The organism is Chelativorans xinjiangensis (genome assembly GCF_009812055.1).
Taxonomy (GTDB): Bacteria; Pseudomonadota; Alphaproteobacteria; order Rhizobiales; family Rhizobiaceae; genus Chelativorans; species Chelativorans xinjiangense.
Genome location: NZ_WQNH01000036.1, coordinates 1 through 49,135 on the forward strand (window position 1 = coordinate 1; position 49,135 = coordinate 49,135).

At 65.1% G+C, this 49,135-nt stretch carries 46 protein-coding genes, 1 tRNA gene and 1 riboswitch; of the genes, 25 read left to right on the top strand and 22 right to left on the bottom strand.

Annotated features, from left to right (window positions below):
- Positions 1 to 147: 147 nt before the first annotated feature.
- Entirely contained in the window at positions 148 to 597 is a 450-nt protein-coding gene (locus GM910_RS18990) for a hypothetical protein (protein WP_159590096.1), read from the bottom strand.
- Between the two features lie 133 nt (positions 598 to 730).
- Between GM910_RS18990 and GM910_RS18995 the strand changes: the two genes are divergently transcribed.
- Positions 731 to 1,078 carry a DUF952 domain-containing protein gene (locus GM910_RS18995; protein WP_159590098.1) on the top strand — a complete coding sequence of 116 codons (348 nt, stop codon included), beginning with the start codon at positions 731 to 733 and terminating at the stop codon, positions 1,076 to 1,078.
- On the top strand, positions 1,075 to 2,166 hold the full coding sequence (locus GM910_RS19000; protein WP_159590100.1) for a quinone-dependent dihydroorotate dehydrogenase: 1,092 nt from the start codon (positions 1,075 to 1,077) through the stop codon (positions 2,164 to 2,166). Before GM910_RS18995 ends, GM910_RS19000 begins: the two co-directional genes overlap by 4 nt.
- A 21-nt stretch (positions 2,167 to 2,187) precedes the next feature.
- On the opposite strand, the gene GM910_RS19005 is transcribed toward GM910_RS19000, so the two are convergent.
- The 4 genes from GM910_RS19005 to GM910_RS19020 form a co-directional block, all read right to left on the bottom strand.
- Complete coding sequence (locus GM910_RS19005; protein ID WP_159590102.1) at positions 2,188 to 2,451, bottom strand: DUF6460 domain-containing protein; 264 nt, start codon at positions 2,449 to 2,451, stop codon at positions 2,188 to 2,190.
- Between the two features lie 76 nt (positions 2,452 to 2,527).
- A complete protein-coding gene (locus GM910_RS19010) occupies positions 2,528 to 5,614 on the bottom strand; it encodes an efflux RND transporter permease subunit (RefSeq protein ID WP_159590104.1) in 3,087 nt (1,028 codons plus the stop codon).
- Complete coding sequence (locus tag GM910_RS19015) at positions 5,611 to 6,783, bottom strand: efflux RND transporter periplasmic adaptor subunit (RefSeq protein WP_159590106.1); 1,173 nt, start codon at positions 6,781 to 6,783, stop codon at positions 5,611 to 5,613. Before GM910_RS19015 ends, GM910_RS19010 begins: the two co-directional genes overlap by 4 nt.
- 429 nt (positions 6,784 to 7,212) lie before the next feature.
- Positions 7,213 to 7,287, bottom strand: a tRNA-Gly gene (locus GM910_RS19020).
- 126 nt (positions 7,288 to 7,413) lie between these two features.
- Between GM910_RS19020 and GM910_RS19025 the strand changes: the two genes are divergently transcribed.
- Positions 7,414 to 8,211, top strand: coding sequence for an ion transporter (locus tag GM910_RS19025; RefSeq protein ID WP_425482707.1), 798 nt, complete (start codon positions 7,414 to 7,416; stop codon positions 8,209 to 8,211).
- Between the two features lie 173 nt (positions 8,212 to 8,384).
- On the opposite strand, the gene GM910_RS19030 is transcribed toward GM910_RS19025, so the two are convergent.
- A complete protein-coding gene (locus tag GM910_RS19030; RefSeq protein WP_159590110.1) occupies positions 8,385 to 9,476 on the bottom strand; it encodes a 2'-deoxycytidine 5'-triphosphate deaminase in 1,092 nt (363 codons plus the stop codon).
- Positions 9,477 to 9,554: 78 nt separating this feature from the next.
- Positions 9,555 to 9,632, top strand: a riboswitch (SAM riboswitch).
- 39 nt (positions 9,633 to 9,671) lie between these two features.
- On the opposite strand from GM910_RS19030, the gene GM910_RS19035 reads away from it, so the two are divergent.
- The 5 genes from GM910_RS19035 (at position 9,672) to trmB (ending at position 15,442) form a co-directional block, all read left to right on the top strand.
- A complete protein-coding gene (locus GM910_RS19035; protein WP_159590112.1) occupies positions 9,672 to 10,859 on the top strand; it encodes an O-succinylhomoserine sulfhydrylase in 1,188 nt (395 codons plus the stop codon).
- 263 nt (positions 10,860 to 11,122) lie between these two features.
- A complete protein-coding gene (gene lnt, locus GM910_RS19040; RefSeq protein WP_159590114.1) occupies positions 11,123 to 12,673 on the top strand; it encodes an apolipoprotein N-acyltransferase in 1,551 nt (516 codons plus the stop codon).
- A gap of 121 nt (positions 12,674 to 12,794) precedes the next feature.
- Positions 12,795 to 13,214, top strand: coding sequence for a helix-turn-helix domain-containing protein (locus GM910_RS19045; RefSeq protein WP_159590116.1), 420 nt, complete (start codon positions 12,795 to 12,797; stop codon positions 13,212 to 13,214).
- A gap of 172 nt (positions 13,215 to 13,386) precedes the next feature.
- On the top strand, positions 13,387 to 14,664 hold the full coding sequence (gene metK, locus GM910_RS19050) for a methionine adenosyltransferase (protein ID WP_159590118.1): 1,278 nt from the start codon (positions 13,387 to 13,389) through the stop codon (positions 14,662 to 14,664).
- A 79-nt stretch (positions 14,665 to 14,743) separates the two neighbouring features.
- Entirely contained in the window at positions 14,744 to 15,442 is a 699-nt protein-coding gene (gene trmB / locus GM910_RS19055; protein WP_159590120.1) for a tRNA (guanine(46)-N(7))-methyltransferase TrmB, read from the top strand.
- A 174-nt stretch (positions 15,443 to 15,616) separates the two neighbouring features.
- On the opposite strand, the gene GM910_RS26995 is transcribed toward trmB, so the two are convergent.
- The gene (locus GM910_RS26995; RefSeq protein ID WP_201285550.1) at positions 15,617 to 15,781 is read right to left on the bottom strand and encodes a hypothetical protein; all 165 of its coding nucleotides are present in this window, start codon (positions 15,779 to 15,781) and stop codon (positions 15,617 to 15,619) included.
- A gap of 241 nt (positions 15,782 to 16,022) precedes the next feature.
- Here GM910_RS26995 and GM910_RS19060 point away from each other — a divergent pair, with 241 nt between their 5' ends.
- The 11 genes from GM910_RS19060 to GM910_RS19110 all read left to right on the top strand — a co-directional run bounded on the left by GM910_RS19060 (position 16,023) and on the right by GM910_RS19110 (position 30,763).
- Positions 16,023 to 16,427, top strand: coding sequence for a lysozyme inhibitor LprI family protein (locus GM910_RS19060; RefSeq protein WP_159590122.1), 405 nt, complete (start codon positions 16,023 to 16,025; stop codon positions 16,425 to 16,427).
- Positions 16,428 to 16,571: 144 nt separating this feature from the next.
- Complete coding sequence (gene rimP / locus GM910_RS19065; RefSeq protein WP_159590124.1) at positions 16,572 to 17,162, top strand: ribosome maturation factor RimP; 591 nt, start codon at positions 16,572 to 16,574, stop codon at positions 17,160 to 17,162.
- 157 nt (positions 17,163 to 17,319) lie between these two features.
- Positions 17,320 to 18,939 (top strand): transcription termination factor NusA, encoded by a 1,620-nt coding sequence (nusA, locus tag GM910_RS19070; protein ID WP_159590126.1) that lies wholly within the window; start codon positions 17,320 to 17,322, stop codon positions 18,937 to 18,939.
- 38 nt (positions 18,940 to 18,977) lie between these two features.
- The gene (locus tag GM910_RS19075; RefSeq protein WP_159590128.1) at positions 18,978 to 19,613 is read left to right on the top strand and encodes an RNA-binding protein; all 636 of its coding nucleotides are present in this window, start codon (positions 18,978 to 18,980) and stop codon (positions 19,611 to 19,613) included.
- Positions 19,610 to 22,162, top strand: coding sequence for a translation initiation factor IF-2 (gene infB / locus GM910_RS19080; RefSeq protein ID WP_159590130.1), 2,553 nt, complete (start codon positions 19,610 to 19,612; stop codon positions 22,160 to 22,162). Before GM910_RS19075 ends, infB begins: the two co-directional genes overlap by 4 nt.
- Before the next feature lie 395 nt (positions 22,163 to 22,557).
- Positions 22,558 to 22,965, top strand: a complete 408-nt coding sequence (gene rbfA, locus GM910_RS19085; protein WP_159590132.1) for a 30S ribosome-binding factor RbfA — start codon at positions 22,558 to 22,560, stop codon at positions 22,963 to 22,965.
- A 27-nt stretch (positions 22,966 to 22,992) separates the two neighbouring features.
- On the top strand, positions 22,993 to 23,931 hold the full coding sequence (truB, locus tag GM910_RS19090; protein ID WP_159590134.1) for a tRNA pseudouridine(55) synthase TruB: 939 nt from the start codon (positions 22,993 to 22,995) through the stop codon (positions 23,929 to 23,931).
- A gap of 1,172 nt (positions 23,932 to 25,103) precedes the next feature.
- Complete coding sequence (locus GM910_RS19095) at positions 25,104 to 26,846, top strand: sensor histidine kinase (protein ID WP_159590136.1); 1,743 nt, start codon at positions 25,104 to 25,106, stop codon at positions 26,844 to 26,846.
- 66 nt (positions 26,847 to 26,912) lie between these two features.
- On the top strand, positions 26,913 to 27,263 hold the full coding sequence (rpsO, locus tag GM910_RS19100; RefSeq protein ID WP_281354912.1) for a 30S ribosomal protein S15: 351 nt from the start codon (positions 26,913 to 26,915) through the stop codon (positions 27,261 to 27,263).
- A 257-nt stretch (positions 27,264 to 27,520) separates the two neighbouring features.
- On the top strand, positions 27,521 to 29,668 hold the full coding sequence (gene pnp / locus GM910_RS19105; protein ID WP_159590140.1) for a polyribonucleotide nucleotidyltransferase: 2,148 nt from the start codon (positions 27,521 to 27,523) through the stop codon (positions 29,666 to 29,668).
- An 81-nt stretch (positions 29,669 to 29,749) separates the two neighbouring features.
- Positions 29,750 to 30,763 (top strand): class I SAM-dependent methyltransferase, encoded by a 1,014-nt coding sequence (locus GM910_RS19110; RefSeq protein ID WP_159590142.1) that lies wholly within the window; start codon positions 29,750 to 29,752, stop codon positions 30,761 to 30,763.
- Positions 30,764 to 30,769: 6 nt separating this feature from the next.
- Here the strand turns inward: GM910_RS19110 and fabI are convergent, their stop codons facing one another.
- The 3 genes from fabI to fabA are packed head-to-tail and all read right to left on the bottom strand — an operon-like array spanning position 30,770 to position 33,392.
- Positions 30,770 to 31,600: an enoyl-ACP reductase FabI gene (gene fabI / locus GM910_RS19115; protein WP_159590144.1), complete on the bottom strand. Its 831-nt coding sequence runs from the start codon at positions 31,598 to 31,600 to the stop codon at positions 30,770 to 30,772.
- Positions 31,601 to 31,610: 10 nt separating this feature from the next.
- Positions 31,611 to 32,831, bottom strand: coding sequence for a beta-ketoacyl-ACP synthase I (fabB, locus tag GM910_RS19120; protein ID WP_159590146.1), 1,221 nt, complete (start codon positions 32,829 to 32,831; stop codon positions 31,611 to 31,613).
- A 48-nt stretch (positions 32,832 to 32,879) separates the two neighbouring features.
- Entirely contained in the window at positions 32,880 to 33,392 is a 513-nt protein-coding gene (gene fabA / locus GM910_RS19125) for a 3-hydroxyacyl-[acyl-carrier-protein] dehydratase FabA (protein ID WP_159590148.1), read from the bottom strand.
- Positions 33,393 to 33,627: 235 nt separating this feature from the next.
- Here fabA and irrA point away from each other — a divergent pair, with 235 nt between their 5' ends.
- Positions 33,628 to 34,059 carry an iron response transcriptional regulator IrrA gene (irrA, locus tag GM910_RS19130; RefSeq protein WP_281354911.1) on the top strand — a complete coding sequence of 144 codons (432 nt, stop codon included), beginning with the start codon at positions 33,628 to 33,630 and terminating at the stop codon, positions 34,057 to 34,059.
- Positions 34,060 to 34,361: 302 nt separating this feature from the next.
- Positions 34,362 to 34,535, top strand: a complete 174-nt coding sequence (locus tag GM910_RS27000) for a hypothetical protein (protein WP_201285551.1) — start codon at positions 34,362 to 34,364, stop codon at positions 34,533 to 34,535.
- Positions 34,536 to 34,629: 94 nt separating this feature from the next.
- Here GM910_RS27000 and GM910_RS19135 read toward each other — a convergent pair whose 3' ends face one another.
- The gene (locus GM910_RS19135; protein ID WP_159590152.1) at positions 34,630 to 35,184 is read right to left on the bottom strand and encodes an SH3 domain-containing protein; all 555 of its coding nucleotides are present in this window, start codon (positions 35,182 to 35,184) and stop codon (positions 34,630 to 34,632) included.
- Positions 35,185 to 35,394: 210 nt separating this feature from the next.
- Between GM910_RS19135 and GM910_RS19140 the strand changes: the two genes are divergently transcribed.
- Positions 35,395 to 36,396: a 2-hydroxyacid dehydrogenase gene (locus GM910_RS19140; RefSeq protein ID WP_159590154.1), complete on the top strand. Its 1,002-nt coding sequence runs from the start codon at positions 35,395 to 35,397 to the stop codon at positions 36,394 to 36,396.
- Between the two features lie 191 nt (positions 36,397 to 36,587).
- On the opposite strand, the gene GM910_RS19145 is transcribed toward GM910_RS19140, so the two are convergent.
- The 4 genes from GM910_RS19145 to dnaA form a co-directional block, all read right to left on the bottom strand.
- Positions 36,588 to 37,352 carry a molybdopterin-synthase adenylyltransferase MoeB gene (locus GM910_RS19145; RefSeq protein ID WP_159590156.1) on the bottom strand — a complete coding sequence of 255 codons (765 nt, stop codon included), beginning with the start codon at positions 37,350 to 37,352 and terminating at the stop codon, positions 36,588 to 36,590.
- 31 nt (positions 37,353 to 37,383) lie between these two features.
- Positions 37,384 to 38,565, bottom strand: a complete 1,182-nt coding sequence (gene recF / locus GM910_RS19150; protein WP_159590158.1) for a DNA replication/repair protein RecF — start codon at positions 38,563 to 38,565, stop codon at positions 37,384 to 37,386.
- A complete protein-coding gene (dnaN, locus tag GM910_RS19155; RefSeq protein WP_159590160.1) occupies positions 38,562 to 39,680 on the bottom strand; it encodes a DNA polymerase III subunit beta in 1,119 nt (372 codons plus the stop codon). The genes recF and dnaN overlap by 4 nt, the downstream gene beginning before the upstream one ends.
- Before the next feature lie 190 nt (positions 39,681 to 39,870).
- Positions 39,871 to 41,403: a chromosomal replication initiator protein DnaA gene (gene dnaA / locus GM910_RS19160; RefSeq protein WP_159590162.1), complete on the bottom strand. Its 1,533-nt coding sequence runs from the start codon at positions 41,401 to 41,403 to the stop codon at positions 39,871 to 39,873.
- 536 nt (positions 41,404 to 41,939) lie between these two features.
- On the opposite strand from dnaA, the gene GM910_RS19165 reads away from it, so the two are divergent.
- Positions 41,940 to 42,248 (top strand): hypothetical protein, encoded by a 309-nt coding sequence (locus GM910_RS19165; protein WP_159590164.1) that lies wholly within the window; start codon positions 41,940 to 41,942, stop codon positions 42,246 to 42,248.
- Here GM910_RS19165 and rpsT read toward each other — a convergent pair.
- From rpsT to GM910_RS19200, 7 genes are all read right to left on the bottom strand, one after another.
- Entirely contained in the window at positions 42,245 to 42,511 is a 267-nt protein-coding gene (gene rpsT / locus GM910_RS19170) for a 30S ribosomal protein S20 (protein WP_159590166.1), read from the bottom strand. The genes GM910_RS19165 and rpsT overlap by 4 nt on opposite strands.
- A gap of 153 nt (positions 42,512 to 42,664) precedes the next feature.
- Positions 42,665 to 43,438: an enoyl-CoA hydratase gene (locus GM910_RS19175; RefSeq protein ID WP_159590168.1), complete on the bottom strand. Its 774-nt coding sequence runs from the start codon at positions 43,436 to 43,438 to the stop codon at positions 42,665 to 42,667.
- 130 nt (positions 43,439 to 43,568) lie between these two features.
- Complete coding sequence (gene mutM / locus GM910_RS19180) at positions 43,569 to 44,462, bottom strand: bifunctional DNA-formamidopyrimidine glycosylase/DNA-(apurinic or apyrimidinic site) lyase (RefSeq protein WP_159590170.1); 894 nt, start codon at positions 44,460 to 44,462, stop codon at positions 43,569 to 43,571.
- The gene (locus GM910_RS19185) at positions 44,455 to 45,687 is read right to left on the bottom strand and encodes a phosphopentomutase (RefSeq protein ID WP_159590172.1); all 1,233 of its coding nucleotides are present in this window, start codon (positions 45,685 to 45,687) and stop codon (positions 44,455 to 44,457) included. Before GM910_RS19185 ends, mutM begins: the two co-directional genes overlap by 8 nt.
- A gap of 178 nt (positions 45,688 to 45,865) precedes the next feature.
- Positions 45,866 to 46,486, bottom strand: a complete 621-nt coding sequence (locus GM910_RS19190; RefSeq protein WP_159590174.1) for a TadE/TadG family type IV pilus assembly protein — start codon at positions 46,484 to 46,486, stop codon at positions 45,866 to 45,868.
- 276 nt (positions 46,487 to 46,762) lie between these two features.
- Positions 46,763 to 47,335, bottom strand: a complete 573-nt coding sequence (locus GM910_RS19195; RefSeq protein ID WP_159590176.1) for a TadE/TadG family type IV pilus assembly protein — start codon at positions 47,333 to 47,335, stop codon at positions 46,763 to 46,765.
- Positions 47,336 to 47,470: 135 nt separating this feature from the next.
- On the bottom strand, positions 47,471 to 47,902 hold the full coding sequence (locus tag GM910_RS19200; RefSeq protein ID WP_159590178.1) for a pilus assembly protein N-terminal domain-containing protein: 432 nt from the start codon (positions 47,900 to 47,902) through the stop codon (positions 47,471 to 47,473).
- 293 nt (positions 47,903 to 48,195) lie between these two features.
- Between GM910_RS19200 and GM910_RS19205 the strand changes: the two genes are divergently transcribed.
- Both GM910_RS19205 and GM910_RS19210 read left to right on the top strand, forming a co-directional pair.
- Positions 48,196 to 48,375: a Flp family type IVb pilin gene (locus tag GM910_RS19205; protein ID WP_159590180.1), complete on the top strand. Its 180-nt coding sequence runs from the start codon at positions 48,196 to 48,198 to the stop codon at positions 48,373 to 48,375.
- A 159-nt stretch (positions 48,376 to 48,534) separates the two neighbouring features.
- Positions 48,535 to 49,053, top strand: coding sequence for an A24 family peptidase (locus GM910_RS19210; protein WP_159590182.1), 519 nt, complete (start codon positions 48,535 to 48,537; stop codon positions 49,051 to 49,053).
- Positions 49,054 to 49,135 lie beyond the last annotated feature (82 nt).

Consider the following 49,135-nt stretch of genomic DNA (forward strand, 5'->3'; position numbering starts at 1 on the left):
GAAACAGAGTAGAATCAATGTCATGCGCCGTGTCCAGAAAATTTAACCGGACACCAGTGGGCTTGACCCGAGGATCCATGCCTGAACATCGACGCACCACCAGCGGTCAAACACAAAGGCCGCTGGCAGAGTGCTGCAGGGCTGCCGTCAGGTGCGGTTAGGCGTGGCGGATCCTCCGCCCTCTTCCTGGTTTTTATCTTCCTCAAGCCCCTTCACGATATCTATGAAGCGGCGGAAGAAACGCTCCATCAGGCCGAGCGTCTGCTCGAACTCGTCCTCGGTTGGCAGCTTGGACGTCTCCTCGCCGGCGCGCTCTTCCAGAGCCTCGACACGCGCCTCGAGCGCGGAAAGCCTTTCGCGCAGGGTCTCCATCTCGGTTTCGTACGCCTCGCGCTCGTCGGCGGCGACGTTGCAGACAAGCTGGCCCGAGCGTTCGCGGCAGAGTGACATGGCGCCGGTTTGGGTATCCATGCGCATATACCCGCTTTCCGTCTTTTCCAGACGGAAACGCTCCGCTCCCTGCGCGTATGCCTGCGCACCGAGGCCAGCGGGGACCAGCAGAAGAAGCCCTGTTGCGGCGGCGACCGGAACTCGCATTGCTTTACTCCCAGAAGCTCGATTGCTTCTTTTCGCATAGGCGGCGAATGCGCCGCAAATAGGTTCGTGCAAAAGCGCCATCCGCGACCGCCTGTCCCTTTCACTCCGCCATCATTGGCATTATAGCGCCATCATGGCAAAGCTGATCTACAAGATCTGTCCCGCAGCGCTGTGGCGCCAGGCCGAGCGGGACGGCGTTTTCACCGGCGCGCCGATCGACCACGCCGACGGCTTCATCCACTTCTCCACCGAAGGCCAGCTGCGCGGGACGGCCGAAAAGCACTTTGCCGGGCAAGGCGATCTCGTGCTCGTCGCGGTGGATGAGGCCGTACTTGGCGAAGCGCTGAAATACGAGATTTCGCGCGGCGGGCAGCCTTTCCCGCATCTTTACGCGCCGCTGGCGCTTTCGGCCGTGCGCTGGGTCAGGCCGCTGCCGCTCGGGCATGACGGCCGGCACCGGTTTCCGCCGCTCGCCGCATGAAGCGCCTGCTTGACCTCGCCAGCCGGCCGCTGCTGTTCTCGCTCGATCCGGAGCGGGCGCACGGGCTTTCCATCGCGGCACTGAAGAGCGGCGTTCCCCTGTGCAGCCCGCCGCCGCCCTCCGACAGGCTTTCCCTCACGCTGGCGGGCCTCTCCTTCCCCAATCCGCTTGGCATGGCTGCCGGCTACGACAAGAATGCCGAGGTGCCGGACGCGCTCCTCAAGCTCGGCTTCGGCTTCGCCGAATGCGGGACCGTGACGCCGCGCCCGCAAGAGGGCAATCCGAAGCCGCGCATCTTCCGGCTCATCGAGGATCGTGCCGTCATCAACCGGCTCGGCTTCAACAACGAAGGCCATAAAAGCGCCCTTGCCCGGCTCGTCGCCCGCGCCCCCCGCGGCGGCATCGTCGGCGTCAATATCGGCGCCAACCGCGACAGCCCCGACCGCGTGGCGGACTACGAGGAGGGGGTGCGCGTCTTCGCCGGGGTGGCCTCCTACCTGACGGTCAACATCTCCTCGCCCAACACGGCCGGCCTGCGCGCGCTGCAGGGCCGCGAGCAGCTATCCGAACTCCTGGCCCGCGTCATGGCCGCGCGCGACAGCCGGAACACCGGCCTCGCGCCAAGCACGCCCGTGTTCCTGAAGATCGCGCCGGACCTTTCCGAGGAAGCGTTGGCCGACATCGCGGCGGAAGTGCTGGACAAGCGGGTGGACGGGCTCATCGTCTCCAACACGACGCTGTCGCGCGACGGCGTGACGGATATCGCCGCCAACGAGGCCGGCGGCCTTTCCGGCGCGCCGCTTTTCCCCCGCTCCACCATCGTGCTTGCCAAGATGCGCCGGCTCATCGGGCCGTGGCTGCCGATCATCGGCGTCGGCGGCGTTCATTCGGCGGAGACGGCGCTGGAGAAAATCCGCGCCGGCGCCGACCTCGTGCAGCTCTATACCGGGATGATCTACGAAGGCCCCGGCCTTGCCGCGCGCATCGTCCGGGACATGGATGCCTATGTGGAGGCCCAGGGTCTCGCTTCCATCGCCGAAATACGCGACAGCCACGCCGACGACTGGGCCGCGCGGCCCCTTGGCTGAACCGTCAGGCGCCCCCGGGCGCTACCGCCGATAGCTCAGAAGCCGCAGGATGAGAAACGCCGGCACGACGATCACCGCCCCGAGCACGATATAGCCGAGGAAATTGCCGAGCGCGGCAAAGCCCATGTTCCAGATGCGCAGCACCATGTCGTGCAGCGCATAGAAGATATCCCACGGCGACCAGTGGAATGCGCTCATGACGAAGCCGACGATGAGGGAGATCACCAGCAGTTTCACGATCACGCGCAGCGGGCTGTCGCCCAGGAATCTCGTCAATGCCGACACGGTTTCATCCTGTTCAAGACGTCGAATGCCGGCCATGCACATATGGATTGCGCGTGGCCGGCGCAAGCACGGCAGTCTAATCCGGCAAGACCGGCATCAGCTCGGGATCCGGTTTCTCCGCGTGTTCCGGCAGGTCCTTGCCCGAAAGGAACGTGTAGAACATCGGCACCACGAAGAGGGTGAACATCGTTCCGACCAGGATGCCCGTGAAGATCACGAGACCGATGGAGAAGCGCGCCGCCGCGCCGGCGCCCGAGGCGATGATCAGCGGCACCACGCCCAGCGACATGGCGCCCGTCGTCATCAGGATCGGCCTGAGCCGCACGCGCGCCGAGGCGACGATCGCGTCGCGCCGTCGCATCCCGTGCCGCTCGCGCTGCTGGTTGGCGAACTCGACAAGCAGGATGCCGTGCTTGGTGATCAGCCCGATAAGCGTGATCAGCCCCACCTGCGTGTAGATGTTGAGCGTGCCCAGGCCGAGATTCAGCGGGATGATCGCGCCGAAGATCGACAGCGGCACCGACATCAGGATGATGAACGGATCGCGGAAACTCTCGAACTGTGCGGCAAGCACGAGATAGATCACCACCACCGCCAGCACGAAGGCGATCAGGATCGTGTTGCCCTGCTCCCTCTCGAGCCGCGACTGCCCGGAATAGTCGATGAAGAAACCGGCCGGCAGGTTCCGCCTGGCGATGTCCTCGATCGTCTGCAGGCCCGTGCCGGTGGTCACGCCGGGGCGTGGAAGGGCGGAGATCGTCGCCGCGTTCAACTGGTTGAACTGCTCGATGGAGGCCGGTGACGCATTGGTGGAGATGTTCACCACCGCCGAAAGCGGCACCATCTCGCCGGTCACGCTGCGCACGAAGAGGTTGCCCAGCCGCTCCGGATTGTTCCGGAATTCCTGCGGCACCTGCATGATGATGTCGTAGCTTTGCGAATCGCGGTCGAACTGCGCGATGGAGCCGCCGCCGACGAGCAGGCTCAAGGTTCTGGCGACGTCGCGGATCGGCAGGTTCAAGGCCGCCGCTCGGTTACGGTCGATGGAGACCGTCGCCTGCGGCGCATCGAAGGCAAGCGAGTTCTGCACGACGATGAAGCGGCCGGAAGCCTCCGCTTCCTGCTTGATGGTCTCGGCCACCTCATAGACCTGGCTCGGGTCGCCGATGGCCTGGATCACCAGCGATATCGGCAGCCCGCCGCCGGTACCCGGCAGCGTCGGCGGCGCGAAGACAAACGCCTCGACGCCGGTGGTCTTGGAGATGCGGGCCTGGATGTCCTGCTGGATCTCGGCCTGCGAGCGGTCGCGGTCGGCCCAGTCCTTGAAGGCCCAGACGGCGAAGGCCTGGTCGGTGCCGCCGCCGAAGGCGACGGCCGAGAAGCTGGCCCTCAGTTCCGGCAGGTCCGCGGTTGCACCCATCATCTCGTCGACGTAGCGGGAAGTGTACTCGGACGTCGCGTAGCGCGGCGCGGTGATCAGCGAGAAAAGCGCACCCTGGTCCTCTTCCGGCGCAAGCTCGCTGGAGGTCTTGAGGAACATGAAGCCCGTCACCGCCACCAGCGCCACGACGATCATCAGCGTCACCGGCCGGTATTTCAGGGAGCCTGCGACCAGTCGTTCGTAGCGGTTCTCGACACGCTCGAAGGTCCGGTCGACGAAGGCCTGGAAGCGGCTGGGCTGGCCGGGCCGCAGGATGCGCGCCGCCATCATCGGCGTGATGGTAAGCGCCACGATACCAGAGATGATGACGGAGCCGGCGAGCGTCACCGCGAATTCGCGGAAGAGCGCACCGGTCAGCCCGCCAGTGAAGGCGAGCGGCGCGAAGACGGCCGCAAGCGTGATCGTCATCGCGACGACGGCGGAGGAGATCTCGCGCATGCCGTTGAACGCCGCCTGGATGGCCGACATCCCTTCCTCCTCCATGTGGCGGTGGATGTTCTCCACCACGACGATGGCATCGTCGACCACCAGACCGATGGCCAGCACCATGGCGAGCAGCGACAGGAGGTTGATCGAGTAGCCGAAGGCGAAAAGGACGAAGCACACGCCGATCAGCGACAGCGGAATGGTGACGATCGGCATCAGCACCGAGCGGAACGAACCGAGGAAGAGCAGGATGACGAGGATGACGATCGCCACCGCCTCGCCGATGGTCTTGAACACCTCCTCGATGGAGGCGCCGATCTGCTCCGTCGCGTCGTAGACCATGGTGATGGTCATGCCTTCCGGCAGGGTCTCCTGGATGGTCGGCAGCTCGTCGATGACGGCGCCGGCCGTATCGAGCGGGTTGGCCGCCGGCGTCGGGAAGATGCCGATGAAGGTGCCGGGCTCGCCGTTGAAGTTGACGATGGTATCGGTGCTCTCGGCGGCAAGCTCGACACGCGCCACGTCGCGCAATCTCACCACCCCGCCGCCGCCGTCCGACTTCAAAGGCATGGCGCCGAACGCATCCGGAGACTGCAGCGTCGACTGGACGGTGATGGAATAGGCGACGTCCTTGTTCTCGGTCTTGCCCGGCGAGGAGAGGAAGTTGGAGGCGTTGATGGCGTCGAGCACCTCGCTCGCCGTCATGCCGCGCGAGGCAAGCTTCACCGGGTCGATCCACACGCGCATCGAATAGTTGGCAGCGCCCAGGATCTGCACCTCGGCCACGCCCTGGATCGTCGACACGCGCGGCCGGATGACGCGCTCGATATACTCGGTAAGCTGCTCGGCCGTCATGTTCGGGTTCTGCATCGCCAGATACATGATGGCGAACTGCTCGCCCGTGCCCTTGACGATGACCGGGTCCTCGGCGTCCTCCGGCAATTCGCCGCGCACGCCCTGGACCTTGGACATCACCTCGGTGAGCGCGATATCGGGATTGGAGCCGAGCTGCATCTGCACTGTCACGGTGCTGCTCGAGGGGCGGCTCTGGGAGGTCACGTAGTCGATGTTTTCGGTGGTCGAGACGGCACGGGCGATCGGCGCGCTGATGAAGCCCTGGATCAGGTCCGCGCTGGCGCCCGGATAGGTCGTGGTGATGGTGACCACGGTCTCCTCGACCTCCGGATACTGCCGTACCTGCAGATTGATGAGGCTCTGGAGACCGAGAAGAAGGATCAGCGCGCCCAGGACCGTGGACAGGACCGGGCGCCGGATGAAGATATCGGAGAAATTCATTTTCCGGCCGCCTCCGCGCTGTCCTGGGCCGTGGCGTCTCCACCGTCGCCATTGCCGTCGGCGACGGTAACCGGCGTCCCGTTGCTCAGCCTGTTCTGCCCCGCCGTCACCACCTGATCGCCGGCTGAAAGGCCGTCCACGATCTCGACCATCTCGCCGTTGCGGCGGCCGGTCTTCACGAACACCTGCCTGACGACGAGCGAGGGCTGGTCGGCCCCGTCCTCGCCATCCTCGCCGTCTTCACCATCCTGGCCGTTCTCGGCCGGCCGCACCACATAGGTGTAGTCGCCGTAAAGGCTCGTCACCACCGCCGTCTGCGGCAGCGCCAGCACGTCGCTTTCCTGCGGCAGGTCGACCTTCACCTCCGCGAACTGCCCAGGCACCAGCCCGCCGTCGGGATTGGCCACCTCGGCCCGCACATTGGCCAGGCGGGAACTGGGGTCGATTTTGGGATCGATGCCGCGAATGGTGCCGGTATAGGACAGGTTCTGCTCGTCGGAGCCGAGCCGCACGGGCTGCCCGATCTTCAACAGCCCGAACTCCTGTTCGGGCACCGTGAAGTCGACGCGCATCGTGTCGATGTCCTGCAGGGTGGCGACGGTCGTTCCCGGCGTGATGTACTGGCCGAGCACCACCCGCGGGATACCGGCAACGCCGGCGAAGGGGGCCTTGAGCTGCTTCTGGTCGAGGGCTGCTTGCGCCTTCTCGACCTCGGCGGCCGAGGCATCCGCAGAGGCCCGCGACGACTCCACGTTCACCTCCGTGCCGACCTGGCGGCGCTGCAGTTCGAGCGCGCGCTGCAGATTGGTCTGGTCCAGCCTGGCCTGGGCCTGTGCGGCGGCAAGGTCGGCACGCTGTGTGGCGTCGTCGAGCTGCACCAGAACGTCGTCCTTCTCGACACGATCGTTGGCCTGAAAGCGGATCTCGCCGACGATCCCCGCCACCTCGACCGTGAGGTCGACGCCGTTGATGGCGCTCACCGTGCCGATCGCCTCGATAGAGGGGGTCCAATCGATGGGTTCCAGGGTGACGGTCGACACCGAGACGGAAGGCACCGGCATGTTGGCGAAGAAGTCCTGGATCGCCCTGTCGCGGAACAGGTTGAAGCCGACCAGGCCGCCGACAACGATAACAAGAAGTACGAATGCGATGAGAAAGCGCTTGATCATGCGGAAAGCCCTTTAATGGACGCTGCCCGCCAAGCCCCGGCGCCCCCCATGCAGCAAACAGGAGGGGAAGTATACGTTCTAGTCTGCTTAATCAAGCAGGCCGGTTTAATACCAGCGGCCTATGTTTGACTGCTGGTAGCGCATCGATGTTCAGGCATGGATCCTCGGGTCAAGCCCCAGGATGGCGATGGCAGGGGCGTTGCGCCAATCCCCAGCGCCGGAGGTTTGCGGAGACATCCCCACTTCGTCATCCTCGGGCTTGACCCGAGGATCCATGCCTGAACCGCTCCAATAGACAAACGATCAAAGCTAAGGGCCGTTGGTATAAGAAGCCCATCAGCGCCGAGAGCCAAGCCCTGGCCGGGGGCGTTTTCCTTGCAGGGAAGGGAAACGGGGCAGGGCGCGCCGGCGTCTAAACCGTTGAAACCGTGGAGCGGGCGATGGGGATCGAACCCACGACATCAAGCTTGGGAAGCTTGCGTTCTACCACTGAACTACACCCGCTTGCGCGCCCATTAAATCGCCATGCCGATGCGGGCTGTCAAGCGGCTTTTCGCGGAGGGGCAATTGCCCCGGCTTGACGCAAGGCCGCCGCCGTACCACTTCTGCGGCGTTCTTCATCAACCGACGATGCCGCCCGTGAACGCGCTCAAGCAAATCATCGAGTCCCGCCGCTTCGAGGCGGCCATCACCATTCTCATTATCCTCAACGCGATCACGTTGGGGCTGGAGACCTCGCAGCGTGCGGCCGAGGCGGCGGGCCCGCTCCTGCTGGCCGTCGATCGCCTCATCCTCGGTATCTTCGTCGTCGAACTCATGGCAAAGCTCGCCATCTACCGCCTGCGCTTCTTCCGCGATCCCTGGCGCATATTCGACCTCGCCGTGGTCGCGATCGCACTGGTGCCGGCGACGGGCAATCTGTCGGTGCTGCGTGCGCTGCGCATCCTGCGGGTGCTGCGGCTGGTCAGCTTCGTGCCGTCGCTCAAGCGGGTGGTCGGTGGGCTCATCGCCGCGCTGCCGGGCATGGGCTCGATCATGCTGCTCCTGTCCCTCGTCTACTACGTGTTCTCCGTCATGGCGACGAAGCTCTTCGGCGCGGAATTCCCGGACTGGTTCGGCTCCATCGGTGCCTCGGCCTACTCCCTGTTCCAGATCATGACGCTGGAGAACTGGTCCATGGGCATCGTGCGGCCGGTCATGGAGGTCTTCCCCTGGGCGTGGCTGTTCTTCATCCCCTTCATCGTCTCGACCACCTTCACGGTGCTCAACCTGTTCATCGGCATCATCGTCTCGGCCATGCAGGCCGAGCACGAGGCGGAAGCCACCGCCGAGCGCAACGCGCTGCAGCACGAGCAGGAGGCGATCCTGACCGAGATCAGGGCGCTCCGGGAAGAGGTGCGGGCGCTGCGCGGGGCGACGCAGCCTTAACGTCGTCATCCCGGAAAGCCGAAGGCTTGTCCGGGATCCATTCCGTGACTCATCCACGTTCCGGCCCGCTTCGCCGGAGCTTCAGCGAGGCGAGAATGGGTCCCGGACAACCTCCGCTTCGCTGCAGTTTCCGGGATGACGGCGGTGGGTTGGTCCCCACCCGGGTTCTTGTGCTACCCCGCCCGAAAATGCTTCGACAGCTTGAGCGCCTGGCCCTGGTAGTTCGACTTCAGGTCGGTGCCGTAGAGCGTCTTCGGCAGCGCGCTCATCTTTTCATAGACCAACCGCCCGACGATCTGCCCGTGCTCCAGGATGAACGGCACCTCGTGGCTGCGCACCTCGAGCACGGCGCGGCTGCCCGTGCCGCCGGCGGCTGAGTGGCCGAAACCGGGATCGAAGAAGCCGGCGTAGTGCACGCGGAACTCCCCCACCAGCGGGTCGAAGGGCGTCATCTCGGCGGCATAGGCCGGCGGCACGTGCACCGCCTCGCGCGAGACGAGGATGTAGAACTCGTCCGGGTCGAGCACGAGGTCCGGCGAGCCGTGATTGTAGAGCGGCTCCCAGAATTCCGGCACGTCGTAGGCGGCCTTGCGGTCGACATCGACCAGCCCCGTGTGGTGCTTGGCGCGGTAGCCGATAAGATCGCCGGGTCCGCCGCCGAGATCGATGGAAAGCGCGATGCCGCCGCCGGAGATGTTGGGCGTCTCGGAAGCCACCAGCGTCTCGCGCTCGTGCAGCCTCGCAAGATCGGCTTCGGTGAGCAGCGCGTTGCCGCGGCGGAAGCGTATCTGCGAAAGCCGCGAGCCGGGCCGCGCGACGATGGGGAAGGTGCGCGGGCTCACCTCCAGGTAAAGCGGGCCCGCATAGCCGGCGGCGATCTTGTCGAACTCGTGGCCGTTGTCTGTCAGCACGCGGGTGAAGATGTCGAGGCGGCCGGTGGAGCTCTTCGGGTTGGCGGAGGCCGAAACGTCCTTCGGCAGGGCAAGGTTTTCCATCAGGGGCACGATGTAGACGCACCCCACCTCCAGAACGGCCCCTTCCTCGAGGCGGAACTCGTGCAGTTTCAGCCGCTCCAGCTTCCCCGCCACCGAATGGCCGGGGCCGGGCAGGAAGCTGGCACGCACGCGGTAGGCGACGTCGCCCAGCCTGAGGTCGAGGCTCGCCGGCTGGATCTGGTCGGGATCGAGCGGGCGCTGTGCTGCGAGCGCGCCGTCGTCGAACAGCGCGGCGATCTCAATGTCCGGCAAAATACCCGCAGTGGCCATCGATCCTCCGTTGGAAGGCTGATCCGGGACGTTTAGCGCCCCTTGCGATTGACGCAAGGCGTTCCCGCGTCTAAAGAGATTTTATCCCGTGGTGATTTGGCCGGTCGGCTTGCAGCCACGTTAAACAAGTCGCTAAAAGGCCGTGCTCGTTGCTCGACCGGCTTTCGCGGCCGGTTTTTTTGTTGAGCAGGGACGATGACAGATAAATCCGACGACTGGAAGCCGCAGACCGCCCTCGTGCATGGGGGCACGTTGCGTTCGCAATTCGGCGAGACCTCCGAGGCGATCTACCTCACACAGGGCTTTCTCTATGAAAGCGCAGAGGCCGCCGAAGCCCGCTTCAAGGGCGAGGAGCCGGGTTTCATCTACTCGCGCTATGCCAATCCCACCGTCGATATGTTCGAGAAGCGCATGTGCGCGCTCGAAGGCGCGGAGGATGCGCGCGCGACGGCTTCCGGCATGGCCGCGGTCTCCGCCGCGCTTTTATGTTCGCTCAAGGCGGGCGACCACGTGGTCGCCGCCCGCGCCCTCTTCGGCTCCTGCCGCTGGGTGGTGGAGACCCTGATGCCGCGCTACGGCATCGAGACGACGCTGGTCGACGGCGCCTCGCTGGAGGCCTGGGAAGCCGCCGTGCGCCCCAACACGAAACTCTTCTTCCTCGAAAGCCCCACCAACCCGACGCTCGAAGTCTGCGACATCGCCGCCATCGCCAGGCTGGCGAACGGCATCGGCGCCCGCCTCGTCGTCGACAACGTCTTCGCCACGCCACTCCTGCAGAAGCCGCTGGAGCTTGGCGCGCATGTGGTCGTCTATTCGGCCACCAAGCACATCGACGGCCAGGGCCGCTGCCTCGGCGGGGTCATCCTCTCCGATAAGGCATGGATCGACGAGCACCTGCACGACTATTTCCGCCACACGGGACCCAGCCTCTCGCCCTTCAACGCCTGGACGCTCCTGAAGGGCCTGGAGACGCTGCCCTTGCGCGTGCGCCAGCAGATGGAGAACGCCGCCCGCGCCGCCGACTACCTGGCCGAGCACCCGAAGGTTGCCCGCGTCGTCTATCCCGGCCGCAAGGACCACCCGCAGGCCGATCTCGTGGCGCGCCAGATGAAGGGCGGCTCGACATTGGTCTGCGTCGACCTCAAGGGCGGCAAGGAAGCCGCCTTCGCCTTCGAGAATGCGCTTCGCATCATCGGCATCTCCAACAACCTCGGCGACGCCAAGAGCCTCGTCACCCACCCGGCGACGACGACCCACAAGAACCTCGACGACGACGCCCGCGCCCAGGCCGGCATCGGCCCCGGAACCCTGCGCCTCTCGCTCGGACTGGAGGACGCCGAGGACCTGATCAAGGATATCGACCGGGCGCTGCAGCGGGCATAGCTGCATCTCCCCGGGCCCCCCGCACGCGCGTCATCCCGGAAAGCCGAAGGCTTGTCCGGGACCCATTCCGTGACTCGTCCACATTCCGGAATGGGTCCCGGCTCGCGGTCGCTTTGCTCCCTTGGCCGGGATGATGCGGAGGCCGAGGTGCACAACGGGCCGGAGAGCAAATCAACGGCCCCAACAGCAAAAGCACCCACGATTGGAAGCCGCCCCGCCTGCTGGTAAGTCTATCTTCCCGATTCGTGTTGGCGGATACCTCGATGAAGCGCCTTGCCGGTGGAGTGATCCTGTCGTGGGGGTGGCGGCGCCGGCTCGTCGCTCTCCTCGCCGGCGCTATGGCGTCGCTGGCGCTGGCACCGGTCGACTTTCAGGCCGCCTGCTTCCTCGCCTTTCCCGTCCTCGTCTGGCTGCTGGACGGCGCCGTCGGCACGGGCGGCCGCCTCAGGCAGCTTCTGCCGGCCTTCACCACCGGGTGGTGGTTCGGCTTCGGCTATTTCCTGGCCGGCATGTGGTGGGTCGGCGCCGGATTCGCCGGTGCGAATGCCGGCCTCGCCTGGGCGCTCCCCTTCGCCGTTCTCGGCCTGCCGGCGCTGCTGGCGCTGTTCTACGGCTTCGCCACCCTTCTCGCCCGCCTCCTGTGGAGCGACGGGCTCGGCCGCATCGCCGCGCTGGCCTTCGGCTTCGGCGTCGCCGAATGGCTTCGCACCATCCTCCTTTCAGGCTTCGCGTGGAATGCCATCGGCTACGCGGCGATGCCGGTGCCGCCTCTCATGCAGGCCGCCGAGGTCGTCGGCGTCTTCGGCATCAGTGCGCTTGCCGTGTTCGTCTTCTCCGCCCCCGCCCTTCTGGCGACCGGGCGCCACGCCCACGCCGGGCTTGCCCTCGCCGCCCTCTTGGCAGCAGCAGTCGTCGGCTACGGCTATCTGCGGCTCGCCATGCTCCCGCCGGACGAGCCGCTGCTGCAGGTCCGCATCGTCCAGATCGCGGGCGAGCCGGGCGCGCCGTTCGAGGCGGCTTTCGATTCCTATCTGAAGCTTTCAAGCGCCCCCGGCACGGACGACGCTCCCGCCCCCCGCCTCATCCTGTGGCCCGAGATGGCCGTTCCCTTCGTGCTGGCCGAGCGGCCGGACCTGCTCGACGCGCTGGGGCAGGCCGTCAATGAAGAGCAGGTGCTGCTCGTCGGCGCCATGCGCGAGGAATCCGGCGCCGGCACGCGGCGCCTCTACGACTCCATTGTCGCCGTCGACGCAAGCGGCGAGATCGCCGACGCCGCCGACAAGATGCATCTCCTGCCCTTTGCCGACTACCTTCCCTTCGCCCGCCTGTTGTCCATGGCCGGGATCGAAAGGCCGTTACCGGCAACCGACTACGCCGCCGGCACCAGGCGCCGGCTATTGCCGGTCGCCGATGGGATAAGGGCGCTGCCCCTCATCGGCAGCGAGGCCGCCATTCCCGATATCGCGGCGCGCCAGGCGGGCGAGGCCGCCATCATCGTCAATCCAGCCGCTTATGCCGGCTATGCCGGCACGTCCGCCCCCTATCAGCATCTGCGGCAGGCCCAGCTTCGCGCCGTCGAGGCCGGTCTGCCGCTGCTTGCCGCGACGGCCGGCGGCATCTCGGCGGCCATCGATTCGAGTGGCCGGATCATCGATGCCCTCGCCCCGCGCGCCCATGGCGCATTGAACGTGAACGTGCCGGCGCCAAGAGTAAAATTCCTAAATACTGGGCATATCCGGGTGCGCGGGCTGACATTTGTCACGTTTTTTGGCATTCTCTCACTGCTGTTAAGCATACGCGGTCGCTTGAATTGACATTGGGGGTAAGCGCTCCACATATGCGCAGGTAGTCGTTGTACGCGTTTGCAACCGGGGGGCCATCCCGCAGGTGAGGCGCGAGTTCGTTGGCTGTGTTCGAGCCGATGCCGAGGGATATATGAATAACAACAAAAAGAAGCCGAATCCGATTGATGTCCATGTTGGAGGCAGGATCAGACTTCGCCGGAACATGCTGGGCATCAGCCAGGAAAAGCTGGGGGAGAGCCTCGGCATCACATTCCAGCAGATCCAGAAATACGAGAAGGGCACCAATCGCGTCGGCGCCAGCCGCCTTCAGGCCATCGCCTCCATCTTGAGCGCGCCGATCTCCTTCTTCTTCGAAGGCGCTCCGGGCGAGGACGGCGCTCCGGCATCAGGCCTTGCCGAGGAAGGGTCCGCTTTCGTCACGGACTTCCTCAACAGCTCCGAAGGCATCCAGCTCAACCGCGCCTTCGTGAAGATCACCGACCCGAAAGTGCGGCGCAAGGTGCTCGACCTGGTAAAGGCCCTCGCAGCCGAGACTACCCAAAGCGACTGATCCGGTCGTGCGTCCTAAAAGACGTACGGCCCCGTAGGGCGATATCTAAACGGTGTATTGCTTTGCAGCACGCCCAAATCCATAATTTCTTGACCAATTCAATGGTGATTGGCTAACAAGGTGCCGCCAAACGCCGGCGGGGAGCCGGCCTTTTTTCTCAGAGGGGTTACCCGTGGCGCGCAAAAACTATCTCTTCACAAGTGAGTCCGTCTCCGAAGGCCATCCCGACAAGGTCTGCGACCGCATCTCGGACGAGATCGTCGACCTGGTCTATCGCGAGGCGAAGAAGGAAGGCATGGACCCGTGGAAGGTCCGGGTGGCCTGCGAGACGCTGGCGACCACCAACCGCGTGATCATCGCCGGCGAGGTCCGCGTGCCGGAGAGCCTCCTGAAACGCGACAAGGCCGGCGGCATCGTGATGGACAAGAGCGGCAACCCGGCCGTCAACCCCTCGAAGTTCCGCTCCGCCGCGCGCCGCGCCATCCGCGCCATCGGCTATGAGCAGGACGGCTTCCATTGGAAGACGGTGAAGATCGACGTGCTCCTGCACGGCCAGTCGCCGGACATCGGCCAGGGCGTCGATAGCGCCGCCGACCGGCAGGGCGAGGAAGGGGCCGGCGACCAGGGCATCATGTTTGGCTACGCCTGCCGCGAGACGCCGGATCTCATGCCGGCGCCGATCTATTACGCCCACCGCATCCTCCAGCTCCTGGCCGACGCCCGCAAGGCAGGCGAGGGCGACGCCGCCAAGCTCGGCCCCGACGCCAAGAGCCAGGTGACCGTGCGCTATGTCGACGGCAAGCCGGTGGCGGCCACGGAGATCGTCCTTTCCACCCAGCACCTCGATGCGACCTGGGATTCGAGGAAGGTGCGCGAGGTGGTCGAGCCCTATATCCGCGAGGCGCTTTCGGCCGGCGGGTTGGCCATCGACGACGATTGCAACTGGTACATCAACCCGACCGGCAAGTTCGTCATCGGCGGGCCGGACGGCGATGCCGGCCTGACCGGCCGCAAGATCATCGTCGACACCTATGGCGGTGCGGCCGCCCACGGCGGCGGTGCCTTCTCCGGCAAGGACACGACCAAGGTCGACCGTTCGGCGGCTTACGCCGCGCGCTACCTGGCGAAGAACGTGGTGGCCGCCGGCCTTGCCGACCGCTGCGCCATCCAGCTTTCCTACGCCATCGGCGTCGCCCAGCCGCTTTCGGTCTATGTGGACCTCTACGGCACCGGCCGCGTCAGCGAGGAAGAGGTGGAGCTTGCCATCCGCCAGGTCATGGACCTGTCGCCCTCCGGCATCCGCCGCCATCTCGATCTCAACCGGCCGATCTACGCCAAGACCGCGGCCTACGGCCATTTCGGCCGCAAGCCCGGGCGCGACGGCTCCTTCTCCTGGGAGCGGATGGACCTGGTGAAGGCGCTGAAACAGGCGCTGGCGGCGGCTGCGTGAGTGGAGTAGGAGATTGACGGCTTAGGCGAGCGGTGCCGTTCGCAGTCATCATGGAACGCGGCGGAACAGCACCAAACCGATGACAGCCGACCATCCCGAACGCTCGACGGAAGCCTTCTTCGGCCGCCGTCGGGGAAAACGCCTGCGCCCGCAGCAGGAGGCTGCGCTTCACGCGCTCCTGCCGCGCCTCAGGCTCGATCTCGGTTCCCCGGCGGCGGCGGACATCCGCACGCTCTTCACGCGCCCCGTCACCGGCGTGCGGCTGGAGATCGGCTTTGGCGGGGGCGAGCATCTGCTGGCCGAGATAGAGCGCCATCCGGATATGGGCTTCATCGGCGCGGAGCCCTTCGTGAATGGCATGGCCAAGCTGCTTTCGGCGCTTGAGGGAAGGGCGCCGGAGAACCTGAGGGTCTACGACGACGATGCCACCGCACTTCTGGACTGGCTGCCGGCGGCTTCCCTGTCGGGCATCGACCTTCTCTACCCCGACCCGTGGCCGAAGAAGAAGCACTGGAAGCGGCGCTTCGTCGGCCCCGTCAATCTCGACCGTTTCGCCCGCGTTATGAAACGGGGCGCAGCCTTCCGCTTCGCCTCCGATATCGATACCTATGTGAACTGGACGCTGCTTCATTGCCGCGCCCACCCCGCCTTCGCCTGGAAGGCGCAAAGCGCCGAAGACTGGCGCCGGCCCTACGAAGGATGGCCGGGCACCCGCTACGAGGCGAAAGCCATGCGTGAGGGGCGGACGCCGGCCTATCTCACCTTCGTCCGGGTGTAGCTTCTGTTCTTTATAGCCAGATGAGATTAGGTCGGGTCATCCACCGCGCGTCATCCCGGAAGCCGGAGCGAAGCGGAGGCTGTCCGGGACCCATTCCGGAACGTCGATGTCACGGAATGGATCCCGGACAAGCCTTCGGCTTTCCGGGATGACTCGGGTTGAATTCATCCCGCTTTAGCGGCGGTTGATCTGGCGGAACTGCTCGGGGTCGATGCCAAGGCGCGCGAGGTCGGCGGGGTGTGCGGGCCGGCGGTCGCGCACAGCGGCGGAAACCGCCATCGCGCTGTTCACGGTGTCGAAGAATTCGCCAATTCCGGTCATGAAACGTCGGGCACGCATCTTGCTCTCCAATGATTGTGCATTGCAGCAAAGATAGGTGCCTGGCTGCCCCGGAAGTAGCGCTATTTCGGCAGTCCTGCCATGCATTTGTGCGGCGCGACATGAGGCCCAGGGCGGCCGTGGCGATGAATCTCCACGCTTCACGATTGTTGCGGGTCTCTCCACAGGCTGGCAAGCTGCCGCCGCAACGAGCCACCGTTGCGTGGTGAAACAGATGGATCCTGCCGCAGGAGTTGGAGAGATGACGCGCATCGCATGGTATTCCGCCACACTGACCGTTGCCCTGGCCCTGGCAGCCGGCAAGGCCGCCTCCGACGAACTCTACGACCAGTGCATTGACCGGTCGGACGGCACCAATACCGCATGGGGTGAGTGCGGGAGCGACTGGGTAAAGCGCGAGGACGACAAGCTGAACGCGACCTGGAAAAAGGTGTTCGCGCAGACGGATGGCCAGACAAGGACCGACCTTTTGGCGGAGCAGCGGCTGTGGATCGCCTACAAGGAAGGGGCCTGTAAGTTCTACGCCAACGGTGACTGGGGCCGCGAAGGGCAGGTGCTCGAATATGCCGCCTGCCAGGCGGGCGTCATCGCCGCGCGGACGAAGGACCTCGAAGGCTACGAGGCATTCTTCGATTCGGACGGCTAGCAAACCGCACGGCCGCGCTTGAAACCGCCTCCCATGTGAGCTATATGCAATGCAAATTCTTGGTCTCTAAGGCGAAGAGTGGGTCCGGCCGGTCCCGCTCTTTTTTGTTAGCTGCGGGACCGCATAGGAGGCGTGAAACACCGGATGCAGGACGACCGCATCATCCGCGAGAACGGCGTAGAGGCACGCGTGGCCGGTATCGTCATGCCCGTTCTCGATGCGCTGGGCTATAGGCTCGTGCGGGTCAAGCTTTCGGCGCAGGACGGGCTGACGCTGCAGATCATGGCGGAGCGGCCGGACGGTTCGATGACGGTCGAGGATTGCGAGGAGGCGAGCCGCGCCATCTCGCCGGCGCTCGATGTCGAAGATCCGATCGACAGCGCCTATCAACTGGAGATATCCTCGCCCGGTATCGACCGCCCGTTGGTGCGCCGCACCGATTTCGAGGCTGCGGTCGGCCATCTGGCGAAGATCGAGACCTCGGTGATGGTTGGCGGGCGCAAGCGCTTTCGCGGCCAGATCGTCGCCTGCACGGACGGTGCGGTGACCATCGAACGCGACAAGACGGCCGAGGGCGAGGAGCCGCTGGTGGAGATCCCGCTGGAGGCCGTCGACGAGGCAAAGCTTGTGCTGACGGACGCGCTCGTCCGCGAGGCGCTCAAGAAGGACAAGGAAGAACGGCGGCAGCGCAAGAAGGCGCGTCGCAGCGGCGATAACGCCGAAACCGAGGAATAGAGCAATTCCAGGAAAAGTGGAAACCGATTTTCCGTCCGGGATTGCGACAAAACAAGGAGTTAGACCAGTTCATCGATTCAATGAAAACGATGAACTGGTCTAGAAGCAGATCGTACGGCCGGCGGCCGAGCGCCGCCCATCCCCAGGGGAGACCAAAATGGCAGTCAGTGCAAACAGGCTGGAGCTCTTGCAGATCGCCGACGCGGTCGCGCGCGAGAAATCCATCGACAAGGAAATCGTGATCGCGGCGATGGCCGATGCGATCCAGAAGGCGGCGCGCTCGCGCTACGGCCAGGAGACCAACATCCGCGCCGACATCAACCCGCAGACCGGCGAGATGAAGCTGCAGCGGCTGATGGAAGTGGTCGAGGAGGTCGAGGAGCCGGCACGCGAAATCCCCCTTTCCCTGGCGCGCGGGCGCAATCCCGACGCCCAGGTGGGCGATTTCATCGCCGAGCAGCTTCCGCCCATGGATTTCGGCCGCATCGCCGCCCAGTCCGCGAAGCAGGTGATCGTGCAGAAGGTGCGCGAGGCCGAGCGCGACCGCCAGTACGACGAGTACAAGGACCGCATCGGCGAGATCGTCAACGGTACGGTCAAACGCGTCGAATACGGCAACGTGATCGTCGATCTCGGCCGCGGCGAGGCCATCATCCGCCGCGACGAATTGATCCCGCGCGAGATCTTCAAATATGGCGATCGCGTGCGTGCCTATGTCTACGACGTCAGGCGCGAGCAGCGCGGCCCGCAGATCTTCCTGTCGCGCACGCACCCGCAGTTCATGGCCAAGCTCTTCACCATGGAAGTGCCGGAGATCTATGACGGCATCATCGAGATCAGGTCGGTGGCCCGCGACCCGGGCAGCCGCGCCAAGATCGCCGTCATCAGCCACGATTCCTCGATCGACCCCGTCGGCGCCTGCGTCGGCATGCGCGGTTCCCGCGTGCAGGCGGTCGTCGGCGAGCTTCAGGGCGAGAAGATCGACATCATCCCCTGGAACGACAACGCCGCGAGCTTCATCGTCAACGCGCTGCAACCGGCGGAAGTCGCCAAGGTGGTGCTCGATGAGGATGCCGAGCGTATCGAGGTGGTCGTCCCCGACGATCAGCTCTCGCTCGCCATCGGCCGGCGCGGCCAGAACGTGCGGCTTGCCTCGCAGCTCACCGGCTGGGACATCGACATCCTGACCGAGGAGGAGGAGTCGAGCCGCCGCCAGAAGGAGTTCACCGAGCGCTCGACGCTCTTCATGGACGCCCTCAACGTCGACGAGATGGTCGGCCAGGTGCTGGCCTCGGAAGGCTTCACCAGCGTCGAGGAGCTGGCCTATGTCGAAGCTGACGAGATCGCCTCCATCGACGGCTTCGACGAGGACACGGCGGCCGAGATCCAGGCCCGCGCGCGCGAATATCTGGAGCGCATCGAGGCCGAGAACGACGCCAGGCGCAAGGAGCTGGGCGTGGCCGACGAGTTGCGCGAGATCCCCGGCATCACCACCCCGATGATGGTGGCGCTGGGCGAGAGCGAGGACGGCGTGAAGACCGTCGAGGATTTTGCCGGCTACGCCGCGGACGATCTCGTCGGCTGGCGCGAGCGCAAGGATGGCGAGACCAAGGTCTTTCCCGGCGTTTTCTCCAATTTCGACGTCTCGCGCGCCGAGGCGGAGCAGATGATCGTCGCCGCCCGGCTGAAGGCGGGCTGGATCACCGAGGAGGATCTGCGCGCCGGCGAAGAGGCGCCCGAGGAAGAGGAAGAAGCCAGCGAGCCGGCGGAAAGCTGAAATGTCCGGTTGCGTGAAGACAGGTCTTGTGGAACGCGATGAACGACCGCACATGTATCGTGACGCGCCAGGCGCGACAACCGGAAGAACTCATCCGGTTCGTCGCCGGTCCGGACGGCGCGGTCGTGCCCGACCTGAAGCGCAATCTGCCGGGGCGCGGCTGCTGGGTCGGCGCTGAGAAAGGCCTCGTCGAGAAGGCAGCGGCGAAGAACCTGTTCTCCCGGGCCCTGAAAGCGCCGGTGACGGTGCCCCCGGATTTGGCCGAAATGGTCGATTCGTTGCTCGCGGCATCCGCTTTGGGCGCGCTCGGCCTTGCGCGCAAGGCCGGAGCCGTGGCATTGGGGGCAACCAAAGTGGAAATGGCGGTGCGTGGCGGCGGGGCTGCCGCGGTGCTGCATGCGGCGGAGGCGTCGGAAGACGGCATCCGCAAGATCATGGCCGCAAGGAAGGCGGTGGCCCATGCCGGAGGCAGGCAAATGCCGGCATTCAAGCTCTTTTCGGAAGCCGAAATGAGTTTGGCATTAGGGGCGACAAATGTGATACATGCTGCCGTGCTCGACCAGGGGCCGGGCGAGGCAGCGCTGAAACGCGTGAAAACGCTCGCCGTTTTTCGGGGTGTTGCCCCGGAAATTCCGGCGTCGGGTGCGGCAGGCGCCGCAGAGGATATGGAATGACTGATACGAAGACCGGTGACGACAAGACGCTGAGCGTCAACACGAAGAAGACGCTGACGCTGAAACGGCCCGGCATGGAGCAGGGCACGGTGCGCCAGAACTTTTCGCATGGGCGCACGAAAGCTGTCGTGGTCGAAACCAAGAAGCGGAAATTCGCGCGGCCGGACGAACAGGCGCCGCCGCCGGTAGCGCCCGTTCAGGCGAAGCCCGCCCCCGCGCCTGCTCCGGCGGCGCCCGCCCGTGAAGCGCCGCGCCCGCAGCAGCCTTCGGGCGGCCGCTCCGGCGTCGTCCTGAACGACCTCTCCACCCAGGAGATGGAAGCCCGCCGCAGGGCCCTGCAGGATTCCAAGGTGCGCGAGACCGAGGAGCGCGCGCGTGCGGCCGAGGAGGCCAAGCGCCGTGCCGAGGAAGAAGAGCGCCGGCGCATCGAGCGTGAGGAATCCGCCCGCCGTCAGGCGGAAGAGGAAGAGCGTCTGAAGGCGGAAGCTGAAGCGCGCAAGCGCGCCGAGGAAGAGGCGCGCCGCCGCGCGCCGGCGGAAGCCGCACCCCAGGTGGTGGAGGAAGAGGAGCCGGTTCGCCCCGGTGCCGGCGCCAAGCGTGGCGCGCCCAAACCTGAAACCCCGGCCCCCCGCCCGGTCAAGCCGCGTGCCGAGGAACAGCGCCGCCGCGGCAAGCTGACGCTCAACTCCGCGCTTTCGGACGAGGAGACGCGCGCGCGCTCCCTCTCCTCGATGCGTCGCCGGCAGGAGAAGTTCAAGCGCACCCAGCAGCAGGAGCCGCGCGAGAAGATCGCCCGCGAAGTGGTGCTGCCCGAGACCATCACCATCCAGGAGCTCGCCGGTCGCATGGCCGAGCGCGCCGTGGACGTGGTCAAGTACTTCATGAAGCAGGGCCAGATCATGAAGCCCGGCGACGTGATCGACGCCGACACGGCGGAGCTGGTGGCCGAGGAGTTCGGCCACACGGTGAAGCGCGTGGCCGAATCCGACGTCGAGGAAGGCCTGTTCAACATCGAGGACAAGCCGGAGGACATGGTGTCGCGGCCGCCGGTGGTCACCATCATGGGCCACGTCGACCACGGCAAGACGTCGCTGCTCGACGCCATCCGCAAGGCCAATGTCGTCTCCGGCGAGGCCGGCGGCATCACCCAGCACATCGGCGCTTATCAGGTGGAGCAGGGCGGCCAGACGATCACCTTCATCGACACGCCGGGCCACGCCGCCTTCACCGCCATGCGCGCCCGCGGCGCCCAGGCCACCGACATCGCCGTGCTGGTGGTGGCGGCCGACGACAGCGTGATGCCGCAGACGATCGAATCCATCAACCACGCCAAGGCGGCGGGTGTGCCGATCATCGTGGCGATCAACAAGATCGACAAGCCGGACGCCGACGCGCAGAAGGTGCGCACGGAGCTTCTGCAGCACGAGGTGTTCGTGGAATCCATGGGCGGCGAGGTGCTCGATGTCGAGGTCTCGGCGATCAAGCAGATCAACCTCGACAAGCTTCTCGAGGCGATCCTGCTGCAGGCCGAACTCCTGGAGATGAAGGCCAATCCCAACCGCACGGCGGAAGGCGTCGTCATCGAGGCCAAGCTCGACCGCGGCCGCGGTTCCGTCGCCACGGTGCTGGTGCAGGCCGGCACGCTCCGCCCAGGCGACATCGTCGTTGCCGGCAACGAGTGGGGCCGCGTGCGCGCGCTGGTCAACGAGCGCGGCGAGCAGTTGAAGGAGGCGCCGCCTTCGACGCCGGTCGAGATTCTCGGCCTCCAGGGCACGCCGCAGGCTGGCGACCGCCTCGCCGTCGTCGATACGGAAGGCCGGGCGCGCGAGATCTCCGAATACCGCCAGCGCCTGGCGCGCGAGAAGGCGGTGGCCCGCCAGGCCGGCCAGCGCGGCTCGCTTGAGCAGATGATGTCGCAGTTGCAGACGAGCGGGCTCCAGGAGTTCCCGCTCATCATCAAGGGCGACGTGCAGGGCTCCATCGAGGCCATCGTCAACGCGCTGGACAAGCTCGGCACCGACGAGGTGCGCGCCAACATCGTCCATTCGGGCGCCGGCGCCATCACCGAGAGCGACGTGTCGCTGGCCGAGACGTCCGAGGCCGCCATCATCGGCTTCAACGTGCGTGCCAACAAGCAGGCGCGCGACGCCGCCGAGCAGGCGGGCATCGAGATCCGCTACTACAACATCATCTACGACCTCGTGGATGACATCAAAGCGGCCATGTCCGGCCTGCTCTCGCCCGAGCGCCGCGAGACCTTCCTCGGCAATGCCGAGATCCTCGAGGTCTTCAACATCACCAAGGTCGGCAAGGTCGCGGGCTGCCGTGTCACGGAAGGCAAGGTCGAGCGTGGTGCCGGCGTCCGCCTCATCCGCGACAACGTGGTCATCCATGAGGGCAAGCTGAAGACGCTGAAGCGCTTCAAGGACGAGGTGGCCGAGGTGCCGGGCGGCCAGGAGTGCGGCATGGCCTTCGAGAACTACGAGGACATCCGCGTCGGCGACGTCATCGAGGCCTACCGCGTCGAGATGGTGACGCGGACGCTGTAAGGGCTGCCTAAAGCCTTCACCCTCGGCAAGCCCGCCTTACCGCAAGCTTCGGCGCAAACGGATAGGCGCAAGCATCAGCCCTCATGGTGAGCTTGTCGAACCACGAGGGCGGGATGCAGCGAGCATCATGCGCGAGCGGGATGGACCACTCCCACCCCGCCGTCATCCCGGAAGCCGAAGCGATAGCGGAGGCTGTCCGGGACCCATTCTCGCCTCGCTAAAGCTCCGGCGAAGCGGGCCGGAACGTCGATGTCACGGAATGGATCCCGGCCCTCACTGCGTTCGGCCGGGATGACGGCGAGGGGTCGACTCAACCCAAGCGCATCTTGCGCTAGATATATTTCAAAGTTGCCGGACCGGTTTCCGGCGCAGTCTGTTTGAAGAGACGTTGACCCATGCCTTCCTCAGCCCCATCCCAGCGCCAGCTTCGTGTCGGCGAGCAGGCGCGCCATGCGCTGGCCGAGATCCTGCAGCGCGGCGACGTGCGCGACCCCGAGGTCGAGGGCGCCGTCATCTCGGTCGCCGAAGTGCGCATGTCGCCGGATTTGAAGATCGCCACCGCCTTCGTCTCGCCGCTCGGCGTGGAGGACAAGGAGAAGGTGGTGGCGGCGCTCAACCGCAATGCGCGCTTCATCCGCGGCCGCGCCGCGCCGGCGCTCAGGCAGATGAAATACATGCCGGAATTCCGCTTCCGCCTGGACACCAGCTTCGACAATTTCGAGAAGATCGACAAGCTTTTGAAATCGCCCGAAGTGGCACGGGACCTGGACAATGAAGACCAAGACGAAGATGACGAACGCTGACTGTCTGCGCATGAGGGGTATCGCCTGATGGCGCGCCGCGGAAAGAAGAAGGGCCGGCCTCTCTCCGGCTGGCTGGTCCTCGACAAGCCGGTGGGCATGGGTTCCACGGACGCCGTGTCCAAGGTGAAATGGCTGTTCGGGGCGCAGAAGGCGGGACACGCCGGCACGCTCGACCCGCTGGCCTCGGGCATGCTGCCCATCGCGCTGGGCGAGGCGACGAAGACCGTGCCCTACGTGATGGAAGGCGCCAAGGTCTACCGCTTCACCATCGCCTGGGGCGAGGAGCGCTCGACGGACGACCTTGAGGGCCCCGTCGTCAAATCCTCAGACAAGCGGCCGACGGAAGACGAGATCCGCGCCCTCCTGCCGCGCTATACCGGCCTCATCATGCAGACGCCGCCGCAGTTCTCCGCCATCAAGGTTGGTGGCGAGCGCGCCTACGATCTGGCGCGCGAGGGCGGGACGGTGGAGATCGCCGCCCGCGAGGTGGAGGTCGGCCGGCTCGATCTCGTCTCGATCCCCGACGCCGGACAGGCCGTTCTGGAAGTCGAGTGCGGCAAGGGCACCTATGTGCGCAGCATAGCCCGCGACATGGGCCGCGACCTCGGCTGCTTCGGCCATGTGGCCGATCTGCGCCGCACGGAGGTCTTTCCGTTCGAGTCGGCGCAACTCGTCACCATGCGGGCGCTCGAGGAGGCCGCGGCGGATGCGGCCAGCGAGGAAGAACGCTTCGCCGCCCTCGACCCGTATCTCATGGACATCGCCGCCGCCCTCGACGGCCTGCCGGAGGTCCCGCTCAGCGACGATGCAGCCACCCGCATCCGCCTCGGCAACCCGGTCATCGTCCGTGGCCGCGACGCCCCGGTCGAAGCGCCCGAAGCCTGGGCCAGCGCCCGCGGCCGCCTGATCGCCATCGGCGCCGTCGAAGCCGGCATGTTCAAGCCCAAGCGCGTCTTCGGCCAGTAAACGGTCAATCCCTTCGCCAGACGAAGCCGCGCTCGACCGGGCTTCCCTCCCCCTTGAGGGGAGGGATTGAGGGTGGGGGTCCGGCGAAGCCGAACTAAAGACTCCATATGCGATAGCCCTTTCGCTGGGAGGGAGGGCGCGAAGGGGCGCCGGCATTTCAAGGAAATCCACCACCCGCACGTCATTCCCCCCGCGGCGACATGCGCGTACTACGTGCCCATCCCCATCCCCACCCCACCGCGCGCGCGTCATCCCGGAAGTCGGAGCGAAGCGGAGACTGTCCGGGACCCATTCCGTGACTCGTCCACCTTCCGGCCCGCTTCGCCGGAGCTTCAGCGAGGCGAGAATGGGTCCCGGACAAGCCTTTCGGCTTTCCGGGATGACGCGCGCGGGTGGGATGACGCGCGTTGGAAGGGCGGCGGGCGCCCTTCACCTCAGCCGGCGATGCATCGCCTGCGCGGGGATAAAATGTGGCGACAAAGATTTTTTCTTCCCCACCAACCCATTGTTTTCCCTCGCTTCGGAATAATTTCTCCAACTTTTTTTCGCAGGAAAATACTCCCCCTGCCCAGCCTGCCCTTAAAATCCTCGCCATCGCTCTCGCGGGAACCGGGTCCGGACCGGGGATCAGGGAGAGCGGCGGAGACCTCTCCCTTCGGGCTCGGTACCCGGAGGCCTGAGGGCCCGCGACAGGCCGGCGGTGCCGGGAGCGCTGGGTGACAGCGTTGCCGGCATTGCGGAGAAGCCGCCAGGGCTTCTCGTCCGGCCCGGCAAAGCCCCCAATTGGGTGCAGCCGGGAAGGACGGGGAGCCCGAGTGACCGGCCAACTGTCGGGACAGACTCCGGTGGGGCGCGTCGGACGCGCCTAATTTGAGGCGCTCCAAAGGCGCCTCGTGCGGTGCCGAAGACGCGCCCCGCTTCCCACCCTGAGCTGTGAGCTTGTCGAACAGTCGAGGGGTCAATGGCCAGACGGTGAAAACCGGGCGTGGCAACGATGGCGCGCGCCTACCCTCACCCTGAGCTTGTCGAAGGGGGAGCTTGTCGAACGATCAAGCCACGCCGCAAAGGAGCATCGACGATGATCGACCTGCAAAACCTGGCCCACGAAGGAGCGCCATGCAACACTTGCCTCACTTCCGCATTTGAGGAGATGATGCGGTTGGACAGGCGCGATGGCAAAGAGTGACGTGGAGACAGGCGGCATCGACGCCGGGCCGGCGGCCGGCCTCGGCGAGCGTCTGCGCGTGCGGTTGACGGGTCCGAAGCCGATCGGCTTCTTTCTCTTCCTTTTGATCGCCGTCACCATCATCCCTGCCCTCGCCATTTCCACGGTGCTCCTGCAGCGCAACGACGCCGCCCAGCGGGAGGTGGTGAACACCTTGGCCGAGGCCATGGCCGGCTCGATCGCCGAGGCGGTCGACGGTGAGCTTCGCGGCATGCTGACGACGCTGCGCGTGCTGTCGACCACGCCGTCGCTGGCCGTCGGCAATATCGAGGACTTCTACGACCGGGCGAGGCCGGCGCTGGCCGGCTCCGGCTCTCATCTGACCCTGTTCGACGAGAACCTCCGGCAGCTCATCAACACGCGCGAGGCCTACGGTACGCCGCTCGGTCCGGCATCGGATCCGGCAACCTTGCGACGGGCGCTAGAAGAGGGTGTTCCAGCCATTTCCGGCGTTTTCCGCGAGGAGACGTCGGGTGAATGGACGTTCAACGTCGCCCTGCCCTACATACAGGAAAATCAGCCGCGTCGCCTCCTCGTGATGGGGCGGAACGCCGAAACCATGGCCGATGCGCTGTCCCAGCAGATGCTGCGCGGCGGCTGGAACGCCGCCCTTCTCGACCGCTACGGATATGTGGTCGCCTCCTCCTTCATGTCGTCGGACGTGGGCAAGCCGTTCTTCCTCGGCCTCCCTTCGGGCCCCTCGCCGCAGACGATACGGGTTGCCGGGGAGGAGGGTGCCAATTCCTATCTCGCCATCGTCGACGACACGAGCTACAGCGGTTGGAAAGTCGTCGTGTGGGCGCCCACGGCCGCTGTCGAGCAGCCCATGCGCCGCTCGCTGCAACAGCTCTTCGGCGGCACGATCATCGTCATCGCTATCGGTGCCGGGGCGGCCTGGGTTCTCGGACGGCAGATCGCCAAGCCGGTGCGGCGCCTGGCGAGCGATGCGCGGCGGCTGGGCGCGGGCGAACAGATCGAGGCCACCGTCTATCCGATCGCCGAGGTGACGACCGTCTCGGCGGCACTGGCCGAAGCCGCCGGCGACAGAAAGAAGGCGGAAGGCGAGATCCGCCTGCTGATGCGCGAGGTCGCGCATCGGGCCAAGAACCAGCTCACCGTCGTCTCCGCGATGGCCAAGCAGACGGCACGCAGCGCCGGATCGCTGTCGGGCTTCCTGGACTCGTTCCAGAAGCGGCTCTACGGGCTCGCGCGGTCGACGGACCTGCTCATCGCCGGTGGTGCCGCGGGCGTCGAGCTGCGCGCGCTGATCCTCGCTCAGGTGGACCCCTTCAAGCCCGAGACAGCCAAGCGGCTGGAACTCTCCGGCCCGCCGTTCCGGCTCGGCAACCAGGCCGCGCAGACACTCGGTTTGGCGTTCCACGAGCTTGCCACCAACGCCTCCAAATATGGCGCTTTCGCCACCAGGGCGGGCCGCCTTGCCATTTCCTGGCAGGTCGAGCACGATATGCTGACGATCGTCTGGCGCGAGCATATGGCAGAAGACGGCAGGCGACGGCCGGTCAAGCGCGGCTTCGGCACAGAGATCATCGAGCGCATGCTGGGCGGAACGCTGGACGCGGAGATCTCCCGCACGTTCCACGGCGATGGGCTGGAGTGCATCTTCAAGATTCCGGTCGAGCGGCTTCTACCGGACCACGCTCAGCTTCCGCCTCGGGAAAAGCCGGGGTGAGCGGGAGCGGCGGTTTTAGCTGGCATTCTCCGCCGTTATGCACTATATGCGCGGCGATATCGCGCGATTGCGCGGTCCAACGGCCCTGGCTGGACGACATCCCGGCTACGGGCGACACGTTTCCTCGATCATCAGAAAGGACTTACGATGTCGATCACTGCCGAGCGCAAGCAGGAGCTTTTGAAGGAATTCGCGACCGCCAGCGGCGACACCGGTTCGCCGGAAGTCCAGGTCGCCATCCTGACCGAGCGCATCAAGAACCTGACCGAGCATTTCAAGGACCACAAGAAGGACAATCATTCCCGTCGTGGTCTGCTCAAGCTCGTCTCGCAGCGCCGCCGTCTCCTCGACTACGTGAAGAGGAAGGACGAGGAGCGCTACAAGACGCTGATCGAGCGGCTCGGGCTGCGTCGCTAGTTTCGGCCGGCGGGCCCGTCTTGCGGGCCCGCCGCCGACAACCCGGCGCCAAAGCGCCGGCAACGGCTCCCGAGGAAGGAAACCGGGGAGCTGCCGACGGACAGGTCATGGGGCAGGATTGCAGGACGCTTGAAAGCCGGGGTGCCGGCGTGGAACCAAGCTTCCCGTTGTCTTGCCCATGACTCGTCCTGAACGAGAAGAGAGAAAGAAGCCCGCGTGCCGAAAGGCGCGCGGTCTTCGGTAAACAAGGACAAGACATGTTCAATCATCACAAAGTGGAAATCGAGTGGGGTGGGCGCCCGCTTATCCTGGAGACGGGCAAGGTTGCCCGCCAGGCCGACGGCGCCGTGCTCGCCACCTATGGAGAGACGGTCGTGCTGGCCACCGTCGTTTCGGCCAAGGAGCCGAAGCCCGGTCTCGACTTCTTCCCGTTGACCGTCAACTATCAGGAAAAGACCTTCGCCGCCGGCAAGATCCCTGGCGGCTTTTTCAAACGTGAAGGCCGCCCGAGCGAGAAGGAGACGCTGACGTCCCGCCTCATCGACCGGCCGATCCGCCCGCTCTTCGTCGACGGCTACAAGAACGACACCCAGGTCATCCTGACCGTGCTGCAGCACGATCTGGAGAACGACCCGGACATCGTCGCCATGGTCGGCGCCTCGGCGGCGCTGACGCTCTCCGGCGTCCCCTTCATGGGCCCGATCGGCGCCGCGCGCGTCGGCTACATCGGCGGCGAGTACGTGCTCAACCCGCATATCGACGAGATGGAAGAGACCAAGCTCGACCTCGTCGTCGCCGGCACGCAGGATGCGGTCCTGATGGTGGAATCGGAGGCCCAGCAGCTTCCGGAGGACATCATGCTCGGCGCCGTGATGTTCGGCCACAAGGGCTTCCAGCCGGTCATCGACGCCATCATCAAGCTCGCCGAGGTGGCGGCCAAGGAGCCGCGCGAGTTCCTCCCGGAGGATCTCTCCGCGCTCGAAGGCAAGATGCTGAAGGTTGTGGAAAGCGACCTGCGCGAGGCCTACAAGATCACCGACAAGCAGGCCCGCTACGGCGCCGTCGACGCGGCCAAGGCCAAGGTGAAGGAGGCTTTCCTGCCCGAGGGCGAGGAGGAGCCGAAGTGGTCGCCCGAGCAGGTCTCCACCGTCTTCAAGGCCCTGCAGGCCAAGATCGTGCGCTGGAACATCCTCGACACGGGCACCCGCATCGACGGCCGTGACCTCGAGACTGTCCGCCCGATCGTCGCGGAAGTCGGCGTGCTGCCGCGTACACACGGCTCGGCCGTCTTCACCCGCGGCGAGACGCAGGCCTTCGTGGTCGCCACGCTGGGCACGGGCGAGGACGAGCAGTTTGTCGACGCGCTCACCGGCACCTACAAGGAGGCCTTCCTCCTGCACTACAACTTCCCGCCCTATTCGGTGGGCGAGACCGGGCGCATAGGCTCCCCCGGCCGGCGTGAGATCGGCCATGGCAAGCTTGCCTGGCGGGCGGTGCACCCGCTGCTGCCGACGGCCGAGCAGTTCCCCTACACGCTCCGCGTGGTTTCCGAGATCACCGAATCGAACGGCTCTTCCTCCATGGCTACCGTCTGCGGCACCTCGCTGGCGCTGATGGACGCAGGCGTGCCGCTGCAGAAGCCGGTGGCTGGTATCGCCATGGGCCTCATCAAGGAAGATGAGCGCTTCGCCGTCCTCTCCGACATCCTTGGCGACGAAGACCATCTCGGCGACATGGATTTCAAGGTCGCCGGCACCGACGAGGGTATCACCTCTCTGCAGATGGACATCAAGATCACCGGCATCACCGAGGAGATCATGAAGGTCGCCCTCGACCAGGCCAAGGGTGGGCGCCTGCACATCCTCGGCGAGATGGCCAAGGCAATCTCCGAAGGCCGGTCCGAGCTCGGCGAGTTCGCCCCGCGCATCGAGGTGATGCAGATCCCGACCGACAAGATCCGCGACGTGATCGGCACCGGCGGCAAGGTGATCCGCGAGATCGTCGAGAAGACCGGCGCCAAGATCAACATCGACGACGACGGCACGGTGAAGATCGCCTCCTCCAACGCCAAGGAGATCGAGGCGGCGAGGAAGTGGATCCACTCCATCACGGCCGAGCCGGAGGTCGGCGAGATCTATGAGGGCACGGTCGTCAAGACCGCCGACTTCGGCGCCTTCGTGAACTTCTTCGGTCCCAAGGACGGCCTGGTGCACATCTCGCAACTCGCTCCGGAGCGCGTGCAGAAGACCACCGACGTCGTCAAGGAAGGCGACAAGGTCTTCGTCAAGCTGATGGGCTTCGACGAGCGCGGCAAGGTGCGGCTTTCCATGAAGGTCGTCGACCAGGAGACGGGCGAGGAAATCGCCCGCGAGAAGAAGGAAGAGAAGGAAGAGGCCGAGGGCTGATTTCTTCCCGCTTACCCTTTAGAACGGGCGCGGCCACGGCTGCGCCCGTTTTCGTTTCCACTCTCGCATCCACCACCGCCCATGAACGACGCCCTGCCAACCCTTCTCTTCCCCTTCGAGCGCGGTCTCCTGAAGGCACCCCGCACCGGCGAGCGCGTCGTTTTCTTCGGCGCTTCGGCCGGCCTGCAACTGCCCCCGGATTTCGCGGCGGACCTTCAGGTCGTGCAGGGCCACCGGCCGGATTATCTGGCTCTTGAACGCGCCGGCTTTTGCGTCGCGCCGCAGGCCGAGGGTGAAGGTTACGATGCCGCCTTTCTGTTCCTCGGCCGTCATCGGCGGGAGAACGAGGAGCGGCTGGCCGAGGCGCTTCGCCGGATGCGGGCGGATGGGCTCATCCTCGCCGCCGGCACAAAAAGGGACGGCGCATCGGGTGTTGCCAAGCGCCTGTCCGAGCTCCTGCCGCTCGAGGATCGCCTGTCCAAGCACCACGGCGTAGTCTTCTGGCTACGCCGCCCTGCGGTGCCCGACGAAGCGGTGCTCGCGGCGCTGGCAAGTCCGGCGCGCACGACCCTGGAAGGGTATGAGACGGCTGTAGGCGGCTTTTCCGAGGATGGCGCCGATCCCGGTTCCCGGCTCCTGGCCGACAATCTGCCCTCGGATATCGCGGGAGCCGTGGCCGATTTCGCGGCCGGCTGGGGGTATCTGTCGCTGCGGCTGGCGAAGCAGCCTTCCATCACCGCAATCGACCTCTACGAGGCCCACCACGCTTCGTTGGAGGCGGCCAAGCGTAATTTCGTTGCCCATGCCCCCGAGGCCGCCTGCGGCTTCTTCTGGCACGATCTTCTGAGCGAACCGGTAACCCGTCGCTACGATGCGATCGTCATGAACCCGCCGTTCCATCGCAGCCGCGCGGCGGAGCCCGATATGGGGCGCGCGATGATCGGCGTGGCGGCAAACGCGCTCGCGCCCGGCGGGCGCCTGTTCCTCGTCGCCAACCGCCCCTTGCCCTACGAGACAGCCATCGCGTCGTCGTTCAAGCATCACGGCGAAATCTGCCGCGACGCCACATACAAGGTGCTTTGGGGCCGGAAATAGCCTTCCCTACTTCCCCGCCTCGATCTTCTCGGCCGCCTCGCCGGAGCGCTTAAGCTCCTCCAGCACGGGCATCGAGACGATGTTGTAGCCCGAATCCACGTAGTGGATCTCGCCGGTCACGCCCGAGGAAAGGTCGGAAAGCAGATAGAGCGCCGAGCCGCCGATCTCGTCTATGGTGACGGTGCGCCTGAGCGGCGAATTGCGGCTTTGATAGGTGAACATGTGCCGCGCGTCGGAGATGCCCGCGCCGGCCAGCGTGCGCACGGGGCCGGCGGAAATGGCGTTCACGCGGATGCCCCGCGGCCCGTAGTCGTTGGCCAGATACCTGACACTCGCCTCCAGCCCCGCCTTGGCAACGCCCATGACGTTGTAGTTCGGCATGACGCGGACGGAGCCGGCATAGGTGAGCGTCAGCGCGCTGCCGCCGTTCTCCATCATCGCCGCCGCCTTGCGCGTCACTTCCGTGAAGGAGTAGCAGGAGATGACCATGGTGCGGATGAAGTTTTCGCGGGTCGTGTCGGCATAGAGGCCTTTCAGCTCGTTGCGGTCGGAAAAGCCGATCGCGTGCACCACGAAGTCGAGCGAGCCCCACTCCCGCTTCAGGGTGTCGAAGACGCCGTCGATACTGGCACTGTCTTCCACGTCGCACGGCAGAAGCAGCTTAGATCCCGCCTGCTCGGCCAGTGGCTTCACACGGCGGCCAAAGGCTTCCCCCTGATAGGTGAAGGCGAGGTCCGCGCCCTGTCCGGCAAGCCGCTTGGCGATCCCCCAGGCAATCGAGTGATCGTTGGCAACCCCCATGATGAGGCCACGCTTGCCCTTCATCAAATTGTCCATCGCCCGCCCCTTAGCCTGCGTAGCGCTGGAAAACGAGCGACGCGTTGGTGCCTCCGAAGCCGAAGGAGTTCGACAGCACGGTGTCTATCTTGGCATCGTCGATGCGCTCGCGCACGATGGGCACGCCCTCGAATTCGGGGTCGATCTCCTCGATGTGCGCGCTCTTGCCGATGAAACCTTCCTTCATCATCAGGAGCGCATAGATCGATTCCTGCACGCCTGCAGCCCCCAGCGAATGACCCGTGAGCGACTTGGTGGAGGCGATGTGCGGCATGTCGTTGCCGAAGACCTCGCGGATGCCGCCGATCTCACGCGAATCGCCCACCCCCGTCGCCGTTCCGTGCGTGTTGATGTAGTCGACCTTGCCGTCCACCGTGGCAAGCGCCTGCTTCATGCAGCGCACCGCGCCCTCGCCGGACGGCTGCACCATGTCGAAGCCGTCGGAGTTGGCGCCGTAGCCGACGACCTCGCCGTAGATCTTCGCGCCGCGCGCCTTGGCGTGCTCCAGCTCCTCCAGCACCAGCACGCCGGCGCCGCCGGCGATCACGAACCCGTCGCGGTTCACGTCATAGGCGCGCGAGGCGGTGGCCGGTGTCTCGTTGAACTTGGACGACATGGCGCCCATTGCATCGAAGAGGTTCGACATGGTCCAGTCGAGATCCTCGTGCCCGCCGGCGAAGACCATGTCCTGCTTGCCCCACTGGATCAGCTCGTAGGCGTTGCCGATACAATGGGCCGACGTGGAGCAGGCCGAGGTGATGGTATAGTTCACGCCATGGATCTTGAACCAGGTGGCGAGCGTGGCCGAAGCCGTGGACGACATGGCCTTGGGCACGGCGAAGGGGCCGATGCGCTTGGGCGAGCCCTTCTCGCGCGTTATGTCGGCGGCCTCGACGATCGTGCGCGTCGACGGTCCGCCGGAGCCCATGATGATGCCGATGCGGTCGCTGGTGATCTCGTCCGCCTGAAGCCCGGCATCGGCGATCGCCTGCTCCATGGCGACGTGGTTCCAGGCGCCTCCCTTGGAGAGAAAACGCAGGGCGCGCCGGTCCACCACCTCCGTGGGGTCGAGCGTCGGCGCCCCCCACACCTGGCAGCGGAAGCCGTGATCGGCGAAATCCTGCGAAAAGCTGATGCCGGATTTGGCATCGCGCAGCGAGGCCGTGACCTCATCGGCATTGTTGCCGATGGACGATACGATGCCGAGGCCGGTGACTACCACGCGTCTCATGTCGTTCTCCCTGGGCCGTTTTCGCGGCCGTCCGCAAACAATTGAAACTTAGGCTTCCTGCTGGGCAAGACCAACCCGCAGATCGGTGGCCTTATAGATGGGTTCGCCATCGGCCTTCAGCCAGCCATCGGCGATGCCGAGCACCAGCCGGCCGCGCATCACCCGTTTGAAGTCGACGCCGTATTCGACCTTCTTGTTCTTCGGCGTGACCATGCCCTTGAACTTGACCTCGCCCGTCGACAGCGCCATGCCCTTGCCGGGCAGGCCCAGCCAGCCGAGGAAAAAGCCGGTCATCTGCCACATCGCGTCGAGGCCGAGGCACCCGGGCATCACTGGATTTCCAATGAAGTGGCAGGGGAAGAACCAGAGATCAGGCTTGATCTCCAACTCGGCGCGAATGAAGCCCTTGCCGAATTCACCGCCCTCTTCGCTCACCTCGGTGATGCGGTCGAACATCAGCATGGGCGGAGCCGGAAGCTGCGCGTTGCCCGGGCCGAACAATTCGCCGCGGGCGCAGGCCAGAAGGTCTTCGTAGTCGTAGCTGGATTTTGTCTGCGCCATGAATTCCCGTTTTCGTTCGCCGCCCGCTTTCCGGGCTGATTATGCAATCTCCCTATCACAGCTTCTTTCCCCTGGGAAACAGCCTGAAGGCATTATCCGATCCGGGATTCGGCGCATTTCGGACATCGTGCCGCTATTGATCGCCAATCCGTCCCGGAATATATGTGAATGGCGTAATCCGGGCATCATCATGCCCGTTGCAAAGAGACGAACGGCAAAGGCAGGAAAGGTTTTCTTGACCGCTCTAGGCTTCCAGTTCAACGGTCCCGCGCTGGAAAGGCGCGTGCGTGAAGCGGGTTTACGCCCGACACGGCAGCGCGTGGCGCTGGCGGAGTTGCTGTTCGCAAACGGCGATCGCCATATTTCGGCCGAGGAACTGCACGAGCAGGCGCTGGATGCCGGTGTACGGGTCTCGCTCGCAACCGTCTATAATACGCTGCACCAGTTCACCGAGGCGGGCATGCTGCGCATCCTGCCGGTGGAGGGTTCGAAGACCTATTTCGATACCAACACGTCCGACCACCACCACTTCTTCCTGGAAGGGGAGAACCGCCTCGTCGACATTCCCGAGGGCCCGGTGAGGGTCGAAAACCTGCCAGTTCCGCCCGAGGGCATGGAAATCGCCCACGTCGACATCCTGGTGCGGCTGCGTCCCCGGCAGCAGTGACTTTCACAGCGTAAGGGTCGCTCAGCCGCAGAATTTTGGCGACCTCGATGCTGCCAAATAGTTTTCACCCGCATTCCATAAGCGCGAAGTTGATCCGGCTTGTCGGTAAAATCTTACCGAGCGGCGTGCTGCTCGACACTTGAAAGACAATGCCATGGAGCTTCAGGGGGCTTGGAGAAATTTACAAGATGGCGGAAATGTGGAGAAGAATTTGGGATAACTCTATTTTCTGTTTCCACGAATCTCTTCCCAAGCCTAGAATCCGGTGCTCGCCTTTCGAGCCATGAGAGATGGAGAGGGACATGGAATTGAGTGCACCCACCAAAATTGTCTTCATCATTGCCGTTATTCTGGCAATCCTGTCATTGCTGCCGGTAATCGGCATTTCGCTCGGCGGCCTCGGTGCCTACAGCTACTGGTTGTTGCTCGTCGGCTTTATCGTGCTGGCGGCGGGCAATCTGCTGAAAGGAATATAGGCTCGGGGGTTCCCACGTCGCGGGCCGACCGCCCTATGGCCGGCCCGCCTCATTCGCTTACGGCAAGTGATGCCGATCTTCTCTATGAGCCGATTTAGTCCTCGATCGTCTCGCCCGGATAGACTCCCCAGACCAGCGTCTGTTTCATCCAGCCCTCATGGCTTGCAAAGCTTATGCGGCACCATTCGCCGTTGCACATGTGCACATCGCCGATAGCCCCGGGCTCCACTTCCGCGACATGGCGCGCGTCTTCTTCGGGGTTGGCGCGCAGCGGGACGGTCGTCTGCTTTCCCTCGAACCAGGGTGCGGCGACGCCGGTGCGCCGGCCCGAGAGCAGAGCCTGGTTGATCCAGCCTTCGGCGCCGTCGGCGTCGCGCACGCGGCGCCAGTTGTCGTATTCCTGGATGACCTCCACGGGCAGCCCCGGCTTTAGGTAGAGCCACTCCACCGCATAGTCGGTGCCGGGGCCGACACGCATGTTGACCCGCCCGGATTTGAGGCTGACGAAGCGCGGCAGCGGCAGGCCGCTGGGCCCGCGCTCGACGGTCTGGGCATCGGCTTCCGATGGCAATATCGAGGGCAACGCCACGATCGCCATGAGGGCAAGAACAAGGATCGGCAACCCACGACATAGCGCCAAACGCGGCATTCCATTCTCCCGGCAGGCATGGGCCGCGCCGGCACCCCGGAGGTTCCCGCCACGGCCTCACGCAACAACAGGCTTTCGCCTTTTTCTTTGTCTTCGCCGCGCCTGCTTGTTAGACATCGGAACCCGTGGCCGACATCCAGGAACGGCTTGGCCTTGAAGTGTCGCCGGTCTTGGTTAAAGAGGTCTCAACGGGGAGGGATTGAGGTACCCATGGTCGGCAGAAAAAAGCCACTCGTCGTCATCACCCGCAAGCTGCCGGACCAGGTCGAAACGCGCATGCGCGAGTTGTTCGACGCACGGCTGAACGTCGACGACCGGCCGATGAGCCAGCCGGAACTGGTGGCCGCCGTCAAGGAGGCCGACGTTCTGGTGCCCACCATTACCGACCGCATCGACGCCGCGCTCATCGCGCAAGCCGGCGAGCAGCTGCGGCTGATCGCCAATTACGGCAACGGCGTCGACAACATCGACGTTGCGGCGGCGGCGGAAAAGGGCATCACCATCACCAACACGCCGAACGTCCTCAACGAGGACACCGCCGACATGACCATGGCCCTGATGCTGGCCGTGCCGCGGCGGCTGACGGAAGGGGCGGCGGTGCTGGCCGACAACGGCAAATGGGCCGGCTGGTCGCCGACCTGGATGCTGGGGCACCGCATCTGGGGCAAGCGGCTCGGCATCGTCGGCATGGGGCGCATCGGCACGGCCGTGGCGCGGCGCGCCAAGGCTTTCGGCCTGTCGATCCACTATCACAACCGCCACCGCGTGGCGCCGATGATCGAGGACGATCTGGAGGCCACCTATTGGGACAGCCTCGACCAGATGCTGGCCCGCATGGACATCATCTCGGTCAACTGCCCGTCGACGCCGGCAACCTTCCACCTATTGTCGGCGCGGCGGCTGGCGTTGCTGCACCCGTCCGCCTACATCGTCAACACCGCGCGCGGCGACGTCGTCGACGAGGACGCCCTCATCGGCATGCTCGAGAGCGGCAAGCTGGCCGGCGCCGGACTGGATGTCTTCGAGCACGAACCGGCGGTAAACCCGAAGCTCGTCAGGCTCGCGTCCCAGGGCAAGGTGGTGATCCTGCCGCATATGGGCTCGGCCACCATCGAGGGCCGTATCGATATGGGCGAGAAGGTCATCATCAACATCCGCACCCTCTTCGACGGCCACCGCCCGCCCGACCGCGTGCTGCCGCGCAAGGCGTGAAAGGGAGGCGATTACACGCCACCCACTTCAGAGCGGTGATCGCACACCCCGACGCGCGTCATCCCGGCCAAGGGAGCGCAAGCTCCCGCAGAGCCGGGATCCATTCCGTGACCTTTCCACGTTCCGGAATGGGTCCCGGACAAGCCTTCGGCTTTCCGGGATGACGTGCGCAGAGGGCGCGCCACGCCTTTCTACCCCCGCTTCGCCCCATAGCGCACCGTTTCGAAACGCACCGCCAACGCATTGTAGAGCAGCAGCCGCCCCACCAGCGGCTCGCCGATGCCGGTGACGAGCTTGATCACCTCCATCGCCTGTAGCGAACCCATGACGCCGGTCAATGCGCCGACGATGCCGGCCTCCGCGCAGGAGGGAACGAGGCCCGGCGGCGGCGCCTTGGGAAAGAGATCGCGGTAGCCGGGCAGGGGAGCACCGTCGGCATCCGTCTCGAAAGGCTTCAGGACGGTAAGTGAACCATCGAAGCGGCCGACCGCCGCCGTCACCAAAGGGCGACGCTCGGCCGCGCAGGCGTCCGCCAGCGCATAACGCGCTTCGAAGTTGTCGGAGCCGTCCACGGCGATGTCGTAACGCGCCACAAGCGCCCGCGCGTTTCCGTCATCGAGGCGCAGCATGTGGGTCTCCACCGCCACGTGCGGGTTCAGCCGGGCGATCGCGGCCTTGGCGCTGTCGACCTTCGCGGAACCGACGGCTCCGGTATCGTGGATGATCTGGCGCTGCAGGTTCGAAAGCGAAACGCGATCGTCGTCGACGATGCCCAGCGTGCCCACACCGGCCGCCGCCAGATACTGCAGGACCGGCGCGCCGAGGCCGCCGGCGCCCAGCACCAGTACGCGGGCACGCCGAAGCTTTTGCTGCCCCGCGCCGCCGATCTCCGGCAGTACGACGTGACGCGCATAGCGCTCCAGCTCTTCGGTGGACAGGGCGGTGGGCTCGTTCATGGGCGGACCATACTGCGCGAATGCATGATTGTCAGGCGGTGGGGCGGACGCTGCCGGCAGCGACGGTGAAGAACTGGGCGCGGCCCTGGAGGCTGGAAAAGAGCGAGGCCTCCGTTCCGGTCATGAAGGACTGGCAGTTCAATTCCTCGAGAATCGTGAACAGGGCGGCGCGCCTCCCGGCGTCGAAATGGGCGGAAATCTCGTCGAGGAGCAGGATTGGTGCCGTTCCCGAAAGCTCCGCCGTCAGCCGCGCATGGGCAAGCACGAGGCCCAGCAGCAGTGCCTTCTGCTCGCCCGTCGAGCAGCTTTCGGCCGGCATGTCCTTGGGCGCGTGGCGCACCAGAAGCTCGCTCCTGTGCGGACCCTCGAGCGCTCGGCCTGCCGCCCGGTCGCGGTGACGCCCCTCGCGCAGGCGGGCGCGCAACGCTTCCTCGACGTCGACGGCCGGCCTGGCGCCCATTTCCGCGTCGACCGTGCCTTCCAGGGCAATGAGCGCCTTCGGGAAGGGCGTATCGGCGGGCAGCCGCTCGATCATGGCGGATAGTAGGCGCACCATCTCCGCGCGTGCGGCAGCGATCGCCACGCCCGTCTCGGCCATCTGCGTCTCTATGGCGTCGAACCAGGCATCGTCGCGCACATCGTCGGCGAACAGCCGGTTGCGCGCCCGCATGGCCTTCTCATAGTCCAGTGCGCGGCGGCCATGGGCCGGGTCGATCGCCAGCACGAGGCGGTCGAGGAAACGGCGCCTGTCCGAGGCCGGCCCGGTGAACAGCGCGTCCATCGCAGGGGTGACCCAGATGACGCGCAGCCATTCCAGCATGGCGTCGGCGCTGCGGGCAGGTTCGCCGTTGATGCGCACGCGGCGGGTGGTCTCGGCACCCTCGGTCGCCGTTCCCGCCGCGCCGGTGCCGATGCCGCACGTGCCGAACGGGCCCTCGATCTCCGCATGCACGGCGAAGCCATCCTCGCTGCCGATCAACGCCACCTCGTCCAGCGTGGCGCGCCGCAAGCCGCGGCCGGGCGAAAGGAAGGAGATCGCCTCCAGAAGATTGGTCTTGCCGGCGCCGTTCTCACCCGTAAGCACCACCGCGCCCGGCTCGAGCGCGAGCGACAGCGCCCGGTAGTTGCGGAAATTCGTCAGCGTCAGCTTTTCGATGTGGACCTGCGCCGGGCGCCCGCTCTCACCGGCCGGCGTTGACGGTGCCGTCGTCACACCCGCATCGGCATCAGGACATAGAGCGCCCGCTCGTCGGACGTGTCCTGGACGATGGTGGGCGAGCCGGCATCGGCCAGAAGGAACTTCGCCTCGCCGCCGGTAAGCTGCGCGGCGACATCGAGAAGGTAGCGGGCGTTGAAGCCGATCTCGATGGCCTCCGCGTCGTAGCCGGCGGGAATCTCTTCCGTCGCACTGCCGGAATCCGGGTTATTGACGGTAAGTATCACCTGGCCGTCGGCGATCGAAAGCTTCACGGCACGGCCGCGCTCGGACGAGACGGTCGACACGCGGTCGACGGCGGCCGAGAAGCTCTGCCGGTCGATGATCAGTACCTTGTCGTTGCCGGTAGGGATCACGCGCTGATAATCCGGGAAGGTGCCGTCGATCAGCTTCGAGGTGAGGACGACGCTGCCGATGGTGAAGCGGATCTTGGTCTCCGACAGTTCCACCGTCACCGCCACGTCCGGGTCGTCCACCAGCTTCTGGAGTTCGCCCACGGTCTTGCGCGGGATGATGATGCCCGGCATGCCTTCCGAGCCGGCCGGTGCCTCGATCTCCGCCCGTGCCAGCCGATGGCCGTCCGTCGCCACCGCGCGCAGCATGAGCTTGCCATCCGCCTCCAGCGTGTGGAGGTAGATGCCGTTGAGATAATAGCGGGTCTCCTCCGTCGAGATGGCGAACTGGGTTTTCTCGATGAGGTCGCGCAGGGCTTCCGATTCCAGGCGGAAGATGTGCGAGAACTGACCGGCGGAAAGCTCCGGGAAATCCGCCTGCGGCAAGCACTGCAGGCGGAAGGTGGAGCGGCCGGAGGTGACGGACATCGCGTTGCCGCTCTCGTCCATCTTCAGCATCACCTCCGCCCCCTCGGGCAGCTTGCGCACGATGTCGTAGAGCAGGTGCGCCGGCACCGTGGTGGCGCCCGCTTGCTCGACATTGGCTGCTGCTGCTTCCGTCACCTCGAGATCGAGGTCGGTGGCCTTCATCTCCAAGCTGGCTCCGTCGGCCGACAACAGCACGTTGGAGAGGATGGGGATGGTGTTGCGACGTTCGACCACCCGGTGCACATGGCCTAGGGATTTCAGAAGGTTGGAACGTTCAAGAATTACACGCATGACCGGTGTATCTCGCCTGGATGAAGAGCGGAGCGGCATGGACCATGCCTGTCACGGCGCTGGGCCGGATTCGCTGCAAACTGACAGGAAATCATCAAGAAAGGCAAGCCCGCGGAAAGGCCGAGACCATTTTCCGCGGGCTTTTTGGGGATAACGCCTGTCTTGCTGGCACTTGGCGCGCCCTTGCCCGTCAGGCCTGGTCGCTGATGAGCCGTTTCAGGAGCTCGATTTCCTGCGCCAACTGACCGTCGTTGCCAGACAGGCCCTCGATCTTGCGCACCGCGTGCAGCACGGTGGTGTGGTCGCGTCCGCCGAAACGGCGGCCGATCTCGGGAAGCGAGCGCGGCGTCATCACCTTGGCCAGATACATGGCCACCTGGCGCGGCTTGACGATGGTGCGCGTGCGCCGGTTCGACAGGAGCTCCGTCTTCGACACGTTGTAGTGCCGGGCGACGATGCGCTGGATGTCCTCGATGCGTACGCGCCGTGGCTCGCCGACGCGGCAGACGGGGCCGAGAATCTCGTCGATGCGCTCCAGCGTGATCTGCGGCTCGAAGGAGTGACGGAAGACGAGCTGGTTGAAGGCGCCTTCCAGTTCACGACCGCTGCCGGTGACGGCGCGCGCCACATGCTCAAGCACCTCCTGGGGAATGTCCAGCGAATGGTCCTCCATCTTGGCGGCCGCCAGTCGCTGCTGGAGCATGGCCAGCCGGAGGTCGTAGTCGGGTGGCGAGATCTCCAGCGAGACGCCGCCGTTGAGCCGCGACTTCACGCGCGGCTCCAGCGACTCCAACTCGGCCGCGGGCCTATCTGCGGCAACCACCACCTGGCGGGCGCTGTCGAGCAGCATGTTCAGAAGATGGCAGAATTCGTTTTGGATCGACTTGCCCTGCAGGAACTGCATGTCGTCGATGATGAGCAGGTCGATGTCGCGCAGCTGTTCCTTCAGCGTCAGGGCGTTGTTGTCGCGGATGGCGGTGGCGAAGCGCCACATGAAATATTCCGCCGTCAGATAGACGACGCGCGACTGCGGCCTGTGCTTCAACGAAGCGGCAGCGATGGCCTGCAGGAGGTGGGTCTTGCCAAGCCCCACCGAGGCATGCAGGAAAAGCGGGTTGAAGCGCACCGCGCTGGAAGCGGATTCGGCCACCGTGCGTGCGGCCGCACAGGCGACGCGGTTGGATTTCCCCTCGATGAAGGAATCGAAGGTGTAGCGGCCGTCGAGCGGCGAGCCGAAGATGCTCGGGCGCCCTGCCGGCTCGGCTCGCCCCGTGCTTGCGCCGCCGAGGCGCTTGCCGTTGATGACGCTGGGCGACGTCGCGCCCTGGGGTTGAGGCGAGACTTTACGCGTCGCGACCAGCTTGGCCTCTGTCCGGGTGATGGCACCCCGCGTTGCCGTGCGCACGACGAATTCGACCTTCAGCACGGAAGCGTCCTCGGCCTGCCACAGTTCGGTAATGAGGTCGAGATAATGGCCGTTGATCCAGGCGCGCAGGAAAGCCGTGGGTACGGAGATGCGGACAACGCCCTTGGAGGTCTCCGCCAGCTTCATACGGCCGAACCAGCTCGAGTAGACCTCGGTGCCCAGCCGCGCCTTCAATTGCGCCCTGACCCGGTCGAACACAGCGGTGGATCCGCCGGCACTGGTCATCTCTTCCCTCTCAGTTGCGGAACTGTGAAATGACAAAGCTCCCTCAACTTCCCTCTCAACGCCGCTTTGCATCCTCGATTCCCTGTAAAAAAGTTTGTTTTTAAACGAGCGTGTCTATCGCACGCCGACATGAGCGCACCCCAACACGATCCGGCCCCGCCCGTCCGTGTGGTCTTTCATCATTCCGCACCGGCTCTCACCTAAGCCGCACCTCCTTTCTCAAAATCGACCCCAACTCGCCCCATGGCCTCCCCCGAGGTCACGCATAGTCATAACAATAGCGTTCCGGCTTCATGCCAGATCGGCACTCCTGCGCTGCAACGGTGTCGAACCCGCCGGATCCCTCAAATTTCACGCGGGCAAAAGCAGGCCGGCGCGCGGAAAAAACTCCACGCAGCAAATGCTGCCTTTTTGGCTTGGTCTTTCAGGCTCTACGCCTGCCCTTGCGATGGAGTGACATTACCGAAATCCTTGTGGAAAGGGCAAGTGCGCCCCTAACGCTTTTTTTACGAATCTGGCTTTGTCGACAGCCCCAAAATGCCTTCGTTCGCCGAGTCAAAATCCTTAAGCTATTTTGATTCAAGAAGCTTTTCGGGAACCCCTCCGCCATGACTGCCGGACGAAAAAAAATCCAAAAAATCTGCTTGACATTCGCGGATGACGCACCTGTGGTCGATGACATGTTCCGGCTGTGGATAATGGGCTATAAGGCATTGTTTATGCAGAGATATTCTCGCCAGAAGCCAATCGGCGAGCAGGGCCGTATGACAGTTTTCCTAGCCCCGAAAAAACAGCGCCGGCAAATTAAAAATCCGGCCCCGGCGAGCGCTTCTCGCGCGGCCGGCCAACCCATTGGTCGGCAAAGAAAAACCCGGTCCAAGGACCGGGTTGTCGAAGACCCTGGAAGGGGAGCCTAGGCGCCCATCGTTTTCACGCGTTGGGATAGACGTGAAACTTTCCGTGATGCGGTGTTCTTGTGAAGAATGCCCTTGGAGGCGGCGCGCATCAGCTCCGGCTGAGCCGCTTTGAGCGCGTTCTGCGCAGCGTCCTTGTCGCCGGCAGCCAGCGCCTCTTCAACCTTGCGGATGAAACCCCGGACGCGTGAGCGGCGGCTCTTGTTTACGGCGGTGCGGCGGGCGATCTTGCGCACCGCCTTCTTGGCCGAAGTGGTGTTGGCCATCTGTCCTCTCTCGTTTCAACTGTCGCTGCCGCAAGGCGGCCTGCCTAGCAGGCTCTTAGGGCGCACAAACTAAAAGGGCAGCCGACGGGCCACCTCAGTCGGGCGGCTTATAATGCAGCTTGCCGGATGCGTCAACGGCCTGCGGGCGCCTTCTCAGCGGTTCCTGAACTGCGCCGAGCGCTTTTCCGTGAAGGCGGCCATGCCCTCTTTCTGGTCGTCGAGCGCGAACATGGAATGGAACACCCGTCTTTCGAAGCGCAGCCCCTCGGCAAGCGTCGTCTCGTAGGCGCGGTTGACAGCTTCCTTGGTCATCATGACGGTGGGCAGGGAGAACTCGGCGATCTTACCGGCCACCTCCAGCGCCTCCTCGATCAATTCGCCCGCCGGCACCACCCGCGAGACAAGGCCACAGCGCTCCGCCTCCTCCGCCTCCATCATGCGCCCGGTCAGGCACATCTCCATGGCCTTGGACTTGCCGACGAAGCGCGTCAGCCGCTGCGAGCCGCCCATGCCGGGCATGACGCCCAGCGTGATCTCGGGCTGGCCGAACTTGGCGTTGTCGGCGGCGATGATGAAGTCGCACATCATGGCCAGCTCGCAGCCGCCGCCCAGCGCATAGCCGGCCACCGCCGCGATCACCGGCTTGCGCACGCGCGTAAAGTTCTCCCAGCCGGAGAAGAAGTCGTCCATATAGGCCTCGACATAGGTCTTGGCCTGCATTTCCTTGATGTCGGCGCCGGCGGCAAACGCCTTCTGTGAGCCGGTAAGGACGATGGCACCGACCTTGGCGCTCGCGTCGAAGGCCTCTGCGGCGGCGACCAGCTCCTCCAGCACCTGCGAATTGAGTGCGTTCAGCGCCTTGGGCCGATTGAGCGTGATCAGGCCCACGCGCCCCCGTGTCTCCACCAGGATGGTCTCATACGCCATGAAGGTCGTCTCCTTTGCTGTTAGTGAATGGTGAATAGTGAATAGTGAATGGTGATCTTCAACTATTCCAAGACATTCTCCATTTCAGCATTCAAGGTATTCACTAATAACTATTCACTATTCACTCACTCTACCGCTGACAGGCCGGGCAATAGAAAGTGGAGCGTCCGCCCTGCACGACGCGGCGCACCGTACCCTCGCATCCGGCCGTGCGGCAAGGCGCGCCCTCGCGGTCGTAGACGTTGAACGTGTGCTGGAAGTAGCCGAGCGTGCCGTCGGCCCGTACATAGTCGCGCAGCGACGAGCCGCCGGCGGCGATGGCCTCGGCAATGACCGTGCGGATAGCCTCGGCAAGGCGCACGCTGCGCGCCGTCTCGCCGCCCTCGCGTGTCGCCAGCGTTGCGGCCGCGCGGCGCGGCGAAAGCCCTGCCCGCCACAGCGCCTCGCAGGCGTAGATGTTGCCGAGCCCGGCGACGACCCGCTGGTCCATGAGCGTCGCCTTGAGCGGCGCCCGCCTGCCCGCGAGAAGCCGGGCGAGCAGCCTGCCGTCCAGCGCGTTGCCCGTCGGCTCGACGCCGAGCCCTGCTAGCAGCGGATGGACGTCTAGGTCTGCGGCTTTGGCAAGCAGCATGAAGCCGAAGCGGCGCGGATCGTTGTAGATGATGCGCAGCGGCGGCTCCTCGCCCTTGCGCAGATGGAAGACCACGTGGTCGTGCTTTCCGTCCTTCGAGCGCGCGTGGTGGAAGGCGCCGGGAAGCGCCTCTTCCTCTCCTGCCTCGATGCGGAAGGAGCCCGACATGCCGAGGTGGCAGATGAGGACGCTGTCGTCCTCCAGATGCATGAGAAGATATTTCGCGCGCCGGCCGAGCGCGGTCACGGTGCGGTCTTCCAGACGCCCCGAAAAGCCTGCGGGAAAGGGAAACCGCAGATCCGGCCGCCGCTGCTCGACCGTCAGGACGCGCGCCCCCTCCATCGCCGGCTGCAGGCCGCGGCGGACGGTCTCGACCTCGGGCAGCTCAGGCATCGGCGCTCCGCGCCGGCAGCAGCGCCTCGCCGTGGCGGCCGGGCGCCAACCCCAGATGCGCGGCGATCGTCTCGCCGATATCGGCATAGGTGCTTCTGAGACCGATGGAACCGGTGTTAAGGCCAGGCCCCGTACCGATGATCGGGATACGCTCGCGTGTATGGTCGGTGCCGGCCCAGGTGGGATCGCAGCCGTGGTCGGCGGTGAGGATGAGCATGTCGCCCTGCTTGAGCCGCGCCAGCGCTTCCGGCAGGCGGCGGTCGAAGGCTTCCAGCGCGGCGGCATAGCCCGCCACGTCGCGCCGGTGGCCGTAGAGCGTGTCGAAATCGACGAAGTTGGTGAAGACGAGATCGCCGTCCGCCGCACCCTCCATGGCGGAGAGCGTGGCGTCGAACAGCGCCATGTTGCCGGCCGCCTTGCGCACCTCGGAGATGCCTTGATGCGCGAAGATGTCGCCGATCTTGCCGACGGCCAGCACCCGCCCGCCGGCGCCGATCACCCGGTCGAGCAGCGTCGGCTCCGGCGGCGGCACGGCATAGTCGCGCCGGTTCGCTGTGCGCTCGAAGGTGCCGGCATTCTCGCCCACGAACGGCCGCGCGATGACCCGGCCGATAGTGTATTCGTCGACGAGACGGCGCGCCGTCTCGCACAGCTTATAGAGGCGTTCGAGCCCGAAATGGCTCTCGTGGGCGGCGATCTGGAAGACCGAGTCGGCCGAGGTGTAGCAGATCGGCTTCCCAGTCCGGACATGCTCCTCGCCCAGCCGGGCGATGATCTCGGTGCCCGAGGCATGGCAGTTGCCGAGAATGCCGGGAATGTCCGCCTCGGCGATCAGGCGGTCCGTCAGCTCCGCCGGGAAGGTTGGAACGGTCTGAGGAAAGTACCCCCACTCGAAGGGAACCGGCACACCGGCGATCTCCCAATGGCCGGAGGGCGTATCCTTGCCGCTGGATTTTTCGTCCGCCGCGCCGAAAAAGCCGGAAGGGGCAGGCCCCGGCGCCGGGTCGCGGCCGGCGGCGATGGCCGCCGCATGATCCAGCCCGAGGCTGCGCATGTTGGGCAGGCTGAGCGGCCCCTGCCTGAGGCCCGCGCGGTCCGCCTCGCCCTTGGCTGCGGCAGCTTCTATATGACCGAAGGTATCGGCACCCGCGTCGCCGAACCGCCCCGCATCCGCGGCGTGGCCGATGCCGAAGGAATCGAGAACGAAGAGGAAAGCACGTGCCATGGCGGACTCCGGATTGGAGTCCAGACATAGAGCAATTCCAGGAAAAGTGGCAACCGGCTTTCCGTCCGGAGTTGCGCCAAAACAACGACTTAGACCAGCTCATCGATTCCATGAAACGATGAACTGGTCCAAGAGCGCTACGACGCCTTGGCAATCGGGGGATGGAGCACCTTGCGCCTCAGCAGTCGGCGCACGAAATTTCCCGTGTCACGCGCGGCCGCAGGTAGTAGCGCTCGCCCATCGGGATGTTGTCGAACGCCGCCATGAGGCCGAGCGCCTTCTTGCCCGTCTCGGACGTCCCGGACCAGGTGATGACCGGCGAATAGGTAAGATCCGCCTCAGCGCGGATCAGAAAGGAGTCCCGGGACATCAACTCCTTCGGCACGTCGATTCGGCTGCCCGGCTTCTCGGCGCGGCTGGAGACGCCATCGGCAAAGCGCCGCGACCAAGCGACCAGCGCTCTCGGCGTGTCCTCGTCGGTGATCTCGATCGCGGTGATGGTGATCTCCGGCTTGCTGCGGTTGTAGGGCTGCAGCACCGCCTCGCCAATCTTCATGATCGCATCCAGTTCGTCGCCGGTCATGACCGGCGACTGGGCGACCAGGTCGCCCGCCAGGATAGCCGCGCGACCGACCTTCTTGTTTGTGTCGATGCCCTGGGAAAATTCCATCGTCAGGAAGTAGAAAGCCAGCATGAGCGGTGCGATGAAGGCGAACTCCACCGCCGCGACCCCGCCCTTCTCCGCCAGGAACCGGCGGACGGCGGACGCTGCAGCCAACATCTTCGCCTGGATGTTCATCGCCGCACTCCTGTGCGGGAGCTTCTAGGCAGGATCGGCCAAACGGATAAGCCCGCGCCCCTTCGCGCCCCCCTCTGTCCTGCCGGACATCTCCCCCACACGGGGGGAGATTGGGCCGACCGCGCTGCCGGCGCCTCTCTTGCAACCTTGGCAATTGCTGAAAACAGCAATGACAGCCAATCTCCCCCCTCGTGGGGGAGATGTCCGGCAGGACAGAGGGGGGCGCGAAGGGATGCCGTCATCTCCAGGTCTTCCGATCCATCTAAACCCACCCCCTCAGTAAGGCTCGTTCTGCCACGCGGTGGTGGAGAAGAGCAGTGTCTTGCCATCAGGCAGGTTCGACATAGACTTGCGCATGAAGTCCGTCATCACCGGCCAGCGGTAGAAGACGCGCAACATGTTCTTCGACAGCGCGTCTCCCGGCTCGACCCGGAAGTCGCTCGTGTCTATGTCTCCGCCCGGCGTGTATTTTATGCGTAATTTCGCCGCTTCCTCGAAGGTATCGTAGGCGCGCAGGTCGACTTCCAGCTCCTCCAGACAATTGGCGGATACGAAAACGCTCATGCGCGCACACAGCCTCTCGCGCAGCTTGTCCTCCTTCAGGTCGTCAGGCCGCAGTTGGCCGGTGCGGACCTGGCGGGCGATGTCGAAGGTGGCATTGGCCATGACCTGCTGCGCGGCGAAGGCGACGCAGCTTTCCAGGATGGCGAAGAGCAAAAGGAAGAAAGGGATCGCCAGGGCGGCGAACTCGATGGCCGCGACGCCTTTCCTGTCGCGGAGAAAGCGGCCAAGCAGCGCGCGCGGCATCAGCCGCCGGCCTTCCTCTGCCTCGATCTTCGAAGTGCCCATGCCCTAAACCCCACGCCTTTAAAGCGAATGCGGGACCATAGCGCGGGAGCGGTTGCGTTGGCGTTTTCCGTGCCGCTAAAATTGGCCGCTCGGCATTAACCGGGCGTCAATCTCTCGCCAACCGCCAGCCCTGGGCTATTGGCTTATCTCCATCTCGGATATCCGCTCTGCATCGGTCTTGTAAGCCCCCTCGCAGTAGGGCGTGCAGGAAAGCGTCTGCACGTCCGCGCGGCGGTAGATGCGCACGGAATTCGCCGCCTGTCGCGACACGACGATCTGCTCGTCGACGATCGGTTGGCCGTCGGCATCGAAGATGACGAGGTTGGTCACGCCGAATCCCCTGCCGGTGAGCACGATGGTCCTGGCGTCCTGCACCGCCGCATCGGCGATCTCCGGGTTGCCGATGACGATGGTGTCGGCCGCGCGCGTCAGCTTGACCACCTTGGCCTGGTTCATCACCACGCTGATGCCGGCCTCCGCAATCGCCGCCCGGGGCAGCACAAGTGTACCCGCCAGAAGCGCCGCGGCAAGCGCCGCCCCCAATGCAATAGATCCTCTCCCCGCCATTAGCCCGATCCCCCGTATCGCCATCCGCCTCGAAATATGAACGGTATTGGTGAACCAACGGTTAAACAGACATGCTCTTCCGGCGAAAGGTTTCCGTCGTATTAATTAAGTAAAACCCTCCTCATTATTTAAGTCACGGTTAACCAGGGAAAGAAAGCGGCACCTGAAAGGTTTCGGTAAGACTGTTTGTTAAAGGCCTCGAAAGGGCTGCCGACTAAGTTCCCCTCATTCTGATCGGCGGGGGAAAAACGCCGGCGGAAGTGCTGTTAACCTGGAGCTTAAGGAGTACTCTCATGTCCAAGCTGTTCGCACGTTTCCTGAAGGACAAGTCCGGCGCAACCGCCATCGAATATGGCCTGATCGCGGCGCTTATCGCCATCGGCATCATCACGGCTGCTGGTCTGCTCGGCACCGAGATCAGCGACACCTTCGACAAAGTCCGTACAACGCTGGCAACGGCGAACGGCTCGTAATCTCTTACGCTGTGCACGAACAAGGCCGCTCATCCATCCGGACGAGCGGCCTTTCATTGTCTACTCTGCAGGAAGCCCCAGATGAAGAGGCCCGGCAGCTTCACGAACAATTAAACCTACCCACCTACACTGATCCCGTTCAGTTCCGCGTGGTGTCCTATGCTTGTAGCAGCGATTTTCGTCATCTTCCCCTTCTGCATGGCCTTTGCCGCAGTGTCCGACATGGTGTCGATGACCATCGCCAACCGCGTCTCCATCCTGCTCGTCGCTGCCTTCGCTGTCCTGGCGCCGTTCGCCGGCCTTGCCTTGCCCGAGATCGGCATGCACTTCGCCGCCGGCGCGGCGGTGCTGGCCGTCACCTTCGTGCTCTTCGCCATCGGCGGCATGGGCGGGGGCGATGCCAAGCTCCTGGCGGCCACCGCCGTGTGGTTCGGCTTCAGCCTCGGGCTGGTGAACTATCTGGTGATCTCCGCGCTCGCCGGCGGTGTCCTCACCATCGCCCTCCTGGTCTTCCGCAAGTCCAACCTTTCCATGCTGGCCGGCAACAACGTGTTCCTGCGCCATTTCGCCGACGAGAAGGCCGGCATCCCCTACGGCATCGCCCTCGGCCTCGGCGGACTTCTGACCTACGGCGAAACACCGCTGATGCAATGGGCCATCGCCCGCCTGGCGGGCTAGAGTATCCGTGTTGGTCAAGGAAGGGCAGGCGTCCATTTTCGGCTGTCTCTGAGCAGGGCGTTTGCGAGCAGGACGAGCTTTC

What these genes read in the sequence shown, in the direction of transcription:
- GM910_RS19075 (WP_159590128.1), top strand. Translation starts at nt 18,978, where the DNA reads ATGAACGACCGCACATGTATCGTGACGCGCCAGGCGCGACAACCGGAA.
- GM910_RS19010 (WP_159590104.1), bottom strand. Translation starts at nt 5,614, where the DNA reads ATGAATTTCTCCGATATCTTCATCCGGCGCCCGGTCCTGTCCACGGTC.
- GM910_RS19200 (WP_159590178.1), bottom strand. Translation starts at nt 47,902, where the DNA reads ATGGCGGGGAGAGGATCTATTGCATTGGGGGCGGCGCTTGCCGCGGCG.
- nusA (WP_159590126.1), top strand. Translation starts at nt 17,320, where the DNA reads ATGGCAGTCAGTGCAAACAGGCTGGAGCTCTTGCAGATCGCCGACGCG.
- GM910_RS19210 (WP_159590182.1), top strand. Translation starts at nt 48,535, where the DNA reads ATGCTTGTAGCAGCGATTTTCGTCATCTTCCCCTTCTGCATGGCCTTT.
- GM910_RS19185 (WP_159590172.1), bottom strand. Translation starts at nt 45,687, where the DNA reads ATGGCACGTGCTTTCCTCTTCGTTCTCGATTCCTTCGGCATCGGCCAC.
- GM910_RS19135 (WP_159590152.1), bottom strand. Translation starts at nt 35,184, where the DNA reads ATGCCGCGTTTGGCGCTATGTCGTGGGTTGCCGATCCTTGTTCTTGCC.
- pnp (WP_159590140.1), top strand. Translation starts at nt 27,521, where the DNA reads ATGTTCAATCATCACAAAGTGGAAATCGAGTGGGGTGGGCGCCCGCTT.
- lnt (WP_159590114.1), top strand. Translation starts at nt 11,123, where the DNA reads ATGAAGCGCCTTGCCGGTGGAGTGATCCTGTCGTGGGGGTGGCGGCGC.
- dnaN (WP_159590160.1), bottom strand. Translation starts at nt 39,680, where the DNA reads ATGCGTGTAATTCTTGAACGTTCCAACCTTCTGAAATCCCTAGGCCAT.
- GM910_RS19145 (WP_159590156.1), bottom strand. Translation starts at nt 37,352, where the DNA reads ATGAACGAGCCCACCGCCCTGTCCACCGAAGAGCTGGAGCGCTATGCG.
- GM910_RS19140 (WP_159590154.1), top strand. Translation starts at nt 35,395, where the DNA reads ATGGTCGGCAGAAAAAAGCCACTCGTCGTCATCACCCGCAAGCTGCCG.
- fabB (WP_159590146.1), bottom strand. Translation starts at nt 32,831, where the DNA reads ATGAGACGCGTGGTAGTCACCGGCCTCGGCATCGTATCGTCCATCGGC.
- rimP (WP_159590124.1), top strand. Translation starts at nt 16,572, where the DNA reads ATGCAGGACGACCGCATCATCCGCGAGAACGGCGTAGAGGCACGCGTG.
- GM910_RS19195 (WP_159590176.1), bottom strand. Translation starts at nt 47,335, where the DNA reads ATGGGCACTTCGAAGATCGAGGCAGAGGAAGGCCGGCGGCTGATGCCG.
- GM910_RS26995 (WP_201285550.1), bottom strand. Translation starts at nt 15,781, where the DNA reads ATGCGTGCCCGACGTTTCATGACCGGAATTGGCGAATTCTTCGACACC.
- rpsT (WP_159590166.1), bottom strand. Translation starts at nt 42,511, where the DNA reads ATGGCCAACACCACTTCGGCCAAGAAGGCGGTGCGCAAGATCGCCCGC.
- GM910_RS19165 (WP_159590164.1), top strand. Translation starts at nt 41,940, where the DNA reads ATGACTGCCGGACGAAAAAAAATCCAAAAAATCTGCTTGACATTCGCG.
- GM910_RS18990 (WP_159590096.1), bottom strand. Translation starts at nt 597, where the DNA reads ATGCGAGTTCCGGTCGCCGCCGCAACAGGGCTTCTTCTGCTGGTCCCC.
- GM910_RS19000 (WP_159590100.1), top strand. Translation starts at nt 1,075, where the DNA reads ATGAAGCGCCTGCTTGACCTCGCCAGCCGGCCGCTGCTGTTCTCGCTC.
- GM910_RS18995 (WP_159590098.1), top strand. Translation starts at nt 731, where the DNA reads ATGGCAAAGCTGATCTACAAGATCTGTCCCGCAGCGCTGTGGCGCCAG.
- trmB (WP_159590120.1), top strand. Translation starts at nt 14,744, where the DNA reads ATGACAGCCGACCATCCCGAACGCTCGACGGAAGCCTTCTTCGGCCGC.
- GM910_RS19015 (WP_159590106.1), bottom strand. Translation starts at nt 6,783, where the DNA reads ATGATCAAGCGCTTTCTCATCGCATTCGTACTTCTTGTTATCGTTGTC.
- GM910_RS19045 (WP_159590116.1), top strand. Translation starts at nt 12,795, where the DNA reads ATGAATAACAACAAAAAGAAGCCGAATCCGATTGATGTCCATGTTGGA.
- infB (WP_159590130.1), top strand. Translation starts at nt 19,610, where the DNA reads ATGACTGATACGAAGACCGGTGACGACAAGACGCTGAGCGTCAACACG.
- fabA (WP_159590148.1), bottom strand. Translation starts at nt 33,392, where the DNA reads ATGGCGCAGACAAAATCCAGCTACGACTACGAAGACCTTCTGGCCTGC.
- GM910_RS19060 (WP_159590122.1), top strand. Translation starts at nt 16,023, where the DNA reads ATGACGCGCATCGCATGGTATTCCGCCACACTGACCGTTGCCCTGGCC.
- GM910_RS19175 (WP_159590168.1), bottom strand. Translation starts at nt 43,438, where the DNA reads ATGGCGTATGAGACCATCCTGGTGGAGACACGGGGGCGCGTGGGCCTG.
- GM910_RS19035 (WP_159590112.1), top strand. Translation starts at nt 9,672, where the DNA reads ATGACAGATAAATCCGACGACTGGAAGCCGCAGACCGCCCTCGTGCAT.
- rbfA (WP_159590132.1), top strand. Translation starts at nt 22,558, where the DNA reads ATGCCTTCCTCAGCCCCATCCCAGCGCCAGCTTCGTGTCGGCGAGCAG.
- GM910_RS19025 (WP_425482707.1), top strand. Translation starts at nt 7,414, where the DNA reads ATGCCGCCCGTGAACGCGCTCAAGCAAATCATCGAGTCCCGCCGCTTC.
- dnaA (WP_159590162.1), bottom strand. Translation starts at nt 41,403, where the DNA reads ATGCAAAGCGGCGTTGAGAGGGAAGTTGAGGGAGCTTTGTCATTTCAC.
- GM910_RS19110 (WP_159590142.1), top strand. Translation starts at nt 29,750, where the DNA reads ATGAACGACGCCCTGCCAACCCTTCTCTTCCCCTTCGAGCGCGGTCTC.
- GM910_RS19190 (WP_159590174.1), bottom strand. Translation starts at nt 46,486, where the DNA reads ATGAACATCCAGGCGAAGATGTTGGCTGCAGCGTCCGCCGTCCGCCGG.
- fabI (WP_159590144.1), bottom strand. Translation starts at nt 31,600, where the DNA reads ATGGACAATTTGATGAAGGGCAAGCGTGGCCTCATCATGGGGGTTGCC.
- truB (WP_159590134.1), top strand. Translation starts at nt 22,993, where the DNA reads ATGGCGCGCCGCGGAAAGAAGAAGGGCCGGCCTCTCTCCGGCTGGCTG.
- GM910_RS19095 (WP_159590136.1), top strand. Translation starts at nt 25,104, where the DNA reads ATGGCAAAGAGTGACGTGGAGACAGGCGGCATCGACGCCGGGCCGGCG.
- GM910_RS19205 (WP_159590180.1), top strand. Translation starts at nt 48,196, where the DNA reads ATGTCCAAGCTGTTCGCACGTTTCCTGAAGGACAAGTCCGGCGCAACC.
- GM910_RS19030 (WP_159590110.1), bottom strand. Translation starts at nt 9,476, where the DNA reads ATGGCCACTGCGGGTATTTTGCCGGACATTGAGATCGCCGCGCTGTTC.
- GM910_RS27000 (WP_201285551.1), top strand. Translation starts at nt 34,362, where the DNA reads ATGGAATTGAGTGCACCCACCAAAATTGTCTTCATCATTGCCGTTATT.
- mutM (WP_159590170.1), bottom strand. Translation starts at nt 44,462, where the DNA reads ATGCCTGAGCTGCCCGAGGTCGAGACCGTCCGCCGCGGCCTGCAGCCG.